Genomic DNA, 57,671 nt, shown 5'->3' on the forward strand with positions numbered 1-57,671 from the left:
AAACCGCCTGCCATTTTGTATAAGATTTCCGCCGATGTTGCCGATAAGAGCAACTCGTTGGGTACACTGCATTTTTGACGACAGGGGAGATCTACGGCGATGGCCGGAAGACAAATCGTATCGTTTGCTGCACTTGCGGCCATCATTGGCGGGACCACCGGCTATATTCTTTCAGACACACAACAGGGGCATCATAATCCGCTTTCTGCCTATGCCGCAGAAACCGAAACCATGCCAAAACCTGTTATGTCTCCGAAGCACCAGGATGCAGAAGAGATTGCTTCTGTAGCTGAAACGGTGCCGGTTCTTGAAGGTTCCGAAAAAAATTCAGAAATTTCCTCGCGTCAGGATACGGTGGTCCTTGAAAAGGGATCGAACCTGATGGCGGTGCTGACGGGTGCCGGACTTGAACGCTCGGTCGCCTATAACGCCATTGAAGCGCTGCGCGATGTTTACAATCCGCGCAAATTGCGCGCCGGCCAGGAATTTGACCTGGTATATGCCAGCGAAACCAGCGGCGATACCGGCGACCTTCTTGATACCCTGCGTTTCCAGCCCGATGCGGAAACCATTGTTTCGGTTTCGCGGACTGACGATGGCTTTAGCGCATCGACCGATAAGGTGGAGCTGACCAGCGCACCGAACGTATCGAGCGGCACCATTGACCAGAGCCTGTTTATGGCTGCAGAAAAGAACGGCATGCCGCTTTCGGTTCTGATGGAAATGATCAAGCTTTACAGCTATGACGTCGACTTTCAGCGTGACATTCAGCCGGGTGACAGCTTTGAAGTCATGTATGACGACATGAAAAACGCCAAAGGCGATCTCGTCCGTCATGGTGATATCGTTTATGCCAGCATGAATGTGCGTGGCAAAGATTACCGCCTGTATTCCTATACCGACAGCGACGGCAACCAGGATTTCTATAACGAAAATGGTGAATCCTTCCGCCGCGCCCTGATGCGTACGCCAATCAATGGTGCACGTCTTTCATCGGGCTTTGGCATGCGCAAGCACCCGGTCCTGGGTTATAGCCGCATGCATAAGGGCGTTGACTTTGCCGCCCCGACCGGCACACCGATTTTTGCCGCCGGTAACGGCACCGTTGAGCGGGTTGGTAAAGTTGGCGGGTATGGCAATTACATCCGCCTGCGCCATAACAGCACCTATGAAACCGCTTATGGCCATATGTCGCGCTTTGCCAAGGGTATCCATGCCGGATCGCGCGTCAAGCAGGGGGACATTATTGGCTATGTCGGCATGACCGGCACGGCAACCGGCCCGCACCTGCATTTCGAGATTTTGAAGGCTGAACACCAGGTCAACCCGATCAATGTGAAAATGCCGAGCGGCCGCACCCTGACCGGCAAGGAACTGAACCGTTTCCACGCCACGTCCGAAAAGCTGCAGAAGCAATATGCGCAGCTTTCGATCGAGGGCGCGAAGGTTGCCAGCGCCGACTAACAGCTTTTACGATTTGTCGAACTCCCCAACCCTGCCAGACCAACTGGCAGGGTTTCTTTTTGCCTGCCTGCTGTCAGGGCGGCTTGGCAGGGGATCGATGAGGAGAAGCGCAAAAAAAGCGTGGACCGACGAGACGCTGCCCTGTGTCGGCGCGAGCTGCTGGATGCGGATACGGGAACACTCGCCCGTTACGTTACGAGAAGCATTGCCCTGCCCCACTAAAACCCTTTGCCCTTAATCAGGCGCATTTTGCCGATGTCATTTGTTGCCCGGCAAAGAGAAGTCCTTAGGGGCCAACGGCGCATAAAAAAACGGCCGGGCGATGGCCGGGCCGTTTTTATAAAGTGTGAGGTATCGGCCTCTAACGGGCATCAGCCATCATGCGGCATCACGTTCAAACTGCAGCTTGGCCAGCCGGGCGTAAAGCGGGCTGGTTTCAAGCAGTTCGTGATGCGAGCCAATAGCCACCAGTTGCCCGTCATCAACCACGGCAATACGATCCGCATGCAGAACCGTTGAAAGACGGTGAGCGATCACCAACGTAGTGCGCGACTTCATGATGGTTTCAAGCGCCTTTTGCACCACCTGTTCGCTTTCGGCATCGAGTGCACTTGTTGCTTCATCGAGCAGCAGAATGGACGGATTGCGCAAAATGGCGCGTGCAATGGCAATGCGCTGACGCTGACCACCTGAAAGGCGCACGCCCTTTTCCCCCAGGAAGGTATCAAAGCCATCGGGCAGACGATCCAGGAACTCGCTGGCGTGGGCTGCATCGGCAGCAGCACGGACATCGGCATCGCTGGCATCCGGGCGGCCATAACGAATATTTTCCCAGGCATTGGCAGCGAAAATCACCGGATCCTGGGCGACAAGCCCCAAACGTTCGCGAACGGCAACCGGGTCTGCCTTGCGAATATCCACGCCATCCACCGAAATGGTGCCAGCGGCCGGATCATAAAAGCGCAGCAACAACTGAAAGACTGTTGTTTTACCCGCCCCTGATGGCCCCACCAGCGCCACCGTTTCGCCCGCCTTTACATCCAGCGAGAAGCCGGTAAGGGCAGAACGGTCCGGACGGGCAGGATAATGGAAGGTAACATTTTCAAAGCTGACATTGCCCTGATGGGCCGACGGCATGACAATGGCATTGACCGGGGCAGCAATGGCAGGACGGGTTTCAAGCAGGGCGACAAGGCGTTCGGCCGCACCGGCTGCGCGCTGCAAATCGCCAATCACTTCGCTGATTGCGCCAACAGAACCCGCGACCACGACAGCATAAAAAACGAAAGCCGAAAGCTCGCCCGCCGAGATGGTGCCATTTAAAACATCATGCCCGCCGATCCAGAGGATAACCCCGACCGCACCAAACACCATGACAATGACAACAGCCGTCAGCAGGGCGCGGGCCGAAATACGCGCAACCGAGGTTTTGAAGGCACCTTCGACATGGCCAGTGAAACGGTTGGTTTCGATTTCTTCGTGGGTATAGGCCTGAACCGTGCGCAGGGCGTTGATCGATTCTTCGGAAAAGGCGCTGACATCGGCGATGCGATCCTGGGATTCGCGCGAAAGCCGGCGTACTTTGCGCCCGTAAAAAATGATCGGCACCACCACAAGCGGCACCACCAGCAGGACAAGGGCTGTCAGTTTGGGGCTGGTAATCGCCAGCATGGCCAGACCGCCCACAAACATCAGCACATTGCGCAGTGCAATCGAAACACTGGAACCAATAACCACCTGCAACAGAGAGGTGTCGGTCGTCAGGCGTGACAACACCTCGCCGGTACGGGTGACTTCAAAAAAGCCGGGATCAAGGCGGATGATATGGGCGTAGATTGCACGCCTTACATCGGCAACCACGCGCTCGCCAATCCAGGAGACAAGGTAGAATCGGGAATAGCTGGCAAAGGCCATAAGAATGGTAAAGCCAAACAGCACAAAAAGCGCCTGGTCAAGCAGGCCACCATCGCCGTCGGCAAAGCCCTTGTCGACAAGGAAGCGCAAACCGTTACCCAGCGCAAGCACGGTGCCCGACGCCACGACGAGCGCAAGTGCTGCGCCCGCTATCTGCAATTTATAGGGTTTGATGAAGGGCAGAATAGCCCGCAAAGAGGAGAGATCCCGGCTTCGATCACGATCTTCGAGGCGGGATGAGTTTCGCGGAGAGGACGCCACGGCAACATTCCAGTTCTGTAATATCGACAGGAAAACGCCGGACCAGGGAATTAGTCCAGCGCGATCTTGTGGCCGGTCTTGACGGCAAGATCGGCAGCAAGCTGTTCGTGCAAGGTAGTGGCCCCCCGGGTGGAGCGCCAGCTTTCGGTATCTTCGTCATAATCATAGTGGCTGGCACCGCTTACGGGCGATGACATCCAGATCTGACGATTGAGGGCATGTTTATTGATGATGAACTGTTCGCCCGAATCGAGTTCGATGGTCAGAATACCGGCTTCGAGGTCAACGTCAATCGCGTCGCCTGCTGCATCGTCGATCACGTCAGAGATATTTTCGATGGTCTCGTCCGCAAGGCGATGAAATAGGGTTTCTTCAAGGGCCACAATCAAACTCCGTCTGTCAGGCGGGTGGCTTCAAGCCATACCCGAGATCGTTTCGGTCTGCTGGCGCACCATACTATATAAGGGCAGGCACGCAAGTAACCTTCATCAAACAGGGGGTGGAAAATGCCGGTTTTACCTTATCTGAGATATTTCCGGTCACAGGGGTTGCGTAACCCGATTTTTTCCCTTATACACCGCGCTTCAAATTCCGGAGTGATAGGCGATGAAACAAGACATCCATCCCGATTACCATGAAATCACCGTTCAGATGACGGACGGCAGCACCTACACCACCAAGTCGACCTGGGGCAAACCGGGCGACGTCATGAAGCTTGACATCGATCCGAAGAGCCATCCGGCTTGGACTGGTGTTCATCGTCTTCTCGACAGCGGTGGGCAGCTTGCCAAGTTCAAAAAGCGTTTCGCTGGTTTCAATATCGGTAGCAACTAAGAACACAAGTCGCAATTCCTGCGATTTATGGGATTATCGCCCGCAGCATCCAAAAGATGCAGCGGGCGTTTTTCTTTGTCCTCACCCCTTTATATACGTTTTTGCATCACTCATATGCCTTACCAAACTATGGTATAGTTGGCGGTTTCTTGCCATACTTGGCAACGGGACAGAATGATCAAGGCGACCGCAACGGCTTTCTTGCGGTTTTCGCGGGGGCGCGAGGGATGAACCAGGTGATCACGCGCAAGCAGATCAGCTATGAAATCTATATTAAAGACCGGTCAGGGAAATGGATTATCCATGCCCATTACACCGGTGCGCAAAAACAGACCGCGGAAGAAGAAACCCAGCAGCTTGAGCGTGAAGCCAATGTCATGGCCGTCAAGCTGATCCGCGAAGTCTATAATAGCGAAACCAACAGCGCTGACGAATATGTCGTCTATCAGACCCGTGACGCGGAAAGCCGGGAGAAAATGGCAGCTGCCCGGGCCGCCAACGCCATTGAAAATGTGGCAGAGGCCCAGGAAAGCGAAAGCAAAGCCCAGCCTGCCCCCAAACAGGGCAAATCAAAAAAGCGCAAAAAAAAGGATGTCGGCCTGATCGGGCTGGCCCTTAAAATGATGCTGGCCTTTTGCGGCGCCATTGCCATTGGCCTTGCCGTGATGCTGGGAACAGCCCGCCTGCTGGAATACCTGCCGGGTATGGGATATCACATCAGCCAGGGTGTGTTTGAAAAGGCCAATTTCTTTGCCTTTGTGCTGGGATTCATTGTGTCCATCACCCCGATGATGATGGCCCTGACCCGCAATTTCCGCCACAAGGGCAAAAAGCGCAAAGATGATGACGAGGTCGCCGAAAGCCCGGCAGCCCCTGCCATGCCCAGCGGCCCCAGCGAAGAGCAAATGCGCCTTGCCCGTGCCGAGGCGCTGCGCCGCAGCCTTGAAGAAAACCGTTCCGCGCTAAGCGAAGAGCCTATCAGCACCCGCGAAGACCCCAAAGACGACCCCGATGATGATGCCCCCCTGCCCAAGGAACCGTTGGTAAAAACCCCGGCCCTGCAGGCAACCCGGCAAATTATGCGTGATTTTATGGCGGGGTCTGTGGTTGCCATTCGTGAAACCCTGCCCAGCCTCGATGCCTATCACAAATTTGGCGTGAACCTGTATGTCGCGGGTGCATGTGATGCCTGCTCGGATAAAAATGCCCTGCCCCGTGAACAGGGCCGGGATATTTTAAAAGACTGCGTTTCGGCCCTGGGTGCAAATGGCAAGATGTCCGATACGTTTTGCAACAGCCTGGAGCAGTATCTGCTGGAGCCAAAATATAGCGATATGTATGGCGCAGGCCGCGATTCGATGCTGAGCTACATGAAAGACGAGAAAAGCCTTTCAGTTTCCGTGGCACGCGCGTTGAATATCTGGTCGGAAAAACCGACAGCAGACCCGAAACAGGCGGGCAAGAAGCTGCATGCCCTGATGTTTACCGATATCGTCAATTCCACCCAGCTCACCCAGGAGCTGGGGGATATTGGTGCCCAGCAAATGGTACATGCCCATAACCGCATCGTGCGCACGGCCCTTATCAACAATTACGGTAAGGAAGTGAAGCATATGGGCGATGGCATTATGGCCGTATTTCCATCGTCAAATTCGGCGGTTGAAGGGGCACTGGAAATTCAGCTCCAGATGGCCCAACACAATGCGCGAGGCGAGATGGAATTCCATGTTCGTATCGGCATTAATGCCGGTGAAGCCATTACCGAGGAAAACGACCTGTTTGGGGCTGTCGTTCAATTGGCGGCACGGGTTTGTGCAGCGGCAAGCGGTGACGAAATTCTGGTTTCGCCGACCGTGAAGGAAACCTACGCTGGCAAACGGGCCAAGTTCAAATCGCTTGGCACCCGGCAGATGAAGGGTTTTAGCGCACCTGTCGAGATTTTTGCCGCGATCAGCCGAAAATAGGCTGTGTTTGTGGCTAAAGCTCTATGCCCTTAATCAGCAGGACGATGCCGGGCGGCGACCTGAAGTTCCATTCGCGCAGTACGCATATAAAGGGAATGGGCCCGTTCCATCAGGCTGAGCAAGGCAGGTGTTGTCGACAGGCAGCGATCCCGTTCGTCCTGAATGCAGATTTTGATATCCACCATCAGATCATCGCTATCAACCGCTTCTTCCCAGTCGATCTCGCCTGCCTCGACTGCGCGTACCGATAAAAGCCATGCCATCGCCCGGATCAGGCGGGTGGTCATGCGCATTTCCTCGCGAAACTGCACAATGGCATTGTCGCTCAGAACATCGAATTGTTCACGCTTGCGATTGGCAGACAGATAGTCCCGCGCCTCGACCAGCAGGGTCAGGGCCTCGTCATAGGTTTTGGAAAAAGGGACGATGACAAAATTGCTGTCATAGTTGCTTTTTCCGCGAAAGGGCGGGTCATATGTCATCCACCGTATATTGGACCATCTGGATTATAGTTCAAGCACGCCAGATGCCAAAAACGGTGCCAAAAACGAAGAGGCCGCCCCAATGGAGCGACCTCTGCCTCAACCTGCTAAACTTGCCGGACTGTTTTATTTTTTGTGAATCTATACTCCCGGCTCTTGCCGGGTCAAGCGCATAAGTGACGGAAATGTGACTGTGCGTATTAGTACGTATAAGCCCAAAAGAAAAAGAGCCGCCCGTATGGGGCGGCCCAGTTTAACAGGGAGGCATCGAAACATCACGTTCGACAAGGGGTCAACACTGAACCCTTAATCTTACATATAGAACGGCAAAATTAACATTCAATGAACCCAGGGTTTATTTTATCGCTTTCGTGACAACCGGATGAATTTTATCTGAAAAATTCAGGTTCTAAACAGGGCTTCTGCGCCTTTGCGCACACCATCACGGGTCACCAGCGTCTGTTCGACACGTTCGATTTCCGTTAATAGCGCGGTTTTGTAAGCCAGCAGGTTTTCGACCGACATATCATCAAGATTACGCGGGATCCCTACGGGCATACCGGCTGCAGCACTTGCCAAAAGGTCATCCTGATCCATTTTCGCCCTCCAGTGTTGTTTTGCCAAAAGGACACAGCATAAAAAGCCTTTGTCATCGTGCGGGCCACTTGCCTGAACCAATTGGCAACCACAAGGTAACAAAAGCCTTTCATGTAGCGATCTGAAAACTAGATAATGACCAAATATCAATTTCGCCATGAAGGATACGCCATGAATTTGGAAAAAATTCCCGAAAGCATGAAATTCATCGCCATTGAAGATAGCGGCGAAAACGGCCGCCTTGTTGTACAGACCGGCCCCTGCCCTACACCGGGCAAGGGTGAAGTCCTGGTCAAAGTGGCGGCTGCCGGGATCAACCGGCCGGACTTAATGCAGGTTGCAGGCATGTATCCGCCGCCCCCGGGTGCATCGGACATTCCCGGGCTTGAGCTTTCGGGCCATATCGTTACCTGCGGTGATGATTGCGACGGACTAGAACCTGGCCAGGCGGTTTGCGCCCTGGTTGCTGGCGGTGCCTATGCCGAATATGCCGTTGTGCCCGCAGCACAATGCCTGCCGGTGCCAAAGGGCCTGTCACTGACCGAAGCCGCCTGCCTGCCCGAAACATTTTTTACCGTCTGGCACAATGTGTTTGATAAAGCCGCGTTAAAACAAGGCGAGGTTTTTATGGTGCATGGAGGCACATCGGGAATTGGCACCACCGCCATCCAGATGGCAAAGGCCCTGGGCGCGACCGTAATTGCCACGGCAGGCAGTGCTGACAAATGCCAGGCCTGCCTTGATCTGGGCGCGGATCATGCCATCAATTACCGCGAGCAGGATTTTGAAGGGGCGGTAATGGATATTACCAACGGCAAAGGTGCTAATGTCATCCTTGATATGGTGGCGGGCGAATATATTGGCCGCAATTTCAAATGTGCTGCACAGGATGGCCGCATTGCCGTGATTGCCTTTTTGGGCGGACCAAAGGCCAACACCAATTTCCTGCCGCTTTTAACCAAGCGCCTGACCCTGACCGGATCAACCCTGCGCGCCCAGCCGGTGGCAGCCAAAGGGGAAATTGCCCAACGCCTGCATAAAACGATTTGGCCCCTCATAGAGGACGGCCAGATTAAACCGGTGATTTATCGCGAATTGCCCTTTGGGGAAGCGCAAAGCGCGCATGACATCCTCAAACAGGGTGACCATATTGGTAAAGTCGTGATCAAAATGGCCTGAAATTAACGTTCACCACGCCTGTTTGGCGTGATAATGGCTAAAAAACAGACGGGTAAAAATATTATTGCCCGTCTGATGCAACAGAATGTTGCTTTTAGCTGCGCATTGACCGAAAAGAACGCTGTGATGCGTTAGGCATTCGCGCGCGGCTAACCTGTGGTTTGCCTGCTGCGTTGCCGAACCACCAAAAGAGATTATATTCTGGGGCAGATCTTGCCGCGTTTTTGGGCTTTTACCCATCGCCGGTCTCCAGAAGTTAAATGATAACAGGAGGAATTATGGCTCAGCCCCTCATGCCGAAAGCAACTGCTGTATGGCTTATCGACAATACCGGCTTGTCATTCCGGCAGATTGCCGCCTTCACCGGTTTGCATGAACTTGAAATCCAGGCAATTGCCGATGGCGATGTCAGCCAGGGAATCGTTGGTCGCGACCCGATCGCCAATGGCCAGCTGACCCAGGCCGAAATCACCCGTTGTGAAGCCGACCCGCGCCAGATGCTGAAACTGGCCAAATCGGACCTGCCGCGCCCGCGTTCGCAGGCCAAAGGCGCCCGTTACACCCCGGTGTCCAAACGCCAGGATCGCCCGAATGCGATTGCATGGCTGCTGAAGCATCACCCGGAGCTGGCCGATGCGCAGGTTTGCAAACTGATCGGCACCACCAAGGACACGATCGGCAAGATCCGCGATCGCAGCCATTGGAATTCGGCCAACCTGGTCCCGCGTAACCCGGTGACCATGGGCCTTTGCACCGAACTTGACCTTGAAAAACAGGTTGTGATCGCGCGCAGCAAAAACCCGGAAAAGATCGTTCGCGATGTAGAGCCCGATCCGCTGCCCGAAGAATTGCAGATCCGCCCGGAACCGGATTTTCCGGGTGCCGACAAGGATGGCGACGACGATCGCAACAAGTCTTCGATCAATTACAAGGAAGCTGCCGAGAACCTGTTCCGCAGCTAATCCCCGATCATCAGACAAGGCCGCCTTTTGGCGGCCTTTCTTTTTGGCCGAAAGCCTTTTGCGACAGTTCCGGTTTGCCCGCCGCAGCGCCGCTAAAGCCCATTGCCCCGTTTACAGCAAAACGCGCGGGCTACGCGGCCTAATGTGCCTTGCCAAGTGCAGGTAAAATTAAACAAAATGGGTTTTACCGCAGCAAAAGCTTTAAACGTTGGTTTCATATGAATGCAGCCGAACCGTCATATTATTGAAACGCGCCTGCACTAGCATTCATTCGCACCTTCAAACAGGCCGATAGAAAAACAATTTTATGCAAAAACGACCAACCGAACGTCAGGCAAGTATTGTTGAAACAGTCCGCGCCGACGGTTTTCGCACCATCGAAGACCTTGCCGATCGCTTTCAGGTTACCGCCCAAACCATCCGCCGCGATGTGAATGCGCTGTGCGAGGAAGGGTTGCTCCGCCGCCGTCATGGTGGTGTCGAGCCCGCGCTGGAACATGAAAATATCGCATATCGCGCGCGCAAGGTTTTGCATGTAAACGAAAAACGCAAAATCGCCGCCCTGGTCGCACGGCATATTCCCGATGGTGCCTCGCTGTTCTTTTCCATTGGCACAACGCCGGAACTGGTCGCAAGCGCGCTTTTGCAGCACCGTTCACTGCGAATTTTTACCAATAATCTGAATGTGGCCTATGTTGCCGCCACCAATGACAGCTTTGACGTAACCCTCATTGGCGGACGCCTGCGTAATCGCGATCGCGATGTTCTGGGGCCGGAGGTCGAGGCCTTTTTCAACAGCTATAAGGTTGATTACGGTATTTTCGGCGTCGGCGGCATCGACCCGGACGGCAGCCTGCTTGATTTTGACGAGCAGGAAGTCCGGGCCCGTTCGGCCATTCTTGCCAATTCACGGCAGAATTATCTGGTCGCCGATCACACCAAGTTTGGCCGTAACGCCGTTGTCCGGGGAGGCAATATTTCGCAGGTCACGGCCTTCTTTACCGACACCGCGCCGCCCGACGCCATTGCCGCGATGATCCGTAAAACCGGGGTCGAACTGCATGTGCCCGAACCCGGCGCAGAATTTCCGACCTTTTATGTGCCAGACGAACACTGATCACCGGATTACTTTACGATATGTGCGATAGCCGCGCGCAGACAAACCGTTAGTCAGCCATTAAAGCCCGATCAGATGGGCATAATGCGCGCGCTATGACGCAGGCAAGGCAACATCCGCCTTTTGCCCGGCGGCAATGATACCATCACGCACCACACGCAGCCCCTGTGTTAGGGTTTTGTCGCGGCGCATGACAATGGCCAGATCCCGCCCCATGGCGGGGTCCAGTGCGCGGGCCTGCACCGGCAGGTGCGAACGCCCGGCAACAATCGCCATGGATGGCAAAATAGATGCCCCCAGCCCGGCACCAACCAGTTCCTTGATCGCCTCGACACTGCCCAGTTCCATAACCGGGCGCACAGACCGCCCTGTTTTGCGCAGCCAGTCATCGGCAAGGGTACGGGTGTTTGATCCCTGTTCAAATAAAACCAGCGGCAGTTCCGCCATTTCGCTGGGTGATATGGGGCCGTCAGATATATCGCCCCCCGATGCCGTTTCAGGGTTGGCAGCAAAAATCGCCACGAACGGGTCTTTCATCACGGGCGTAATTTCCAATGCCCGGCTGGCAAAGGGCAGTGTGACAAAACCGATATCAAGGTCATTGGTTTCAACCAAGCGCGCCATATCGGCGGTATTGCCGGTTTTAACCGATATTTCCAGGTCGGGGTATTTCTGCCGGATACCTGCCAGTACGGCTGGCAGAAAATAAATGCATGCTGTCGCCCCACAGCCAATACGCACCTGCCCCTGAACGCCACTGCCAAAGGGGGCCACAGCATCCAGCGCCCCACGAATGGCCTGGTCTATCGGCCCGATTTGCGCGCGCAAGGCATTGCCCGCCGCCGTTGGCATGGCGCGTTTGCCAATCCGTTCGATCAGCTTTACGCCCAGCCGCTGTTCCAGCAATTTTACCTGCTGGCTTATGGCAGGCTGGCTTAAATTACAGCGTTCGGCCGCAGCCGAAAAACTGCCCAAATCCACCACATCGGCAAAGGCCTGCAACTGATCAAGGTTGAAGCCCCGCATTATAACTATTCCTTATCATTTGCATAAAAATTCAAACAAATACTTATGATAAGAACCAATCTATATTTTGCCAATCGAATTAACGCCACCTGGCCCAAACCAAAGACAAGCCCATGCCCGATATGCTCGCAACAAATGCCCCCCTTAACAGTACCGACATGTCACCAACGCCCATTAACGATGCTACCGCCACACAGAATGATGCAATCATCATCCGCGACGCTGATGCGTCTGATATCCCGGCCATTCATCGCATTTACCGACAGGCGGTCGAAGAAGGCACAGCCTCGTTCGAGGAAATAGCCCCGGACGCGAGCGAGCTTGCCCGCCGTCAACAGGCCCTGCTGGAAAAGGGTTTTCCCTATATCGCCGCGATTGACGCCAAAAGCGGGCAGCTTTGCGGCTATGCCTATGCCGGGCCCTACCGCCCGCGTTCGGCCTATCGGCACACGGTTGAAGATTCGATCTATGTCGCACCGGACCATCACGGCAAAGGCATTGGCAGCCTTTTGATGCATCACCTGATTTTACGCTGCGAGGCTGGCCCATGGCGGCAAATGGTCGCCGCCGTGGGCGATAGCGAGAATAAGGGTTCCATCGCACTGCATCGGAAACATGGCTTTGTCATTACCGGCACATTTCACAATGTGGGCTATAAATTTGGCCGCTGGCTTGATTCGGTCTTGATGCAGCGCCCCCTGCAGGGCAGCAGCCCCCTTATTCCCGCCCCGCAGGCCGATTTGCCCCTGCCCACCGCCGATCACAAATGATCCGCACCGGGCTGGTTATTCGCCTGGGCATCGGGCAATTGATAGGCTGGGGAACAAGCTATTATCTGATTGGTAATTTTGGCCCCCAGCTTGCCCAACTGCATGGCTGGAACGATGCCATCATTTATGGCGGTTTTTCCTTTGCCCTTCTGGTGATGGGGGCCGTATCGCCCCTGTGCGGGCGGCTGATTGATGCACAGGGCGGCCGCCCGGTAATGGCGGCGGGGTCGCTTTTTCATGTTGCCGGCTGTGTCACACTGGCCATGACAAGCTCGCTTTTGGGTTATTTCACTGCCTGGTTACTGCTGGGTATTGCCATGCGTTTTACCCTTTATGATGCGGCCTTTGCCGCCTTAGCCCGCCTTGGTGGGGCCAATGCCCGGCGGGCAATGGGGCAAATCACATTGTTTGGCGGGCTGGCATCGACCATCTTCTGGCCGCTGGGCCATTATCTGGAAGCGCAATTTGGGCTTTCAGGTGCCCTGCTCTGTTATGCCGGTTTTGCCCTGCTGTCCCTGCCCCTTAACCTGTCCATACCAGCAAAAAAGACCTCATCCGCCGCAAACAACACCAATCCGGGGCACGCCAGCCCGCAGCCCCCAACCCTCACACAAGCAGCGGCACAGGCACAGCCACCGGCACCGGCACCTGCCCTAACCCCAAACGCAGCCCGCCGCGATCTTTCGCCACATCAGAAAATGCTCTGCGGGGTTCTATATGCCTGCATCATGTCGCTGATCAATATTATCAATGCGGCCATGTCCGCGCATATGATCCCGCTTTTGGCCGGTTTGGGGCTAATGATGGCACAGGCCATCACTATCGCCAGTTTGCGCGGCTTCGGGCAATTGGCTTCCCGGCTGGGTGAAATCCTGTTCGGGCGACATTTTAATCCGGTCACGGTCACAATTTTCGCATCTGCCCTGATGCTGCTGTCTTTTGCCATTGGCTTTGGCGCCGGGTTTTCAACGCTGGCGGCCATTATATTCTGCGTCAGTTTTGGGGCCGCAAACGGCATCCTGACAATCACGCGTGGCACCGTGCCATTGCTGATTTTTGATCCCGCCCATTATGGTCAGCAGGTGGGAAGGCTGTTGCTGCCGGGCTTTGTTCTTTCTGCCCTGGCACCGTCGCTGTTTGCCGTATCGATTGATGGGCCTGGCGCGCAGGCAACACTTGGCATTTTATGCCTGCTGGCCCTGGCAACCCTGGCCGGGGCCATATGGCTTTATCGCTGTCTGTATAAAAAACCGTCCGCCACCTGACGGGGTTGCGGACGGTCAAGGATATTCGGGCCCGACGAGGTAGGTGCATCGGCGGGACAGGCCCGAACGGGGTGTTACAAAAACGGACGTTACATCGCCAATGCCACTGCATCACGGCCCCAAACGGGGCCGCACAGCAGGCAGCGCGATCAGCTACCCGCCCCTTCGCGGGCATAGCCGATATCGCGAAGTGCGGTGGTGATTTCGGGCAGAATTGCCGGGTCATCAATGGTTGCCGGGGTTTTATAGCTTTCACCATCGGCAATGGAACGCATGGTTCGCCGCAGAATTTTGCCAGATCGGGTTTTGGGCAAACGGTCAACCACTGTTGCCTGCTTGAAGGCGGCAACCGGGCCGATCTGGTCGCGCACCATGGCAATGACTTCGGCAACGATTTCCTCGTCAGCACGGTTAACCCCGGCCTTCAGAACCAGAAAGCCCAGCGGAACCTGGCCTTTCAAATCGTCATGTACGCCAATCACCGCGCATTCGGCAACATCCTGATGGCCCGAAAGAACCTCTTCCATCGCCCCGGTCGACAGACGATGCCCGGCAACATTGATGATGTCATCGGTCCGCGACATCACATAAATATAGCCATCCTCGTCGATAAAGCCCGCATCACCCGTGGCGTAATATCCTGGATATTCGCTCAGATACGACGAAACAAACCGTTCGTCATTTTGCCACAGCGTCGGCAGGGTTCCCGGCGGCAGCGGCAGCTTTGCCACCAGCGCGCCGATTTTTCCGCGCGGTACTTCATGTCCACCCTCGTCAACCACCTGCACATCCCAGCCACAAACAGCAACGGTGGGGGAGCCATATTTGATTGGCAGCAATTCAATCCCACGCGGGTTGGCACAAATCGACCAGCCGGTTTCGGTTTGCCACCAATGGTCAATCACGGGCACCTGCAAATGCCGTTCTGCCCATTGCAGGGTATCGGGGTCCGACCGTTCACCTGCCAGATACAGGGCATCAAAGCAGGAAAGATCGTAATTTTTCATCAGCTCGGCATTCGGGTCATCCCGCTTGATCGCGCGAAATGCCGTGGGCGCAGTAAACAGGGCCTTTACCCCATGCTGGGAAATAACCCGCCAAAAAGCCCCCGCATCGGGTGTGCCCACCGGTTTGCCTTCATACATAACCGTCGTGCACCCTGCCAGAAGCGGGCCATAAACAATATAGGAATGCCCAACAACCCAGCCCACATCCGATGCGGCCCAAAAAACATCGCCAGCGGAAACGCCATAAATGTTTTTCATTGACCAGTGCAGGGCCACCATATGTCCGCCATTATCGCGCACCACGCCCTTGGGCTGGCCGGTTGTTCCTGATGTATAAAGCACATAAAGCGGGTCGGTCGCACAAACCGACACACAATCAGCCGGTTCTGCATTTGCGCATTCATCGGCCCAGTCAAAATCGCGGCCTTCTGTCATTTCGGCAATGGCCTGGCTGCGCTGCCAGACAAAAACCGTTTCCGGCTTGTGCGTGGCCTGGTCAATTGCACGGTCCAGCAACGGCTTATAGGCAATCACACGGCTGCCTTCGATGCCGCAACTTGCCGACAGGATCATTTTGGGTTTGGCATCATTAATACGCGTTGCCAATTCGTGGGCGGCAAAGCCGCCAAACACCACCGAATGGATTGCGCCAATGCGCGCACAGGCCAGCATCGCCATTGCCGCCTGCGGAATCATGGGCATGTAAATGATGACAAGGTCACCTTTAACCACACCGCGGGCGCGCATCGCACCAGCCAGCTTTGCCACCTCGTCACGCAATTCGTTATAGGTGTAATGGGCAACCGTATCTGTTACCGGGCTATCATAAATCAGGGCATTCTGGTCGCCACGGCCATTTTCAATATGGCGGTCCAGCGCGTTATAGCAGGTATTGACCATACCACCCGTAAACCAGCGCGGCGCCGGCTTGGCATCGACATCAATAACCTGATCCCATTTTTTATCCCAGGACAGGGCATCGGCGGCATCCGCCCAGAATGCCTCACGATCGGCAATGGAATGGGCGTAAATATCCTGGTAGCTACCCGGCATTGGCGTTTTTCCTCCCGCTTTGCGGTCATTCTGACCATTTTTGGTGACCGGCTTTTCACCGCCCCATGGGTTGGATAGGGCTGGGTTCGATACCGGTTTCGCGATGGCCCGTTAATTCCGCATCATAATACCGATTTATTGGCAGCACTTCCCTTAGACATTGGTCGATCCTTCATGATCGATGGCTGATAAACCGCAAAGCCAACAGGAAAGGGAAGAAAGACGGGAATTTGGACCATGTGCCAGCAACGATACCGGCAACACGCATAAAGTGTAGCGCGCCCTGCGCCATTCTACACGTAAAAATCCCAAAGGCGGGTTTTCACAAGGGGGCAAATTGCTGCGTCTTCCCGATATCGGGCGCAAAAAAATCAAAAGACCGGACATGATTGCCGCCTCACGGCGTGGGCACAAACCGGAGGCGGCGAAACTAAAGGGTCGTTTTTCACGACGGCAAAAGGGTATGGGGCTGGTTCAAACCCGGATCCGTTTTGCTGGGAATTGCGTCATCCTTTTTCAGTGAGTAATTCGACTGATTTCGTCTTTAATTTCGAGTTTGCGCCGCTTGAGTGATGTAATGCGCGTTAAATCAGGGGACGGTCGACATTGCTCCGAATGGAGCTCCTGCTCGAGCGTGGCATGTTTGGCAGTAAGAGCTTCGATATGGGATTGAACGCTCATTCGCCTACTCCTCATTCCTGATATTGCCCACAACAAAATGGTAGTAATTCTGTAACGTGATTTCCAGTCTTTCCGCGCATGTTTCGTTCAAATTTGTCATCCGGGGGCTAACAACATGTCGCAAAATCGGCAATAATCGGCTGAATTTCAGGGGCTTCGACGGTTTCATCCCAAACAGGATTTTTTGAAAGCGTCTAAATTTTGATCAGTGCAAACCCACCGACCATTTTTCAGCCAGCACCACCAAACAGCGCCCTCCATGCCCACAAAAAACACCGTCAAATCAATGCGCTTTCAGGTTTGATTTTTTACTGCCTAGCGGACTTTCAAAAGGTCAGTAATCTGGTTCACAGTCCCCTTCAGGGCGGAAATTACCCCCTCAACAGACCATCCAAAACACCCGATATGGCGGAGTCGCAGCAAAACATATATCCGCACGCCGCAAAAACAGGGGGCAAGGTGCCATATCGCCCCACAACAGACGTTCAATCGCGCGTGTTAATCACGCCATGATCATCCATGCCGCGCAGCAGGACTTACGACCATATCGCGAAGAACGAAAGCCAATAGCCTTACTTCTACCTGCGTTAAAACCAGCTTTCCAAGGGGGTTCCGCGTACCTTCATAAGGCTTGCGCGACGCCACTGCCCTTTCACACGTCCGCATCCAAAACCTGGCGCGCCGAACTGTAAAAACCACCCTGGAAAAATAACTGAAAATTTTACTAGACGACTGGTCTAATCACGATTATAAGCAGCGTCATGAAAACCGAAACAAAAAGCACCGACATTCGCGAAAAGATCCTCGATACCGCGCAAACGATCATGAGCGGCAAGGGATTTTCTGCTGTCGGATTAAACGAAATCCTTGCGGCGGCCAGTGTGCCCAAAGGCTCCTTCTATCACTATTTCCAGTCGAAGGAGACTTTTGGCGAAGCCATGTTGCAACGCTATTTTGACCGTTACCTGAAAAGCATGGACGAACTGTTCAGCCAGCCAGGCGTCAGCGGCGCAAAGCGGTTAATGCTGTATTGGCAGAACTGGCTGGATTCACAAACAACCTGTGATCCGCAAAGCAAATGTCTGGTGGTGAAACTTGCCGCCGAGGTAGCCGATCTTTCCGAAGCCATGCGCACCGTTCTGCTGCACGGAACCGGCAAAATCACGGCCCGTCTGGCAGGTATTATCGGCGAAGGCATCAGGGATGGCTCGCTTGCCATCAATGAAGACCCGGCCCAACTGGCCCTGGCCCTGTATCAATTGTGGCTGGGTGCCAGCGTAATGGCCAAAATCACCCGGGATGACACGCCCCTGCGTGCCGCCATGGAAACGACCGTAACCAAGCTTACCCCCGGCAGCGTTTAACCCGGGCAAATAAAAAGCGAAGCCACATCTGCCCTTTGATGGGCGGTTTCCCCTTCGTTTTTTATTTGCCCGCTAACTAGACGACCGGTCTAATAACAAAGACCATTGTTAAAACCAAAGCTCCCATATCGGGTGCTTCACCCGGATTTCCGGACCCCGCAAAACCGCACCCATGCTGTTTTGCACATCACACCAACCTGAAAAGGAAGCAGATTATGAAAGTCCTGATGGTCTTGACCTCCCACGACACCCTGGGCAACACCGGCAAGAAAACCGGCTTCTGGCTCGAAGAACTCGCAGCCCCCTATTATGTGTTCCAGGATGCAGGCGCTGAAATCACACTGGCCTCGCCAAAGGGCGGTCGCCCGCCGCTTGACCCCAAAAGCAACGAACCCGATTTCCAAACCGCCGATACCCACCGCTTTGAAGCCGACGAAACAGCAATGGCCGCACTTGGCACAACGGCCAAACTGGCTGATATTTCCCATGCCGATTACGACATTGTCTTTTATCCCGGCGGTCATGGCCCGCTGTGGGATCTGACCGAAGATCGCAATTCCATTACCCTGATCGAAAAGGCCTACGAAGCTGGCAAGGTTGTTGCCCTTGTCTGCCACGCGCCGGGTATTTTGCGTGATGTTAAGGCTGCCGATGGCACACCGCTTGTTGCCGGTAAAAAAGTCACCGGTTTTAAAAATACCGAAGAAGACGGCGTCGGCCTTAGCGACATTGTCCCCTATCTGGTCGAAAACGTGCTGAAAGAAAAAGGCGGCGTTTATTCTTCCGGCCCGGATTGGGGTATCCACGTCGTTCAGGAAGGCAATCTGATCACCGGTCAGAACCCGGCATCATCCAAAGATGCGGCCCTACTGGCCCTTACTACCTTTCAACAGGCCGCAAAATGACAGCCTTTGTCGTTCTGATCCGCGAGGAAACGACCAACCCGGCCGACCTTGATCAGTATCGGGAAAAGGCCCCCCTTGCCCGCGACGGGCACGCCATCACGCCCGTCGCCTTCTATGGCATGCAGGAAGTTCTTGAAGGCCCCGATTTTGAAGGCGCCGCCATCCTGCGCTTTCCAACCATGGAAGAAGCCCGCGCCCGGTATCACAGCCCGGCTTATGAAACCGCCCGGCAATACCGGCAAAAAGGCAGCATCAGCCGCGTTTTCATCATCGAAGGTATCGATGCGGCCCCTTCTTCTTAATTCCGCTGCGCAGCGTCAAACCGGCGGGTTTCATGCCCGCCGGTCTGCAACCTTCCCCCACATCCACATCTCTCTTTCACACCGCAGATAAAAGGCCGCCTTATGCCAGCCACCTTATCAACCCTGACCCTTGACGATGCCAAACGCATGCTGGATGCCGGTGAATCCAGGGCACGCGAATTTGGTATTCCCTATAACCTTGCTGTTGTTGATGCAGGCGGTCATCTGCTTGGCTTTATCCGTCAGGATGGCGCAAAAACCGGCTGCGTCGACCTTGCGATCAACAAGGCCTATACCGCCCGGATTTTCGATAACCCAACCCACATTCTTGGCACTCTCGCGCAGCCAGAGCAGGAGCTTTTTGGCATCGAACAAAGCAATGCGGGCCGGGTTGTCATTTTGGGTGGCGGATTGCCGGTTCACCATCACGGCACCATCATTGGCGCGGTAGGCACCAGTGCCGGAAGTGTTGAACAGGATATTCAAATTGCCCAAACCATGCTCGCTGCTCTCTAGCGATGAGCCGTCCTGAACGACAACAACACTCCCTCACCCGCAACACATCAAACGCTAAGCGCCCTCACATTCTCCCTGCAACCGCAACCTCTCCCACATCCCCGTTATTAACGGACGGCCGCACGGGCACCCGCTTAGCCACATGATCAATATTTCCCCTTCTGCCTTCTGCCTTCTGCCTTCTGCCTTCTGCCTTCTGCCTTCTGCCTTCTGCCTTCTGCCTTCAAGCTTGACGCACCCAATTTTGCGAAGGCCAGCAATACGACTGGTCTAATTTTCCAATTACTGTTCCTCCCCGCACCATGAAAGCCCAGCCCAATGTCCGCAAACGCAACCACCTGTTCGCCACCAGGCAATTTAACCCGCAATGCAGCATCCCATTCCCCTGCGCAGGCAGCATCGCAACAAAGCAATAACAGCCTGTCCTTTGCTGCCACACTGGCCTGCATTGTTCTGATCGCGATTGATTTGCGGCCCGGCATTGTCTCGATAGGGCCGTTATTGCCACAGCTTCGCGCTGAATTCGGGCTTAGTAATCTGCAGGCGTCGCTGCTCACCGCGATCCCGACATTATTCATGGGCCTGCTTGCCCTGCCCTCGCCCTGGCTGGTGCGGCGTTTTGGTTTGAACCGGGTTATTCTGGGCGCCCTTGGTGTGCTAACCATTGCAACTGCAGCCCGCGCCTTTGCCCCGACATGGGCACTATTGCTGCTGACAACAGCAGGCGTTGGTGCTGGCATTGCCATTACCGGGGCCTTGATTGGCGGCTTTGTGAAAACGGTTTCACCCAACCGTATGGCACTTCTGATGGGTGTTTACGCCATGTCGCTGGGTTTGGTCAGCACCCTTGCCGCTGGCACCACCAGCCCGATAGCCGAAATGGGTGGCGGATGGCGCGTGGGGTCCGGCATATGGGCCATTCTTGGTGTTGTATCGATCATCGCCTGGCGCATCATGGCCCGCGCACAGCAAACCGGCCCCCATTTGGCAAAGCCACATCCGCACCGCACACCTCTGCCGGTTAACCACCAAAAGGCCTGGCTTCTGGCGCTTTATTTCGCCAGCAACAATATCCTGTTTTATGGTTTTTTATCCTGGCTGGTGCCGCTTTATCGCGAAACGGGGATGAACACCTCTGCTGCAGGCCTTCTGCTCGCCAGTTTTACCACCGCCTTCATGCTCGCCAATCTGGTGCCGGGCATCCTCAGCCGTAAGAAGGACCGCCGGTTCATGATTGCCGGTTCAGCCGCCATCACGTTTGCCGGGCTGGCCGTGGTGGCACAAGCCCCAGCATTTCTGCCGTTTATTCTGGTGCCCGTCATTGCCTTTGGTATTGGCAATTCCTTCACACTCGGCATGACTCTGCCGCTTGATAACACCCGCACCGCGCATGAAGCAAATGCCTGGAACGCCTTTATTCTTGGGATCGGTTATGGTGCTGGCGCCCTTGGCCCGCTTGCCATGGGAGCATTGCGCGACATAACAGGTGGTTTTCACGCACCAATGCTGTTTCTCGTCGCTTTTGGCCTTTTCAAACTGGCCCTTAGCCCATTTTTACACCCGCCAGCATCCCGTGACATAACCGGCACCGAAAATAGCGGGCAGGCAACATAACGCCCCGTCGCCCCGTACACTGCGCCAGCATCCATCCCATGCAGCAATCAAATCACCCTGTCACAGGGACAAGCCCAACCTCGCCCGCCCAGCAAATACGTTGCCCACCGCCCGAATGATCAGCCCGAATGATCAACGATGGAGCAAAGCAATTTCAGACGCCGCAGGACAGGATAGAAGCAACCATCACCTCCAACCCCGCAACCACCAAGGATTCAGGACAAATTCAGGCTTCAACGCGCGCCAGATTACCGATCAGGAAGCGCAGGGCTTCGTTGCATTCTTCCTGGCTTAAATCAAACCGGGTTGGGGAAAGATAGGCGCGCATGGGGGCGGTGCGGTCCTGATTGGCAGGAATGGCCTCCACCGCAGCAACAAGAATTTCCTGCTCCAGCCGTTCTGCAACCAGCTCATCCTTTTTAAGCTGTTCGCGCAGAGCCTGCACACCCACGGATGGATCATCGCGCAGATAACGCCGGGTGGCCCGAAGCGGCGTTATCACATTCTCCCGCCACGCTTTCACCGCCTCCTCAAGCGCGGAAATGCTATGCGGGGCCTTGTCCTGCAGGCCCAGCCAGGCCAGAAACAGCAACAAATTCACATCAAGCCCGCATTTATCCTGCAATGACAGGCACATAGGGGCAACACCCGGTCGCCCATAAAAGGCAACCGTAAACTTCCACAACGCTTTTGCGTCCATTTTGCTCGGCCCTGTTTTATTTGCCTCGCCAAACCGGACTTCCTTCAGGTGACTGCCTTCACTTCCATATTTTCAGATTCATTCGATGTAACCAGCGAAAGCCTGCAATCTGAAACAGTTGGAACCCTGCAAAGAATAGAGCTTGGTCGGGCAATTTTGTATTTTTGAGTGCTTTGATATTACGACAAAACTTGTTTGGTTGCTGTAATATTATATGGCTCGCTCTTAAATATGTTCCTTCAACATTCCGTCCGGACAAAGGGCTGAATCAAAAATCCACTGACAGGAACAACCCCGCCAGTGGATTACAAAAACACGTTATATCAGCGCTATTCAAACGCAAAGCGAGCTAGGTACTTTACACCGTTTTCGCCGTTTTTTTAACCATGGGCGGGGTGCCCATATAGGCACCAAGGCCAATTGCGGTTGAGACCATGGTTTCACCGGTATCGACGAGGCGCGGGCCGGTGATGACGTCGGCCATTGGCACGTCGACAACGCGGCGCTGCTGCCAGGCAACCACGCGGTCAAACTTTTGCTGTGCAATCAAATCCACCGCATGCACACCAAAGGTCGATGCAATCAGCCGGTCGCGCGGCGAAGGTGTGCCGCCCCGCTGCAAATGCCCCAGCACCGTGACGCGGGTTTCCCAGCCGGTCCGCTCGCCCAGCTTTTCGGCCAACCAATGGCCAACACCGCCATAAACGGCCTTTTGGCCATCATGGCCGGATGTGACGATATCGCCCTTATCGGTTTTGATCGCCTCGGCCACAATCACCAGTGCATGGTTGCGCCCGCGTTTGCGAATATTCAGGCAATGCTGCGCCATATCTTCCAGGTCATAATCCATTTCCGGGATCAAAATCACATCCGCCCCGCCGGCAATACCGGCAAACAGGGCAATATGCCCGGCATCCCGGCCCATTACCTCAAGGATCATGATGCGTTCATGCGAAGCCGCTGTGGGTTGCAAACGGTCCATTGCATCAACCGCCACATTAACCGCCGTGGTAAAGCCAACCGAATATTCGGTATGGGCCAGGTCATTATCAATGGTTTTGGGAATACCAACCAGATTGATGCCGCCCTTTTGCGCCAGTTCACGCAAAATCGCCATGCTGCCATCGCCACCAATGCCAATCAGGGCATCCAGCCCCAAGGCCTCGTACCCGGCAATGACTTCGTCGGAACGATCAGCAAAGCTGCCATCGGGCATCGGATAGTGAAACGGGTTGCCCTTATTAATGGTGCCCAGAATGGTGCCCCCCAACCGCAACATCCCATCATTATTGACGTAATCATTAAGCGGTATGGTTGCTGGCGGGCGTTGCAGCAGGCCATGTGTGCCCTGCCGGATCCCCACCACATCCCAGCCATATCCCAGCACGGCCCGGCGTACCACTGCCAGAATAACGGCATTCAGCCCGGCACAATCGCCACCACTGGTTAAAATTCCGATCCGCATCAGACATCTCCCGTAACGGTTTTTCATCGTTTTTATAAAACAGACGATGGGGGCGACACATTATTCATGTGGGTTCGCGCCCGCTTTCTGATAGTATTACAGGCTGTTCGCGTTGATAAATAAGCTGGATCAAAAATGGACGAAATCAATCAGATCGAGATTGAAAAAAGATTGGCCACTCTACGCGAGGAACACCGCGACCTGGACATCGCCATTGCCGAAATGGCGAGCAATCCACGCCACGATCAGCTTCGTCTTGTTCGCCTGAAAAAGCGCAAACTGGCCCTTAAGGACGAGATTCGCTATGCCGAGTCGCAAATCCTGCCAGACATCATTGCCTGATTTTACCGGTAAAATCACCGGCCCATTTGCCTGCCCGCCGTAAATTTTCGCGCTATAATCCCGAAATCCGGGCCAGATGTGCGCATATAAAAACACCTAAAAACACCCGCCAGAACAAGGTTCGGCAGGTTGCTTTCATGTAATCATTGCTGCGCAGGCAAGACCGGCCCGGATGACATGGATCGTTACTTCAGGTTAGCCGGGCGCAATTCGTCTGCACATCCCAACCAGCCAAAAGTTCAAATCGGCTAAGGCATCAAACCATTGATAAACAGGTCATTCGGGTGACCCGGCATTCTGGAAATGCGCCATAGATGAGCGCAATTCGCGGTCCACACCGCCCATCACCGTCGTAACGCTTTCACCCGGCCCGATCTGATAAACACCAAATACCAGGCGATAATCCACCAATTGCCCATCCCAGAAATAAGATGCCCGATGCAATTGTTCGCCAATCGCCTGTGAACGACGCCAGCCTTCGGCAGCATCCACATTATAAAGCAGGGCGGCAAAATCATTGCAGCCAAGATAGCCAAGCTGGTGGGGTGGTTGAATATAAACCCGCAGGAATTCAGCCAGTTGCGCGATCATGGCATCCTTGCAGGATTGCCCATAGGTCTTTGAGAGGCTTTCAAGATCGGCGATTTCACATAGCAGCAGACAGCGCGGTGAAACCGGCGGCGGCGTGACGGCAATTTCATTTTCCAGAATTTGCATGAAAGCCGGGCGCGATAACAGGCCGGTAAACGGGTCCTGCGATGATTTGCGCGCCAGTTCCTGCTGGTGCTTTTGCACGGTTTCAAGCTGTGTGACCAGCGTATCAACCCGCGACATTAGGCGTGACAGCGCCCGTTCAACGGCAGGTGTGATCTGTTCGGAAGGAATACCAAGAAGATTGGCCGGATCAACCGGGGCGCGGCCCGTACCACCAGATTGATCACCAAAAGAAGAACCAGCGCCGCCAGAATAATCCTGGCCCGATGAAGCACCGTTACCACCATCCGGGGTGGCGCGGCCATATGCCTGTGCGGCTTGAATTGCCTGCCTTGCGGCGGGGTTCCGTCCCTCGGAACCGGCGCCATAGGATGACATCGCCATCCTGGCCTCTGAGACTTTCATGTCTGGTTCTCGCGCTACCTGCGTTTTGGAACGGCCATCATGGCACTCTTCCATAATGCATATTAGTACAAATTAAGGGTAAAATCCATTACCGACACACTATACGGATAGATATTCAACCATTGCGAGGATATTCGTACATTCCGGCGAAAATATGGGCATTTTGGGGAACATCGCGGTCAAATGCCGTTTTTAACGGCTTTTCCCGGCCCCGGCACGGCGTTGCGCTTGCATGACGTTACGACCTCCCTATAATGCGGCCTTCGCAAAACGCAGCATATAAACGGAGCCCCATCATGAGCGAACCCCGCCCGGCAATCGGCATTATCATGGGCAGCCAGTCTGACTGGGAAACCATGAAAAACGCGGCCGATATTCTTGATACGCTGGGGGTCGCCTATGAAACGAAAATCGTTTCGGCCCATCGCACCCCGGACCGCCTGGTTGAATATGCCAAAACGGCAAAATCCCGTGGTTTGAAAGTAATTATCGCCGGTGCTGGCGGTGCGGCCCATTTGCCAGGCATGGCCGCAGCCATGACGCCTCTGCCGGTTTTGGGTGTGCCGGTACAAAGCCGCGCACTTAAGGGCCTGGACAGCCTGCTTTCCATCGTGCAGATGCCAGGTGGCGTGCCGGTTGGTACCCTGGCAATTGGCGCGGCCGGGGCAAAAAATGCCGGTCTGATGGCCGCTGGCATCATGGCCCTGATGGATGATGCCCTTGCCGGGCGCCTGGATGCCTGGCGCCAAAGCCAGACCGATGCTGTCGCCGAAGAACCGGTTGACCCGGCAAGCTGACCCACCCCATGGCGCATCCCCAAGATGCGCCATTTTTGCATATGTCTAATTGATGCGGGCGCTATATAGTGCCCGCCGGTTTGCAAAGCACCAAAACAGGTTCTTTGCAAAACCGGTACCGATCCCCTGTTCTGACTGGCCATTCCAATCCGAGGATTTCATGACCAACGACTTTGACAAACGCATCATTGCACCTGGCAGCACCATTGGCATTATGGGCAACGGGCAATTGGGCCGCATGGCCGCCCTGTGTGCGGCAGAACTGGGCTATCGCGTCCATGTCTTTGGCCCCGGAAAAGACAGCCCGACCGAACAGGTCTGCGACAAGGCCACCGTGGCCGATTATACCGATTTTACCGCCCTTAAGGAATTCGCCAACAGCGTTGATGTTGTGACATTTGAATTTGAAAATGTCCCCTATGACGCGGTCAAGCTGCTGTCGGGTATTGTTCCGGTTCGTCCGGGCTGGCAGTGCCTGCATATTTCGCAAAACCGCCTGCGCGAAAAAACCTTCTGCAATGAACACGGCATTGGCACCGCACCGTTTGCCGCTGTGCGTTCGCTGGCCGACCTTGAAGAAGCCGTTGCAAAGCTGGGGCGCCCGTCGGTGCTGAAAACCACCGAAATGGGGTATGACGGCAAAGGCCAGGTCAAAATTACCGATGAAACCAACCTGGCTGCGGCCTGGGTGGATATGAATGGCAGTGAAGCCATCCTTGAAGGCTTTGTTGATTTTGAACGCGAACTTTCCGTCATTGTTGCGCGTGGCATTGATGGCAAAATGGCCTGTTTCTGCCCGGTGGAAAACCGCCATGCCAACCATATCCTCGATGTGACCATAGCACCCGCGCAAATCCGCCCGGCCCTGCGTAGTGAAGCCGAAAAGATCGCCAAGATCCTGGCCGAGAAAATGGAATTTATCGGCCTTCTGGCGGTTGAAATGTTTGTCACCCGCGATGGCAAGCTTCTGGTCAATGAGGTGGCCCCGCGCCCGCACAATTCCGGCCACTGGACGATTGATGCCTGTGTCACCAGCCAGTTTGAACAGTTCATTCGTGCGGTTTGCGGCCTGCCATTGGGCGACCCGGCAAATCATTCGGATGCGGAAATGAAAAACCTTCTGGGTGACGATATTGATGCCTGGCAGGCAATTTTGTCCGACCCGGATGCCAAACTGCACCTTTATGGCAAAGCCGAAGCCAAACCGGGCCGTAAAATGGGCCATGTTACCTGGCTGCGCCCGGCAAAAACCGGCAAATAAAGGCGCTATCGCGCAAAACGGGTGCGTACATTATCGTCTTCCGCACCGCCCCGAATATCAAACACCCCGCAGCCTGTTGCTGGCGGGGTGTTTTGTTTTCAATTGCTTATGGCTCAACGCCGTCAAATCTCCGTACAAGCCCGAAACCTGCAACAGCCCATCAGCGCCTTAATGCCCACTGCCACAGAATGAACAAACCCGTTTTTCACAAACGGGGCGGCATAATCTGCCTGCCAAAACTGGCATTGCTTTTGCTGATATCCGGGCAGGTTCTTTTTGAGGCGACGGACGATGCAAAAACTAACGGCTCTTCTGGCAATTCTTGTGGCAATCATTCTGGCTCCGGCTGGCCGGGTTTCCATGGCACAGGCCAGTTCCATCACCCCGGGCACGGCGGGCTTTCCGACGGTTAATCGCGGCGACCAGCTTCAGTTTGGCGCAATGGCGGTTGATCTGTTTGGCATTCGCGCACCGCAACCCGGCACCGTTTGCCGGGCAGAAGGCATCCCCTTTCAGTGCGGCGATGCCGCATCGCAGGCGGTGCGTCGCATTGTCCAGGATTACGCCGTTTCCTGCGAAAAGGTATCGGACAGCCAGCTTTTCCCGATGCTGACCGAATGCCATATCGGCCAAAGCGACCTTAACCGCCTGATCCTGCGGGCTGGCTGGGCAATGGTTGATATGAATGTGTGCGACAATTACCCGCGCTGCAAAACCTATATCGCCGATCAGAACTTTGCCCGTGACAACCGCAAAGGAATGTGGCTGGGCACGCCGCCGGCAAGCCTTGTTGCCGCCACCCGCAAATCCGAAACCGATACAGCCCCCGGCGCCAAAGCCGCCATCCGCAACGCAATTTTCAATATCGACCTTGCCGCCGAAATGAAGGCGCGTAACGCCCCGGACCGCACCCTGATCAGCTTTTTAATGCCCTGATCTGTAAATCTTGCCTCGTCTCCCATACAAAAACCCCGCTGGCACAACAGCGGGGTTTTTGTATGCGCGGGGGTTACCCGACCCTTTTTTGTTAACTGCCAGTCAAACTAGCGCGCACCACCAAACTGGCGGGCAATGCGGCCCGGTGTCGGAATGCAGGATGCGATTTTTTTACCAACGCGAAACCCCGTACCCGCAACTTTGCCAGCTTTGCCCAGGCTTGATTTCACCTTCGGGATCATCATGACATTGCCAATGCGGCGATCCATGAATTCCCAGGTTGCCTGATGGCCATCCGACGTATCGTCCAGCCAGTACATCAGGGTCGAACCATAAACCCCGGCCAGAAGCCCGCGTTTTGTGTACCAGTTATGATCGGTCGATGTATCGCCCGCCGCCTGCCACATCAGATCAACGGTTTTTGCCGTCATGCGCAGGCTTTTGGGCAGGTTTTGCGGCAATGACAAATGCGCAACGGCGGCACGCACGGCATCCTTGTGTGCCTCGGCCAGGTCCAGCCGCACACGAATGGCTGCGCCAATGCGCTCGCGAATTTTCATCGATTTGATGTCCATGGCCGCAAGGCAATCCATCATGTCGCGATCGGTCAGGGCAACATAATGTTCAATCACCTGGCCGCTCCCGCCGGGAAACAGGCGGTCCACTTCCATTTCCGGCCAGCCCAGATCATCGGCTGCGGTACGAAGGGTGGTTTTGCTCCAGCCATCAAACGCAACATGTTCAAGGGCGGCGCGCACCAGTTCATCACGCTGTTTGGCGATGCGGGCAAAACTTTCCTCTACGGACATGTCAATTCTCCTGTTGCGTATCGGTGCGGCCCGAAACATCCGGCGGGTCGCGGCGTAATTCATCGGTAAACCCCATCAGGGTCATATCATCCATACGTTCAGGATACATCACTCCGATCAAATGGTCATATTCATGCTGCACAACGCGGGCATGAAAACCACTGGCAATCTTTTCCACCGGTTCGCCATTTTCATCGATCCCGCGATAACGGATTTTATCCCAGCGCGGCACATAGCCCTGAAAATCGGGAATCGACAGGCAGCCTTCCCAGCCACCAACCTTTTTTGCATCCTCCAGCGGCTCGATCTCGGGATTGATCAGAACCGTCAGGGGTACTTCGCCATCATCTTCACCCTTGCCTGCCCGGCTGGGCGGCACAAAAAATATCATCACTGCCAGCGACCGAAACACCTGCGGGGCAGCAAGACCCACGCCGCCAGCATCGCTCAGGGTTTCAATCATATCGGCAACAAGACGAATGATTTCAGGGTCTTCGGGGCTTTCCACGCGTGCTGCAACCTTGCGCAGAACCGGGTGTCCCATACGGGCAATTTTCAATATCGACATGGCTCACTATCCGATCAAACCCTTACAGGTGCCAATAACGCCCCTATATATAAAAGGCATCAGGGCTGCGGGCAAACGTTGTGCGCGATCATTTGCGCTGCCCTCTTTCCTTTTTCTTAACTTTGCACTATATAGCAGCCACGGTCATTGGTGGCCGCATTAGCATCCGGTTGGCAAAAATGCCTTCCGGCTTATTGTGTATTATTGAAAGGAGCGTGGTTTCCGTGCAGGTAATCGTTCGCGACAACAATGTCGATCAGGCTCTGAAGGCGCTTAAGAAAAAGATGCAGCGCGAGGGCATTTTCCGCGAGATGAAGCTTCGTCGTCACTTTGAAAAGCCGTCGGAGAAGAAAGCTCGCGAAGGGGCGGAAGCAATCCGCCGTGCTCGCAAGCTGGAGCGTAAGCGCATCGAGCGCGAAGGCTTCTAAGTCTTTTTCACTTTCGGGGTTCCTCGAACGTGACTGTACGGTCGGTTTTGTTTGATCAGTTTTGATTTTTCAAATCCGGACCCGTGCCGAAACCCGCCTTGGCGCAAGCCTGGCGGGTTTTGTGTGTCTGGGCTGATGCACGGTTCCTCGTCGACCACAACTATCTGGCACGAAGCCCTTTGCCAAAATTCGATCCCCGCCCGCACGCCCCTTTGTTTTGTCAGCAATAATCCCTATCTCCCTGATACCCTCGCTATATTCCATCCCATTCTGGTAACGGGAGCATCCGGCGTGCCCAATCATTTCCCCGCCCTGCCCTGGCTACGGCTTTGCAAAGCCCACAACGCCCTTCGCCTTCTGGCCTTTGCCCTGTTGCTGGCAATGCCGCCGTTGGGCAACACGGCATTTGCGCAAACGGCGTCACCGGGTAATGGCACGCCGTCCGGTGCGATCACACAGCAGGGCCAATCCATTCCGGCGGCACCAGCCCCCCAGCCAGGCACTGATGGCGTTGGTGGCAATAACGATAGCGCGCCACCGCCCACGCCAGTCGCCCATTGCGATACCGACCATATTTCACTGTGCGAGGATACAAACGAACTGATCTGGTCCAAAGGTTTTGCCGATCAGGTCGGCGCGTTTATTGGCGAAGGCACGGCAAGCTGGCTTTATGCGAATGGCAGCCGCATCGACCAGATGATCGAGGTTCTTGGTGGCCCACCGCAGGTCCGCCAGAAAGTCGGCGATGATTTATGGCTGTATGGCGCCTGCCGTGCCCATAGCTGCCCGGAAAAGGGTGCGGTAATTGTATCATCAAAGGGCGATATTACCGCAGCCGCGATCCTGCATTTCACCTGCACCACAACCTGCCAGGATGACTACACACTGACCATCATTGGCGCGAATGACGACAAAACCCTGTCTGACGCCATCCAAAACTGGGCGCAAACCACGATTAACGGTGACGCGCGCACCTATAAAAAGGCCAATCCGCCGAAAACCGCCAAAATCGAACATCTTGGCCCAGCTGGCGCGGGGCAAGCCCAGCCCGATGCCCCAGCATCAAACGCAGCCCCAGCTACGACAAACAAGGGCTAACCCCGCTTCCCCGTCAAATCAAGGAACCGTAGCGAACCACAAACAACGGAAACCGCCCGGTCTATTGCGCTTTTTCGCTGCCAAACAGCCAGTTAAACATGCCGTTAATCACCCCAGCCTTGCTGTTTTTGCCTGCGGCTGAATTGGGGTTTGATCGCACCAGCAATCCGAACTGGGACCGGTAAACGGTGTAAACATCATCTGTTGAAATATCGGTATAGGTGGAACTGCCATATTCGGCATCGACCAGAAAATTCCACGGCACCAGCCAGGTACTGACCGACCCACTATATTTCGAGGCCAGATCATAGGCCCGGTGTGGTCCGCTATTATCCTGTTCAATTTGGGAAAAGCGCCCTTCTAGCCGATCAAGCCGATACCGGGCATCCATGCCCAATATGTTGGCCCAGGGTTTCAGCTTTACAAACTGCGCATCCACCCGGAACTGATCGCCATAAATTACATATTTGCGCGGAATATCCTCGCCCGGCAGCCGCAGATAGGCGTTAAATTCCTCGTTCCCGGTCTGCTCAAAGGTAACTTCTGCCACCGGCGCTTCATCGGTCAATCGCGTATAGGTCAGAACAATCCCGAATATCGACAGGGCAAGTGCCACTGAAAGCAGCACAATGGCAAACAGGGATATTCTGACAACACGAATTCTCACGCGATATTCACCTTATCCGCCATAAAACCTGCCGAAGTGTCCCTTAGTCCAATGACGCAGACAAGTCCGAAAGACAGCATCAAAGCTTGATCCCCCATAATCGGGCACCGCAACATTATCCAAGCCAGAAACACCCGTTTCCATTTACAGATTAGATAACTTACAAATTATGACATATTAAAGTTGCGTTGATTTCGCACCTTTGGCCGCAAAAATCAGGGGGATAAGACATTGAGTTTTGAAACATGGCTGGCCTTTACCACCGCATGCATCGTGCTAACCCTGATCCCCGGCCCCAGCGTTTTGCTGGTCATCGGGCAATCAATCACCCGCGGTAAAAAAGCTGCCATGATGTGCATTTTTGGCGATGTGATTGGCAATATCGTGCTTATGGGTCTGTCCTTTGCCGGTGTTGGTGCCATCCTTGCCGCCTCGGCCGTTCTTTTTCAAATCGTGAAATGGCTGGGTGTTCTCTACCTAGCCTGGCTCGGATACCGGCAAATTATCGAAGCCCGACAAGCTCCGACAGAAACAACGAATGCTCCCACATCGGAACATATCGGCTCGAACTGGCGCAGTTTCTGGGCAGGCACCATCACCGCCATTTTGAACCCCAAGGCCATCATCTTTTACATGGCATTTCTGGCGCAGTTCATTAACCCCCAAGCAGATCTGGCGTCACAGCTAACCATTCTGACCCTGACATCAAGCATGGTCGTCGTTGTTCTGTTAACCGGCTATGCCCTACTGGCCGCACGCGCCCGCGAAACATTCCAAAGCCCGCGTGCCAGAAAACGCATGGGATACACCGGCGGCACCTTCATGATTGGTGGCAGCTTTTTAATGGCAACGACTCGCTAGCGTTTGCTGCAAGCTAAATAACGCAAAAAGGGCAGCCCGATGGACTGCCCTTTCGTCTTATGGGTCTAAGATGCCATCACGCATCAAGCTGATTGACGATTTCCTCACACATCTTTTTGGCGTCGCCAAACAGCATCATGGTGTTGTCCTTGAAGAACAGTTCGTTCTGGATGCCAGCATAGCCTGCCGACATACCGCGTTTAACGAACAGCACCGTTTTGGCCTTTTCCACGTCAAGCACCGGCATGCCGAAAATGGGCGATGACGGGTCTGTTTTGGCAGCCGGGTTGGTAATGTCGTTTGCACCAATGACGAAGGCGACATCGGCGGTGCCGAAATCACGGTTGATTTCGTCCATTTCCACCACGTCTTCGTATGGCACGCCGGCTTCGGCCAGCAGAACGTTCATATGGCCCGGCATGCGGCCTGCCACCGGATGGATGGCATAACGCACATTCACACCTTCGGCCTTTAAAAGGTCGGCCATTTCGCGCAATGCATGCTGGGCCTGGGCCACCGCCATGCCATAACCCGGCACGATAATGACGCTTGATGCGTTTTTCATGATGAAGGATGCATCATCCGACGAGCCGGACTTTACAGCCCGGTCGGCATCACCACCTGCAGCGGACGCTCCGCCACCTTCGGCACCAAAACCACCAAGGATGACGTTGAAGATCGACCGGTTCATGCCCTTGCACATGATATAGGACAGGATCGCGCCAGATGCGCCCACCAGCGCGCCGGTAATGATCAGCGCGTTGTTTTGCAGGGTAAAGCCAATGCCACATGCCGCCCAACCCGAATAGGAATTGAGCATGGAGACAACCACCGGCATATCCGCCCCGCCAATCGGAATGATCAGCGTGATCCCCAGCACCAGTGCCAGCGCAACAGCCAGCCAGAAAGCAAAATGGCTTTCGGTCGAAACAAAAATGATGCCGACCACGATAATGGCAATACCGATACCCAGATTAAGCAGGTGCTGACCCGAAAACTGAACCGGGGTTCCCGAAACAATGCCCTGCAATTTGCCAAAGGCAATCAGAGAACCGGTAAAGGTAATGGCACCGATGGCAACGCCAAGGCCCATTTCAATCAGGCTGGCAGGGTGAATATTACCCACCGTGCCGATGCCATAGGCACCTGGTGAATAAAGTGCCGCCCCGGCAACAAATACAGCCGCCAGTCCAACCAGCGAGTGAAAAGCCGCCACAAGCTGGGGCAGCGCCGTCATCTTGATTTTAAGGGCGATGATGGTGCCAATCGCGCCGCCAATCAGGATACCGGCAATAATGGTGGTGTAAGACAGCACCTCGGGCGAGGCGAGTGTGGTGAAAATGGCAATCGCCATACCGACCATACCCAGCATATTGCCGGTACGTGCCGAATCAGGCGAAGAAAGACCGCGCAGGGACAGAATGAAGCAGACCGAGGCGACCAGATACAGAAAAGCCGAGAGGTTTTCCGACATATTGTTTCCCCTTCCCTACTTCTTTTTCTTGAACATCTGCAGCATGCGCTGCGCGACAATGAACCCGCCGAAAATGTTGATCGATGCCAACACCACGGCAACAAAGCCCATTACCTTGGAAATGTTCATGTCAATCGGGCCGGCCGCCAGAAGCGCACCAACAATGATGACCGATGAAATGGCGTTGGTAACCGCCATCAGGGGGGAATGCAGGGCCGGTGTGACCTTCCACACCACGTAATAGCCAACAAAGCACGCCAGCACAAAAACCGTCAGGCCGATAACCGTGGGGCTGACCCCGCCGGTTGATGCGGCATGGGCCGCACCCGTTGCGGCATCATGTGCACCCGCCGCAAGCTGATCGGCAAGTTTGGCAGCCTTTTCCGCCAGGCCAAGGGCGGAATCGCGCAAGTCATTGGCAGACTGTGAGACAGACTGATCAACCATTTGCAGCCTCCGTTTCCGGTGCGGTTTCACCGCCAAATTTCGGATGAACCACCTTGCCATCCTGTGTCAGCATGGTTTCGGCAATGATCTGGTCTTCACGGTTAAAGACCAGTGCCTTCTTTTCGCTATCGACCATCAGGGTCACGAAGTTCAGCAGGTTTTTGGCATACATCGCCGTGGCATCCGTCGCAACCGAGCTGACGATATTCGACGGACCAATGATTTTAACGCCATTTTCCGTGACCGTGCTTTCACCGGGCTTCACACCGGCAACATTGCCACCGCGTTCCGATGCAAGGTCAATAATGATCGAGCCATTTTTCATGCCCGCCACCATATCGGCGGTAACAATTTCAGGCGCCGGACGGCCAGGAATAAGCGCGGTTGTGATGACGATATCGGTTTTCGCCAGCACTTCCTTGAGCTTTGCCGCCTGCTTCTTTTTATAGTCGTCGGACATTTCGCGCGCATAACCACCGGCAGTTTCGGCGTTTGCTGCGTCGTCATCCTCGACCTCGATAAAGGTACCGCCCAGGGACTGGACCTGTTCCTTTACGGCCGGGCGCACGTCAAAGGCCGATACAACAGCCCCCAGACGTTTGGCCGTGGCAATGGCCTGCAAACCGGCAACCCCGGCCCCAACCACCACAACACGGGTGGGGGCAAGGGTGCCAGCCGCCGTCATCATCATCGGGAAGATGCGGCCAAATTCATGGGCGGCATCAATCACGGCACGGTAACCGGCAAGGTTCGATTGCGAGGATAAAACATCCATGGATTGCGCACGCGAAATACGCGGCACCAGCTCCATGGCAAAGCTGGCAAGGCCCGCTTCGGCCATTTTGCCAATCAGTTCTGCGCGGTCATAGGGTTCGATCAGGCCAATAACCGTGGCACCCTTTTTATAGGCGGCCAGTTCATTGGTTTTCCCCTCGACCATCGGCGGGCGCACTTTAAGGATGACATCGGCATCCGCTGTTGCGGCCTTGGCCGTTTTGGCAATGGTTGCACCGGCATCAGTATAACGATCATCGGCAATGGATGCGTTTTCGCCTGCACCGGTTTCGATCACCACCTCAAATCCCAGACCCGTATATTTTTTAACGGTGTCCGGTGTGATGGCAACGCGTTTCTCACCGGGCCATATTTCCCTTGGAACGGCCAGCTTCATCGCGTCGTACCTCCTTCCCTAATTTAACAATCCTGTCTGGTATGTCGGTTATTCGTTATTGTAGCGCCCCTGTTTCCGGGGCTTTGGTATTGTTTTATGAAACCCTTGTCCGGCAGGCTGGCCCTTTTCGGGCCAATGGCATCACAACCCATGCTGCAATGCCCCTGCCCTTATTTCCCGCAAGGCGGCAAATTCCGGCCAGAGACGAAAAAAGGCGGTTCCTCTGAACAAACAGAAGAAACCGCCCACTTTCCCACCACGCTTTCCGAGGCTGCAAAGCCTTGGTGACAAACCGGGTCCCACCCGCCAGTGATGCTCAGGACAAACATTCACCAGCGCCCCGCTTTGTCTGCGTTGACCGAAAGATGCGATTTTCTTCTCAATAGCTCAACAGCAAAACCTGACAAAAACATAACTTAACCACTTTACGGTTTATAACTGCACTTTACCACTATGTGCGGAAAACCATACACACCTTTATCGATATGGAACAAGTGTCATTCCATCATGAAATCAATTAATCCATTGATTTTTGGGCATATTCCGCATTTTTAACAAACGCAGATAGTTAAATTAACCCTTAAAATACACCCACAGGTTTTCATTAAACCCTTTATAAAGCAAGGGTCCATGCCATTATTTTTTCTGGATTCCGGGCGCAAACGACCCAAAAATTTTGCGTAAAAAACAGCAATTTATAACAACACGCCCCCGTAAAACCCCACACGCATAAAAAGAAGCGCCCTTAAAAGACTCGCGCCGATTCGTTCTTCGGCATGTTTCGCGCATTTCACAGCCTTCCCTGCATCAACGTCAAACGAGTCCGGCATCTTTGCCAGTTACGGGTTTTTCTTTTGAACGGGGACAGCGATGAAACAGGGAACATGTCTTTACCGGCTGGTTGGCACAGCCATCGGGATTTGGGCCATGGGCGCAACGGCAACGGCGCAGGCCCAAACCTATTTTCCGCCTGACGTGGATAAAAGCAAATGCAGCCTGCCCAGCAGCGAATTCCAAAGCTGGATCACCCTGCCGCTTTTTGGTCTGACCAGCCCGGTCTATGACCAGACCAGCGGCATGCCCTATATCTTTCCGGTCAATGGCCCGAATTTTGAAGCCCAGAATCCGGACCATTGCGATTTTTACAAATGGGGCGCACAGATGTTTCTGTGGCTGACATCCACCATCGACGATGTCAGCACCCAACCAGCAACACGGCACTATCCGCCAACGCTTCCCCTTGTTTTCGATACCGAATTTTTCTACCGCCTCTCAAGCGACCACAAAGAACTGCTGGCCCAGGGCGAGGGCGGTAATGGCGATAACCTTGCCATCAGCCTGCGCACCGCAAAAAAGGACGAGGATGAAAGCATCGGCCAGGCGGGTGGCAATGGCGTTTTGCTGACCCAAAAGCCAGTCGATGCCACAAAACAATCCTCACTGACCTATTACGGTGTGCATACCAACCGGCAATATGGCTATTTCCTCAGCCTTTATAAAAACCTTCTGTCAGGCAAAACCAAGGGCACCCCGCTGGCCCCACAATTTCCGACCACGGCAGCAGAAACCTGTGCTGTTTTGGCCTATGCCCAGCAAAACAATTATGTGGAAAAGGGTTTGATCCCCGCTGCGATCGAGAAACTTCTTTGCCCGCCAAACGGCAAAAGCGGCACCATGACAGCGACCGAAAAACCGGTAAAGCCCGCTACCGCGCCAACGCAGTCCTCCTCAATTATTCCGCAAATCGAACCCGCTGTTGATTTTCTGTCCATGGCGGTCGAAGTCAAATCAAGCTGGGTCGAGGCCGCCACCCTGCCCGCGGACAGTGCGGGTAAATATATCCTGCAGAACCTGAAAATCCCGGTTTATGACCGCAGCAATCCCAATCACTGGATGGTCAAGGAATCTGCCACGCGCGAAATGGCACTGGTCGGTATGCATGTGGTTGGCACCGTGCAAGGCCACCCGGAAATGGTCTGGGCTACCATCGAGCATGAAAATAACGCGCCCAACGCCCTTTATTATTACACGAACGACAAAAACCAGGTCGTTGCCGTTTCCGACCCGCAAACAAAAACCGGCTGGCTTTATTCCAACGGTGAAATTGTCGATGCCGTCACCGAATATGCCAAGGGCTGCGACAGCACACCGATGCCAGCAGGCTGCATCTTTACATCCGACATCATCAGCGTTGGTGATAACGAAATCATCGGCCCCAATGGCAATGATCCGATCCAACCTTCCAATGTCACCCGCCTCAATCCGTGGGGAAATGCACAGGCCCAAAGCGACACCACCGCCATTTCCCAAACAACGCAGATCATTTCACTAAACCGCGATGTCAAAACCAACCTTGTCGCGCAAAATGCCACCGACCCGCGGCAATATTACTTTCTAAGCGGCGCAGTCTGGACCAGCGATGGCAGCATTCCCGAACATGGCAATGCCACGGCCATTATCGGATCGCCCCTTCTGGCCAACACATCGATGGAAACATTCGAACAGGCCAATGGCTGCTTTGGTTGCCACAATACCTTTGGTTCCAGCGACGGCCTGGAAATCAGCCATATCTTTGATGGCATCAGCCCCGACCTGCCAACGGTTCCGGGCAACTAACAACCGGGCATGGGAACCTAAAACAGCAAAGCCGGACCAAATTCTGGCCCGGCTTTTTTTTTCGTTATCTGTAACGGGTATCCTGTCATTCAGGGCGATCCAGGCCCACTTTTTCAAGGGCTTCGTTTTGGCTGCGCGCCAGTTCGGCCTCGTCAAAATCCTGCACCAGATCATGGAAAATGCGATACCAGTTCACCTTGGCATCCAGGCGTAAAAACACCGATCCAAGGCCAACGGCAGCACGGTCCACCAGCACAAATTCCCGTGGTGGCTTCACCCCGCCCAGACGGCGCAATTCCGAATGCACCTTGCCTGCCACCTCGGCACCATAGGCAACCGAATTGCTTTCTTCCATCTTGCGTTCGCGATCATCAAGCAATGGCCCGTAAACAAACCCCGCCCAGATATTCAGAACATCAATCAGTTCATTGGAAAGGTTGTTAAAGCCCCAGCTTTCATAGGCCGCCACCGCCTTGTCGCGGTCATTGTCACGCAACGCCTGATAAAGCGATATCACCGCCCCAACGAATGCGGGCTGAAACACCCGGATACAGCCAAAATCCAGCAAATTGACGCTCAGATCATCGCGCAGGGAATAATTGCCCAGATGCGGATCCCCATGAATAACGCCATATTTATAAAAGGGCACATACCAGGCACGGAACATGTTCAATGCCACCTGGTTGCGCTCTTCCTCGCTGGGGTTACGATCAACAAAGGCCTGCAATTTCCCGCCCTGAAGCCAGGTCATGGTCAAAAGGCGGCGGGTTGTCAGGTCACTTATCGGTTCGGGCACATGCACATGGGCCTCATCACGCAACATATGCCCATAAAGCGCCATTTGCCGCGCTTCACGTTCGTAATCCAGTTCTTCACGCAGGCGCGCACTTAATTCCAACTGGATGTTTTCGGCATCAATCGCACTGTCATAACGGCGATAAATGGCAAAGGCCGCGCGAAGCTGTTTTAAATCGGCCTCAACCGTTGCCGCCATATCGGGATATTGCAGCTTGCAGGCCACATCGCGCCCGTCAGGCAGGGTTGCCTTATGCACCTGACCCAGTGATGCGGCGGCAGCAGCATCGCGGCCAAAATCGGCAAAGTTGTCCTGCCAGCCCGCACCAAGTTCGGTACGCATCCGGCGTTTTACAAACAGCCAGCCCATCGGCGGTGCATCGGCCTGCAAACCTGCCAGGGCATCGGCATAATCGCGCGGCAGGGCATCGGGAATGGTCGATAATATTTGCGCCACTTTCATCAGCGGGCCTTTCAGCCCGCCCAGTGCCGCGGTCAAATCGGCGGCATACCGGCCATGATCAACTTCGCCGCCAAAGACCTTGCCCACCGCAAGGCGCGTCGCCAGTTTCCCGGCTGACGCACCCACGCGGGCATAACGACGCACCCGCCCGCCAAAACGATTATCTTCGGATTGGCGAAAATCGTCGTCGTTATCGTCGCTCATCTCAGGAAAGTTCCTCCAGCTCGTCAATCAGACGCTTGATCATGTTAAGCCCGCGCTGCCAGAAGGCCGGGTCCGATGCATCCAGCCCGAACGGTGCCAGCAACTCCTGGTGGCGTTTGGTGCCACCGGCTTTCAGCAGTTCAAAATATTTCTGCTGAAAACCTTCTTCGGAATGCTGGTAAACGTCGTAAAGCGAATTCACCAGGCAATCGCCAAAGGCATAGGCATAAACATAAAACGGCGAATGGATGAAATGCGGGATATATGACCAGTAATATTTATATTCCTCGTCATAACGGATCGCATCACCCAGGCTTTCCTTCTGTACGTCCAGCCAGATCGCGCAGATCTCATCGACCGTCAATTCCGCTTCGCGACGCTTGGAATGGACACGCTTTTCAAATTCAAAAAACGCAATCTGGCGCACCACGGTATTGAGCATATCCTCAACCTTGCCCGCCAGCATGATACGCCGCATTTTCGGGTCGGTTTCAGCGCGCAGCATCGACTGGAAAGTCAGCATTTCGCCAAATACCGATGCGGTTTCCGCCAGTGTCAGCGGCGTATCTGACAGGAAATAGCCCTGCTCGCCTGCCAAAATCTGGTGCACGCCATGACCCAGTTCATGGGCAAGGGTCATCACATCGCGGGTTTTGCCATGATAGTTCAGCAGCAGATACGGGTGTGCGGATGGCACGGTCGGATGTGCAAATGCGCCCGATGCCTTGCCCGCACGCGGCGGCACGTCGATCCAGGGGTTATCAAAGAACCGCTTGCCAATGGCAGCAAGGTCTTCGGAAAATTCGCCATATGCCTTCAACACGGTTTCCCGCGCATTATCCCAGGCGATTTCGCGGTCATCATCTTCGGGTAGCGGCGCGTTACGGTCCCAGTAATCAAGCTGGTCAACGCCAAACCATTTGGCTTTCAGCTTGTAATAACGGTGCGACAAATCACCATAGGATGATGTCACTGCTTCGCGCAGGGCCTCGACAACATCGTCTTCAACCTGGTTGGACAGGTTGCGCGCACTGACCGGGGTGGCAAAATTGCGCAGGCGGTCGTCAATTTCCTTGTCTTTGGCAAGGGTATTGGTGATGTGTGCCAGCAATTTGATGTTCTTGCCCAACACATCGCCAATCGATTTTGCGGCAACCTTGCGGTCTTCCACCCGGGTCGAAGACAGCATATTGGCCGCTTCGGACATGGTCAGGTCCTGACCATTGATGGGAAAGCGCAATTCGGCCATCGTCTGGTCAAACAGGCGGATCCAGGCACCCGAACCGGCCACTTCGCGTTCATGCAAAACCTGTTCGACTTCGTCTGAAAGCTGATGCGGGCGGAAAGAACGGTTTTCATCCAGCCACGGGCGATAGCGCGCCAAAGCCGGGCTTGCATCATATTTTGCCTGCAGGGCGGCTTCTTCGATCCGGTTCAGTTCCAGACCAAAAAACAGCGTAAAACTGGAAATGGTGGTGAGCTGTTCGCGCACACCCTGGTAAAACTGGCCAATGGCGGCATCGCTGCCATCACCAGCATGCAACAGGCCGGCAAAGGACCCGATGCGCCCGCAAATTTCGGAAATCGCCTCATATTCGGCAATGGCTGCGGCCAGGGTTTCACCCGGAAGGTCAGCAAGCTTGCCCTGATATTCCTTCTGGAACGCCTCCGAACGCTGTTTGGCATCATCAAGATCACGGCGAATGGCCGGGTCTTTGGCATCCGCGTAAAGGTCGCTCAGATCCCAGGTCGGCAGGTTCTTGTTGATCGCGTTCATTGGTCCTCCAGATAATTCGGAACATAAAAGTCTTTGCTGCGATATAAGACAAAGATATTTTCATCGCCAGCGCGACGGGACAAAAAGATAAAAAACTGTTTATCTTGCTGCCATTGGCACAGGCGCTTAATGACTTATATATATGAAAACAATAACAGGGAAACGCCATGACGAATTTGCAGGATTATGCCCAGTGGCAGAACTTGCCGTCGATGTTTTTCGATTTGGCCGCGAAAAATGGCGACAAGCCCCTTTGGTGGACCAAATCCCCCGAGACTGACGAATTTGTCCCCACCACCTGGCGCGAAGCCGCGCGACAGGTGCGTGCCCTTGCCCGATCGCTTTACAAATTCGGCATAAGGCCGGGCGACCGGGTTATTTTGCTTTCGGAAAACCGCACGGAATGGGGCATTGCCGATCTGGCGATCATGTGTGTGGGCGCGCTCACCGCACCGGCCTATTCCACCAATACCGAACGCGACCATCTGCATATCATCGAGGATTCAGGCGCCAGCCTGGCAATCATTTCGACCAAAAAGCTGGCACAGCCCTTTTTGCATGGCGCGCTGGATTCCGGGCGCTGCCGCCATGCCATCACGATCGAGGATTGGGGCCAAAGCTTTGTCGGCGGCATCACCATTTCTAAGTGGGACGACGTAATCGAACAGGGCGACGCCCTGGATGACGATGTTGATGCTTGGGTTGCCAATATCAAACGCAACGACACCGCCTGCCTGATTTACACATCAGGCACCGGTGGCGCCCCCAAGGGCGTGATGCTGAGCCACGGGGCAATCATCAGCAACTGTTCGGGCGCGTTTGACATCATCGACACCCTCGGCATTGACGACGAAGTTTTCCTGTCCTTCCTGCCACTGTCCCATTCATACGAGCATACGGCCGGGCTTTATTTCGCCATGAGCATCAATGCCCAGATCTATTATGCCGAAAGCCTGGACAAGCTTGCCGCCAATATGGCCGAGGTCCGCCCGACCATCATGACGGCGGTGCCCCGGCTTTATGAAATGCTATACCAGCGCTTAAGCCGCACCCTTGAAAAGGAAGGCGGTTTCAAGCTCAAACTGTTTAATATGACCCTGCGCCTGGGCCGCAAAAAATACGAAGGCGAACGCCTGAACCCGATTGAATGGGTCCAGAACCTTGTGTGCGAATTGCTGCTGCGCCGCAAGCTGCGCCAGCGGTTTGGTGGTCGCCTCAAGGCCATGGTTTCGGGTGGTGGGCCGCTGAATTATGAACTGGGTGTGCTGTTTGTTTCCTGCGGGTTACGCATTTTGCAGGGCTATGGCCAAACCGAATTCAGCCCGGTGGTTTCGTGCAACCGTGCCGAAAACAACAAACTTCGCACCGTCGGCCCGCCCATGCTGGGTGTGGAATGCAAAATTGCCGATGATGGCGAAATTCTTCTGCGCGGCGAAAGCATCATGAAAGGCTATTGGAACCTGCCCGAAACCACCGCGCAAACCATCATCGATGGCTGGCTTCATACCGGCGATATCGGCCAGTTCGATGAAGAAGGCAGCCTGATGATCACGGACCGGAAGAAGGACATTATCGTCAATTCCGGCGGCGATAACATATCACCCCAGAGGATCGAAGGCCTGCTGACGCTGGAAACCGAAATCGCCCAGGCGATGGTTTATGGCGATGACCAGCCTTATCTGGTTGCCATTCTGTGGCCCGAAGAAGACGTGATGCGCGATTTTGCCCGGGCCAATGGCGTGGAAAACAAAATCGAAACCCTGTCGGAAAACGAAGAATTCCGCAAAATGATCCGTCTGGCCGTGGACCGGGTGAATACCCGCCTTTCCACCATCGAAAAGGTCCGCAGCTTTGCCTTTGCCGATAGCGCCTTTAGCATCGAAAACGAAATGCTGACGCCATCAATGAAGATTCGCCGTCACAAGATCCGTGCAGCCTATGATCAGCGCCTAAAAGCCCTTTATCAGCGCAAACGGCAAAATTAATTTGCCATCCATGCCATGTCTTCGCCGGGGCAAAACCGGCGAAGACATCTCCCCCAACCCGTCAACCGGGCGTTAAAATTACGGTGCTTTAGCCATTTGGCCTGCCAATTCACATTTGGCAGCGCACCCAAAAAGAAATCACCACACACTAAGATTATCGCTCTGATTGTATTGCACGTCTGAATTCGCCATACTGGCGGGATGAAAAACGCACGGAACGACCCCGAATTTCGCAAGATAATTCTGGCAGCATTTCCGACCCTGCCGGCAAAGGCATCCTTGTGCCTGATGGCCTTTTTGCTGATGCTCCTTTTCCAGCTCCCCTTCGCCCGACCTGCCAGCGCACAGGGTACATGTGACAAGGTCACGGTTGGGTACAGTTATTATCCACCCTTTTCCTATCAGTCGCCCGATGGCGGGGTACATGGTGCCTCCATCGAGGTGGCCAAACGCGCCTTCCAGAAAATGGATGTAAATGTCGAACTGGTGCAAATGCCCTGGGCGCGGCTGTTGCTTGAAACGCAAAATGGCGGTGTTGATTTTATCACGGCGGCCTATCGCACCCGCGACCGGCTTTCCTGGGCAACCTATAGCGACATTCCCATTGGCTATGAACGCATCGTCGCCATCCATGACAAAACCATCGATATTGATAATCCGTCCCTCGAAGATTTGCGCCGCAAGCGCGGGCTGCTACGCCGGGGCGACAGCCATGGCGTGGAAGTAGACACCGCCATTGCCAAAAACCAGCTATCCATTACCGAAGTCCCGGAAATTGAAGTAGGCCTGCGCATGATAACGGCGGGCCGGGCGGACTACCTTCTGACCAGCGATGCCGTTGCGCGAGATGTACTGCGCAACCACGATTTTCCCGACCTTGTCTTTGACCGGGTCAATGTCGCGGGCGAGGCGCTATATGCCCTGTTTTCCAAGCACAGCAACTGCATCGTCCTGGCGGATCGTTTTAACGAAACCATCCGCAGTCTTTATCAGGATGATTTGATGCCAACCGTACTGGTGCAATATCTGAAATCGGTGGGATCACCGCTGATTTTTGGCATGGCGGAAGATAACGGGCGCAACATGCTGGGCAATTAACACCGGCACTCCCTCAGCCGAACCATAAAGAAACCCATCAGCAAACAAATTTCGGGGCACAGTGCCGCCAGACTGGCGCGCCGCGGGGCAATCTGCGACAGTGCCGGTTAAATCAGCCCACCTCATAATCCGGTTGCCCTGCATGAATGCTGAAGAAAATAACGGCCCATCCCTGCTTTTGATACGTGGACTTCCCGGCTCGGGTAAATCAACCCTTGCCCGCCGCCTGTGCCAGGCCGATGACCATTTCCACATCGAGGCAGACATGTTCATGACCGATGCCAAGGGCCGTTACCGGTTCTCGGCAACGAAACTGGGCAAAGTACATGCACGTTGCGAGCAGGAAACCCGTCAGCATCTGCAGGCGGGCCACCATGTTATCGTTGCCAATACTTTCAGCCAGATCTGGGAAATGCAGCCCTACCTTGATATGGCAAAGACGCTGGGCATTCCGGTACAAATCATTGAATGCCAGGGGCAGTTCAAATCCATCCACGATGTTCCCGAACACAGCATTCGCGACATGCACAATCGTTGGGAAAAGCTGCCTAAACCCTAAAGCAGCAGGCAAATCATCACGTTAGGTCTAACTGCCCCGTACAACAGCCAGCGGTGCTGCTAGGCAGGCCTCGCTGCCCCACCTAATTCTGCAGCCTTGGCAAACTCACCCAGACTTGCTAGCAAGGCCGGTGAAATCGTACCGCCATTACGCGTCAGAATAAGGGTTTCAAGGTCTTCAATCGTGCGGCAGGTGTAAATCCTCGCAAGATCATCGGGAAAGTTCAAATTCAAAAGCCCCATCAGTTCCTGCCGCTGGCTGGCTGTTACTAATGCACGCAGGGCAGCCTTGCCATCACCCCCGCGTTTCTCGCTTTCCATAAATCGCCACCAGGTTACCAGGGCTGGCAAACCAGCCGGGCTTTGATCCTCCCAGACAGGGGATAACGGCACCTTGGGCACGGCAATATGCTTCACGACAAGTTCAGGCATATCCGACATCACATATTCCACCTCAAACCGGCTTTGTGGTGAAACATCGTGAATATCATAGCGCAACGGCAGGTTCAGCGAACACTGATTTTCCCCCAGGACATGGCCGTCATAAACGCAAATATCAGTCGTGATAAACAAACGAACATGCGCAGGCGTGGTTTGTGCCGGGGCTTCAAACTGGCACTTCAAGCAGCTATTATCTCCCCGGCTCAATGCCTGCACATTTTCGCGATTCAGGGTAAATAACCGTCCGATTGGCAGGGCATCATCACCCTTATGGGAATAGGATTGCAGCGCGGCATCAATGGTCACTTCCTGTGGCACCAACGCGCCCGTTGGCTTCAGGCCGGAAATCAAATGGGTAAAAATCGCGACCTGTGGTTCGGCATGCAGCCTTGCTGTCATGGTTTCAGAAACGATAACATCGTAATGCGCGTGAGGCACAGGCCACTTCAAAATATCGACGCACTCAATGGTGCGAATACGGTCCTGCACACCTAAAACATCAATCAGCTTTTTTACGTAATCCAGCGATGGCTGATGAATGTCAAGCAACGTCACCTGAATATCATCTGCCGAAAAGAACGGCAGCAACGGTATAATCAACAGGCCGAATGGCCCGGTCCCACCATAAAGAACCTCAACCGGATTTCGCCCGTTTTGCTGGTCACAAATCGCCTGATAACAGCCGCGCATAAAAACCTGGCTACGCATAAATTCCAATGCGCACCGACCGGCGGTTACCAGTGAAACAGCCTTTCCGCTTGCCGTTGCCGTGTGGCAATCCAGTGCACTATTGGGCGTAAGGTCCACACCGGTTATGGCAACCAGAATATCAACCATTTCCAAAATGTCGCGCTGATTACCCACCAGGTCACTGCCCGGTAATGCCAGAAAGTTTTCGATAATCTGGTGTAACCGTTCTGTTTTTGCGCTGATATCGATATAATCGGTCAAACGCCCCTCCCCCATTTTTGAAATGACAAAACAGGCAGGCATCGCGACAAAATAAAAGCCGCGACCAGCAAGGATCGCGGCTTGATATTGCCATTTATGCCACACGCCCAGTCATCAGACGCAGACAGGCAACAACTGTGAAATCAGGATGTTGCCGATATTGTGCATCTTTTGCGCCGGGCATGTCGGGGGCGGTTATTACTGGGCGGCCGAAAACACCTTTTTCAGCACATCGGTCGTCCATTGGCCGGGATTGTTGCGAATTTCCCCTTCCTGCTGTGCCAGATAATGGAACAGGCCTTTCATCGCGGCATCGGTTGCATAATCGGTCAGGGATGTTTTGATATCGGGCATCATCGGCAGGCTGTCATACTGGCCCAGCATCTGGTCATAAAGCTGCAAGGCACCGGTATCGGAAAGGGCATCATTCATGACCGGGCGCATGTCATCGGCAATCTGAGTGCCGGAAACCTTTTGCAGATAGCGGGTCGCGGCATCATCCGGTCCCTGCAAAATCGCCTTGGCATCGGCCACCGTCATTTTCTTGACGGCATCGACCAGAATATTACCGGCATTATCCATGGCACTTTCAGCCGCACGGTTCATGCGCAGTTCAATTTCATCGCCATAACTGCCCATACCTGCCTTGTTCAGCAGAGTTTGCGCACGTTTTACCGTATCAGGCAGCGGGATATGTGCAACCGGGTCGGTGTTAAAACCATCTTTTTTGCCCAGCATCGCCGTTACCGTGCCAATCCCCTTATCAAGCGCCTGGCGCAGGCCATCATCAACCACGCCCTGCGACAGGCCGGAAATCGCACTGTTTTGCGTGCCGGTCGTGCTGCCAGACGACGTTGCATTATTGCCTGATGTGCCCGAGCCAGAAGATTCGCCCCCCATCACCGTGCCAAGGGCCTTTTTCGCCGAGCTGAAAAAAGAATTTTCCGCCTGTGCCGGTTGCGAAACAGCAAAAATGCCCGCCCCCATGACCGCAAGTGACGCCGCGACAATAATTTTCGATGAAGACAGGGACATGAAAGAAGGCTCCGGATGGATGGAAGGAACGGAAAACACCATTCTATCTGATCAAACATCGCGGCCAAAATATGTTTGTAAAACAAAACCCCCGGCATTCAAAAATACCGGGGGTTTGCAAAGTTTTGATCCGCTGTCAGGCGATATGTCCCGGATTAATCCGGCAATTCAACCTTCTTGCCATTCAGCAGCAAAATGCCGCCTTCGGCCGAAACAGGCACCGTCATGCCATCGCGTACGATGCCTTCCAGTATCTGCATTGCCAGCGGGTTTTGCAGATAGCGCTGGAACACACGTTTAAGCGGACGGGCACCATAAACCGGATCATAGCCCTTATCGGCCAGCCAGCTTTTGGCGAAGTCATCAAGCTTCAGCGTGATCTTGCGATCTGCCAGCAGTTTTTCGAGGCGACCCAACTGGATATCAACGATGTAATCCATCTGGGCACGTTCCAGGCGATGGAACAGCAACACTTCATCCAGCCGATTAAGAAATTCGGGGCGGAACGATGCCCGCACCACTTCCATCACCTGGCTGCGCACTTCGCTGCTGTCATGGCCTTCGCCCTGGTTTGCCAAAATTTCGGCACCCAGGTTCGATGTCAGAACAATCAGCGTATTACGGAAATCCACCGTGCGTCCCTGCCCGTCCGTCAGGCGGCCTTCATCCAGCACCTGAAGCAAAACGTTAAAGACATCCGGGTGGGCTTTTTCCACCTCGTCAAACAGCACGACCTGATAGGGGCGCCGCCGTACGGCCTCGGTCAAGGATCCGCCTTCATCATAGCCAACATAACCGGGAGGGGCACCAATCAGGCGTGCCACGGCATGTTTTTCCATGAATTCAGACATATCAATGCGCACCATTGCCTGTTCATCATCAAACAGGAACTGTGCCAGGGCCTTGGTCAGTTCGGTTTTACCCACACCCGTCGGGCCAAGGAACAGGAACGAGCCAATCGGCCGGTTCGGGTCCTGCAAGCCTGCGCGCGCACGGCGCACCGCATTGGAAATGGAACGTACCGCATCATCCTGCCCGACCACACGCTTGCGCAGGACATTTTCCATATCCAGCAGCTTTTCACGCTCGCCTTCCAGCATTTTATCAACCGGAATGCCCGTCCAGCGCGACACCACCGATGCAATATGCTTTTCGGTCACGGCCTCGTCTTTCAGGCCGGTATTGGCCTGATCTTCCTCGGCCTTGATCAGCAGGCGTTCCAGCGCCGGAATTTCCTGGTACTGCAACTGCCCGGCCCGCTCAAGGTGACCATCACGCATTGCGCGTTCCAGTTCACCGCGGGCCTGATCAAGCTGTTCCTTGATATGGGTTGATGCCGCCAGTTCGTTTTTCTGTGCTTCCCATTTTGCCGTCAGCTCGGCGGATTTGTCCTCAAGATCGGACAATTCCTTGTCAAGCTTGCCCAGCCGGTCACGCGAACCAACATCCTCTTCCTTTTTAAGGGCCTCACGTTCAATTTTCAGCTGAATGATCCGCCGGTCCAGTTCGTCAATTTCTTCGGGTTTGGAATCCAGTTCCATCCGCAGGCGGGAGGCGGATTCATCCATCAGATCAATCGCCTTGTCAGGCAAAAAGCGGTCGGTGATATAACGGTTTGAAAGCGTTGCCGCCGCCACCAGCGCGTTATCGGCAATACGCACCCCGTGATGAAGTTCGTATTTTTCCTTGATCCCGCGCAGGATCGAAACCGTATCTTCCACCGTCGGCTCGCTGACAAATACCGGCTGGAAACGCCGGGCAAGGGCGGCATCCTTTTCGATATATTTGCGATATTCATCCAGTGTGGTGGCCCCGACGCAATGCAGCTCCCCACGGGCGAGTTTCGGTTTCAAAAGGTTCGAGGCATCCATCGACCCTTCGGATTTACCGGCCCCAACCAGGGTGTGCAATTCGTCAATAAACAGGATCACCTGGCCCGCTTCTGCCTCGATTTCGGACAAAACGGCTTTCAGGCGTTCTTCAAACTCGCCGCGAAATTTGGCACCGGCAATCAATGCCCCCAAATCCAGCGACAAAAGCTTTTTGCTTTTAAGGGTTTCGGGCACGTCACCCTTAACGATACGCAGCGCCAGGCCTTCGGCAATGGCGGTTTTACCCACACCAGGTTCGCCGATCAAAACCGGGTTGTTCTTGGTCCGGCGGGAAAGAACCTGCACGGCACGGCGAATCTCCTCGTCCCGGCCAATCACCGGGTCAAGTTTGCCTTCGCGTGCGGCTTCTGTCAGGTCGCGGGCATATTTTTTAAGGGCATCATACTGGCTTTCCGCACCGGAGCTATCGGCCGTGCGGCCCTTGCGCAAATCATTGATCGCGGTATTGAGCTTTTGCGCCGTTACACCAGCATCCGCCAGTACTTTACCCGCAAGCGATTTGGCATCCAGCGCCAAAGTCAAAAGCAGGCGTTCAGCGGTGACATAGCTGTCACCTGCCTTTTTGGCGACCTTTTGCGCCTCGTCCACCAGGCGGGCAAATTCGCTGGAAAGATAAACCTGTGCATTGGCACCGGTCACTTTTGGCAGCTTTGCCAATTCCTGTTCGGTCAGTTCCAGCGCACGTTTGGCATCACCGCCCTGTGCCTTGATCAGGTTGGCAGCCAGGCCTTCCTCGTCATCAAGCAGCACCTTAAGCAGGTGAATGGGAACCAGTTGCTGGTGATTTTCCCGCAGGGCCAATGACTGGGCCGACTGCAAAAATCCCTTGGACCGGTCAGTAAACTTTTCAAATTCCATTTTCTGTCACTCCTTGAGCCAACAGGGGCATTTCTGCGGACCTTCTTGGAAGCATCCGCGCCAATGATGGTGTTCCCATCTGCCCTTATCCTATAAGAACAGCACAGGAACATCCTTGATATGTGACAAGCTTTTGCCAGCGCAAGTACCTATCCGTGCAAACCGGCAGGTTTTTCGCCTTCTCACCATTTTAAAAAACGCGATCACGTCAAACGGTGGACAAACGCCTGAAACAACGCCCTATTTTATCACAAACCGGCCCCGGTTTTCCACGGTTTTGCAAAATCACAGCGCCCTGCATTTACAGATTGTATCGATTAAAAATCAGGACAATTGCGGACTTGCCGAGCACAGGCGCAATCTTTAACGTCTGCCTATCAACATGGCGCTAAAGGGCCGCATGACCGGCCCTTTACGAACAGACAGGCAAATAAAATGGCAAACGGTGAACTTGGCGCAATCATGCGCTATCCGGTCAAGGGGCTGCGCGGCGTGGAAATGGACGCTGCCACCATTGATACAAGCGCAATGATCAAGGATGACCGCCGCTATGTGCTGGCAAGCAGCGCATCGGTTGGTCAGGGCGGGCTGGATGGCTGGGCACGCAAAAGCAACTTCCTGCAGCTGGTCAACACGCCGAAGCTTGCCGAACTGGGCATCGAATATAACGATGAAACCACCACACTTGCCATTTTGCGCAACGGCCGCACCATCTGCAAAGGCAACCTTGAAGATGCGATGGGCCGCACCGTGATCGAGGATTTCCTGACCGCGTTTCTGAAAAACGACATTGCCGGATCACCCAAAATCATGTCGGTGCCGGGCACCCATTTTGGCGACATGGAACAACCCTATATCGCGCTGCTCAATCGCGAATCCATCCGCGACTTTGGCGACCGCATCGCCAGCCAGCATGTGGACCCGATGCGCTTTCGCGGCAATTTCCTGGTCGATGGCCTGCCGGCCTGGTCCGAACTGGAATGGGCAGAAGACCAGAAAATCACCATTGGCGATGTGTCCTTCCGCATGATCCACCCGATCACCCGTTGCAAGGCCACCACAATTAACCCCGATACCGCCCAGTCCGATATCAATGTGCCGCTTTTGCTGCGCAAGGGGATGAACCACCTGTTCATGGGGGTTTATCTGGAAGCGACAAGTGCTGGCACCATCAAACCGGGTGATAGCGTCACTGTTGACTAAACCAACCCTCCCCCGGGGGTGGGCTTACCAGTTTCATAAAAGGCATGGCCTTCCCGCCTTTCGGGTTATGGCCATGCCTTTTGCATTTGGGCACCCATTTTGCGAACCGGCAACGTTTGGGGATAAAGATGCAGATACATCAAACCAGCCATTTTCCAGCAGGTTAGTCGCGCTTACCTTTTCGCGCCAAACCGCCTGGCCGTGGTCTATGTTCAGTTAATTTCGCGGATGTCAAAAGGTTGGCGGGCGGGTTGCCAGCAGGCGGAAGGCATCGTCATCGGCCCATTGCAGGCGGGCCGCACGAATGGGCGGCAGCCCCTTGCAAAACAGCAATTGTTCGGATGGCGACATACGGGCCACTTCGACGGATTTCATCATCGCTTCCTTGTCGCGCCCGCGCAAATGCACCGGCGCATCGCTTTGCCCGGTGCGGCTGCCGGTATCGGCAAAGCGCGACATGGCGGTTAATCCCGCTGCCCAATCCAGGTCAAAGGCACCATCCTGGCCGTAAATCTGCACGACATCGCTGCGCCCAACGACATTTTCCCAGTTGTGGCACACATCCATCACGGCACTGACGCCCGAAAAACACGGCCATAATGTCAGCCCGGCATTGCTGCCGCCCCCACCGCCCAGCAGGCGTTCAAGCTGCACCAGCCGCCCCAGCGTTTCCACCCGGTCGAGCATCACCAGATAGGATGGCATCTGCCGCCCGTCGCGACTGGAAATCAACAACAGGAAACAGCCCAGCATCACCCGGCACCAGGCCAGCAGGGTTTCATCATAACTTTCCGGCGGGTTGCCGATAATAAAGATCGACGCGCCGCGCACGGTTATATCTTCCAGGGTAAAGCTGGTGCTGCTGGTAGCATTTTCGATTGATCCCAGCTCGAACACTTCCGTCGCATTGCGGCAGGCATCAAGGATCGCTTCGCGCCGGTCTTCGGACATATCCATGATCGACAGGGCAATATCGGAAATCCGCCCTTCCGTCACGTCAATGTCAATCAATTCACCCAGCAGCGGATAAAACCGGTGCGATGGCAACGTCAGGCTATGGCGCATTTCCGTCAGATGGCGCACACTTTCGTTTTGATTGCGGTAGGTGTGAATGATCAAACCCTGCAACAAAACCCGTGCGACACGGGCATCCTGCGGGTCCAGGTCACGCACAAAATGCGGGGCCAGCAACAGATCGGCGATCATTGCGGCATCGGCAATCAACGCGGCCCCTTCCGGGCGCATAAAATCAAACGGGTTAAAGGTATCTGGCGTACTGCCGGACCGGCCAAACGGGTCCAGTACAATTACCTTTTGCCCCAGTTGCGCCCGGCGGTCGCGAACGGCCTTGCACACCAGCCCGTCATTTTCAAAAACCAGCAGGTTATCGCGGGTGGTCAATGCGTTGGGGATCACGCTGCTTTGGTAAAAATCAATCGATGCATTGCTAAATGTCATCAGCCGCCGGACTGATTGCAAACCGATCATGGCCGATTTATCCGCTAGCCGCGCCAGATAAATCTGCGGGTCCGCTTCGAGCACACCGCCCTGTTGCAGGCTTTCTTCATCGGCCCAATGGTCGTTGCGCCTGGCAATCGCGGCTTCCTGCAATGGCGAGGGTTCGGGCTGTTTTTCGGCCCTTTGCGGATTGCCAAGATAGGGTGCCAGCAACCCGACAAACAGACGCACGATCAAGGGAATGACACCGCAGGTCAGCCCGGCCAAAACCAGCGCATCGTCACGCGCCATCATCCCGATGACAACGACAAGCGCACCCAGCCCCAGCATCAGAACCATCAATACCCTGAAGCCAGCAGGCCCCATTGCGTCCTCCCCTTATGCCGCATTTGCGGGCATATCCCATACCCTGGCATCAAAACGGCCAAAGCATCATTTTCTTATATGGGCATGGTCCCCCTGCCCTGTCAGCCCAGTATGGCAACAGCCATGACCACCGCAATCCCGGCTTTCTGCGACCATCCCTTCGCCGACCACCCTTAACGGCGGATATCACCCCTGAAATCCGCCCCCTTTGGGATCGCGCCAAGCATCATGCAGCCCGGCCATTGTCAGACGACGGATATACAGGTTCCCCTGCCCAAAGACGTAACCAGCCAATCACCGTGTCGAATAATCATAAAAGCATGGATCGCGGCCAAGGCAGAACGATTGTTCCACATTGTCCCCAAAAGCCAAAGGCCCCGGAACAAAAGGCACACGACCATACAATGGTATGAAAATGCTTTATACCTACAGGAAGTGGTGTTGCACAATCGCTGTTTGCGATGCCGGACAAATACGCAGTTTTACCGGCTTATGCTTCCCTTACCCGCAACCAGCATCATCGATCAGCAGCAAGCAGTCAGCGCCGGCAACCTGCCAAAACAAAACCCCCGACCATGATGTGGCCGGGGGTTTTAAAATCATACCGTCAGAAACAATGACGCGTGATCAGGCTGAAACCTTCTCACTTTCGGCATCGCTGCCTTCGTCGCCATCTTCACGGCTGCCAACGCGGCTGCGGCCACGCCGTGCAGTCGGATGACGGCCACGGGTGCGGGTCGTCGAAGCAGCACGCTTGCGCGGCTTTTTCTCGTCGCTGCCATCGCCTTCAACATCAGAAACGGCATCAGCAGGCGCATCATCGGCACTGGCGGCCGGTGTAACGGCGTCATCAGCACTGGCATCATCAGCCGCCTTGGCTGCCGCGGTTTTACGCGGGGCACGGGGCGTTGTGGTGCGGCGGGTGCGCGTGGCACGTTTCGGTGCGGCTTCCTCGCTGGCATCCGCGGCTTCGGCTGCGTCAGCGGCTTCTACGGCCGGTGCAACGGGTGCATCATCGGCGGTTTCGGCGGCTTCGCTGGCTTCGGCCTTGGGCTTGCGCGGGGTGCGGGTACGCGTTGCGCGGGGGGTACGTGCCGGTTTGGCTTCGTCCTGCGCGCTCACCGCGGTTTCCTGCTGGTTCTGGTTGGCAGCGGCAACATCGCCCGCATCCCCATCCACAACATTGCCGTTCTGGTCCTGTGCTACATCCTGCGCGGATGCATCCTCTGCACGGTGTTCGGCATTGTTATGACGGTTGCCACGCTGATCGTTGTTGTGACGATCATTGTTATTGCGGTCGTTATTGTTGCGATCACTGTTGTTCCGCTCGTTCCGTTCGGAACGCGGCTGTGCCTCGCGGCGCTGGTTTTCCCATTCGATCGCCGACTGCAGAATGCGATAATAATGTTCGGCATACTGATAATAGTTTTCTGCCAGAACAGGATCGTCGGTGCAATCTTTGGCAAGCGACACGTATTTTTCGTAAACCTGTTGGGCATTACCGCGCACGCGCCCGTCCGGACCGTTACTGTCGAAGTTCTGAAATTTCGGATTTACAGGACGTTTATTAGGCTGTGGCCGCCCGCGCGGACGTTTATTGTTATTTCTCATATCAACATACTGTTGGCGTTGAGGACACCCGGGGTCATCACGATTGTGCCCCGGAACCAATCCGTCTGAAAAAACACATTTCCCGAAAAACAGTACCGGCCAAACGGTACCGTCTGAAATCAACCGATGACCAATTTAAGGAACGGAGATTTGTTACTGTTTACAGGGGAACACGGCGCAATTAGAAAGCGCGTCAGGCACCCGGCCTGCTCAGGACAAACTATATGTCTTGCTGGCTTATTCCAACTGTTTTTTTCCGTTCTTTCATTTTTTTTACAACATCGTTGCCGTTAATCACGCACGGGCGAACTATTCAGTAAACACAATTGCTTACTGACTGCACAATTGATCATCCCTGCCCTGATAACAGGCGATAAACAGGCAAAATTTGCACATCTAACCCGGCCATAATCCTTACCCGGATCTTCAGGCTGATTTTTCACCGCATCCCAAAGCCGTTTTTTACCCGGCTTTGCGTCCACCAACACAGCGCACGATATCCCCCAGATCACGGCGATATTCGATGGCGTCAAATCCATGCTGTGTCAAAAGGTCATGAACGGCTTTTTCCTGGCCACGGCCAATTTCAAAAATAACCATTCCACCAGGCCGCACCAGCCGTGCGGCAACCCCGGCCAGAATGCGATAGGCCCCCAGCCCGTCTGCCCCGTCGCTTAGGGCGTTATACGGGTCATAATCGCGAACATCGGGGGCAAGGTCCGCCATTTCGTCCTGTGCGATATAGGGCGGATTGGACAGCATGATATCAAATCCTGCCGCCAATGTCTTCCCACCCAATTCACGATCCAGATCACAGTCCCAGTCGGAAACAACAAACCGGCAACGATCAGCCAATTTCAGACTTTCGGCATTTTCACGCGCACAGGCAACCGCACCGGGGCTGATATCCACACCAATGCCGGTTGCACCGGGCACATCCCCCAGCACCGACAATATCAAGCAGCCCGTGCCCGTACCAAAATCGATAATAGCGGGCGACTTCCCGGCATTTGAAGCCCCAGTTGGTGCCTTATTTGAAACTTCATTTGGAACTTCACCGGCACTGTTCGTCACGCATTCAATCGCCCATTCAACCAGCGTTTCGCTATCGGGGCGCGGATCAAGGGTATCAGCCGTAACCTTGAAACTATGCCGCCAGAAATCACGTTTTCCCAAAATGCGCGATACCGGCTCATGGGCGATCCGCCGCGCAATCATGGCACGAAAGCGCGTTACGGCGTCATCCGTTACCTTGTCTTCCGGCCATGCCAGAATACGGCTGGCATCAACCCCGCAGGCTTCCGAAAGCAAAATACGCGCATCAAGCCGGGCCGTATCGCACCCGGCACCGCGCAATTGCACGACGGCCCAGTTCATCAAATCCCCCAGGGTAGCAGGGGTATTGTCCGGGGCGCCTTCGTTCATGGCGGGCTTAATTTTCAATTTCGGCGAGCTTCTGCGCCTGGTCTTCGGAAATCAGGGCATCAATCATTTCATCAACTGCCGGGCCACCGGTGATAAAATCATCCAGCCGGTACAGTGTCAGGTTAATCCGATGGTCCGAAACACGCCCCTGCGGGAAGTTATAGGTGCGAATACGTTCTGACCGGTCACCCGATCCCACCTGCGATTTGCGGTCGGCCGCGCGGGCGGCATCCTTGGTTTCGCGTTCATGGTCATAAAGGCGCGTCATCAGCATTTTCATGGCCTTGGCCTTGTTTTTATGCTGCGACTTTTCTTCCTGGCAGGCAGCAACAACACCCGACGGAATATGGGTAACACGCACGGCACTATCAGTAGTGTTCACGTGCTGCCCACCCGCGCCCTGCGACCGATAGGTATCAATACGCAAATCCTTCGGGTCGATATGCACATCGACCTCTTCGGCTTCGGGCAACACGGCAACGGTTGCAGCAGACGTATGAATACGCCCCCCCGTTTCAGTTACCGGCACACGCTGCACACGGTGCACGCCACTTTCATATTTCAGGCGGGCAAACACCCCTGCCCCCGAAACATTGACCACCACTTCCTTAAACCCGCCAAGGTCGTTTTCGCTGGCATCCATCAGTTCAAACCGCCAACCGCGAGTCTCGGCATAACGCTGATACATGCGATAAAGGTCCGCCGCAAACAGGGCGGCTTCTTCACCGCCCGTACCGGCGCGAATTTCAAGAATGGCGTTCTTTTCGTCTGCCGCATCCTTTGGCAGCAGCATCAGCTTTACGGCATGTTCGGCTTCGGGCAGTTGCTCCAGCAATTCCTGGCGTTCGGCCTCGGCCATTTCGCGCATTTCGCGGTCTGATTCCGGGTCCGCCAGCAGTTCCTTCACCCCGGCCAGATCATCATGCAGGCGCTGAAACGCCTCGATCTTTTCAACAACCGGCAGCAATTCGGCATATTCGCGAGACAGCTTGGCAAAGCTGTCACTGTCTCCGGCACCACCCGAAAGCAGGGATTTAAGCTCGTCAAACCGGCGCACAACACCATGCAGCTTTGCTGGGTCCAAACTCACTCTTTATTCTCCTGATCTGTATCTGCCGGGTCCAAAGGGTCCTGACGGTCTGTCTGGTCATCTTCGGCCGGATGAAGCGGAAACAGCCGCCCCAGCAATTTTTGCGCCTTGACCCATTCCATCGTCCCGGCGCCGCCGGTGGTGGCTGCTAGGTCTTTAAGGGCTTGTGTGGGCGCATGCAACAGCCGATTAACCAAAAGCCGGGTGGCTTTTTCGGCATCGCCATGGCTTTCGGCCAGCGCGCTTGCCCGCACGGCATCAAAATGCTGGCGCAATTCCGCCAGTGCCGGGATTGCGGCCCGTTCCGCCCGCACCCGCACGAAATGGTCCACTTCCGCCTCGACCATCGCCCAGGCTTCGTCGGCTTTTTCCTCGCGTCCGCCGCGCCCTTCGGCAGCGATTTTTTCAAGGTCTTCCAGCCGGTA

Annotated in this window: 52 protein-coding genes (1 of these 52 cut by a window edge); 25 read left to right on the forward strand and 27 right to left on the reverse strand. The window is 54.8% G+C overall.

Translation table 11 applies throughout. From position 1 onward, the window contains the following. Window positions 1-99: 99 nt before the first annotated feature. Window positions 100-1,464, forward strand: coding sequence for a M23 family metallopeptidase (locus CSC3H3_RS12885; protein WP_245881110.1), 1,365 nt, complete (start codon window positions 100-102; stop codon window positions 1,462-1,464). 378 nt (window positions 1,465-1,842) lie between these two features. On the opposite strand, the gene CSC3H3_RS12890 is transcribed toward CSC3H3_RS12885, so the two are convergent. Beyond that, window positions 1,843-3,573 carry an ABC transporter transmembrane domain-containing protein gene (locus CSC3H3_RS12890; protein ID WP_245881111.1) on the reverse strand — a complete coding sequence of 577 codons (1,731 nt, stop codon included), beginning with the start codon at window positions 3,571-3,573 and terminating at the stop codon, window positions 1,843-1,845. Window positions 3,574-3,689: 116 nt separating this feature from the next. Further along, a complete protein-coding gene (gene cyaY, locus CSC3H3_RS12895) occupies window positions 3,690-4,022 on the reverse strand; it encodes an iron donor protein CyaY (RefSeq protein WP_245881112.1) in 333 nt (110 codons plus the stop codon). Window positions 4,023-4,245: 223 nt separating this feature from the next. Here cyaY and rpmE point away from each other — a divergent pair, with 223 nt between their 5' ends. Further along, window positions 4,246-4,473 (forward strand): 50S ribosomal protein L31, encoded by a 228-nt coding sequence (gene rpmE / locus CSC3H3_RS12900; protein WP_101271724.1) that lies wholly within the window; start codon window positions 4,246-4,248, stop codon window positions 4,471-4,473. Between the two features lie 227 nt (window positions 4,474-4,700). Then, a complete protein-coding gene (locus CSC3H3_RS12905) occupies window positions 4,701-6,437 on the forward strand; it encodes an adenylate/guanylate cyclase domain-containing protein (RefSeq protein WP_101285086.1) in 1,737 nt (578 codons plus the stop codon). A gap of 29 nt (window positions 6,438-6,466) precedes the next feature. Here the strand turns inward: CSC3H3_RS12905 and CSC3H3_RS12910 are convergent, their stop codons facing one another. Then, on the reverse strand, window positions 6,467-6,919 hold the full coding sequence (locus CSC3H3_RS12910) for a DUF1465 family protein (RefSeq protein ID WP_101285087.1): 453 nt from the start codon (window positions 6,917-6,919) through the stop codon (window positions 6,467-6,469). 402 nt (window positions 6,920-7,321) lie between these two features. Next, the gene (locus tag CSC3H3_RS12915) at window positions 7,322-7,516 is read right to left on the reverse strand and encodes a DUF1192 domain-containing protein (protein ID WP_101271730.1); all 195 of its coding nucleotides are present in this window, start codon (window positions 7,514-7,516) and stop codon (window positions 7,322-7,324) included. A 171-nt stretch (window positions 7,517-7,687) separates the two neighbouring features. Here CSC3H3_RS12915 and CSC3H3_RS12920 point away from each other — a divergent pair, with 171 nt between their 5' ends. Further along, window positions 7,688-8,695, forward strand: coding sequence for an NAD(P)H-quinone oxidoreductase (locus tag CSC3H3_RS12920; protein WP_101285088.1), 1,008 nt, complete (start codon window positions 7,688-7,690; stop codon window positions 8,693-8,695). Window positions 8,696-8,704: 9 nt separating this feature from the next. Here the strand turns inward: CSC3H3_RS12920 and CSC3H3_RS12925 are convergent, their stop codons facing one another. Continuing rightward, window positions 8,705-8,935, reverse strand: a complete 231-nt coding sequence (locus CSC3H3_RS12925; RefSeq protein ID WP_101271734.1) for a hypothetical protein — start codon at window positions 8,933-8,935, stop codon at window positions 8,705-8,707. A gap of 38 nt (window positions 8,936-8,973) precedes the next feature. Here CSC3H3_RS12925 and CSC3H3_RS12930 point away from each other — a divergent pair, with 38 nt between their 5' ends. Next, window positions 8,974-9,657: a DUF1013 domain-containing protein gene (locus CSC3H3_RS12930; protein WP_101271736.1), complete on the forward strand. Its 684-nt coding sequence runs from the start codon at window positions 8,974-8,976 to the stop codon at window positions 9,655-9,657. 307 nt (window positions 9,658-9,964) lie between these two features. Then, on the forward strand, window positions 9,965-10,774 hold the full coding sequence (locus tag CSC3H3_RS12935) for a DeoR/GlpR family DNA-binding transcription regulator (RefSeq protein ID WP_101271738.1): 810 nt from the start codon (window positions 9,965-9,967) through the stop codon (window positions 10,772-10,774). A gap of 93 nt (window positions 10,775-10,867) precedes the next feature. Here CSC3H3_RS12935 and CSC3H3_RS12940 read toward each other — a convergent pair whose 3' ends face one another. Continuing rightward, window positions 10,868-11,800: a LysR family transcriptional regulator gene (locus CSC3H3_RS12940; protein ID WP_101285089.1), complete on the reverse strand. Its 933-nt coding sequence runs from the start codon at window positions 11,798-11,800 to the stop codon at window positions 10,868-10,870. A gap of 113 nt (window positions 11,801-11,913) precedes the next feature. Between CSC3H3_RS12940 and CSC3H3_RS12945 the strand changes: the two genes are divergently transcribed. Continuing rightward, window positions 11,914-12,570: a GNAT family N-acetyltransferase gene (locus tag CSC3H3_RS12945; protein ID WP_245881113.1), complete on the forward strand. Its 657-nt coding sequence runs from the start codon at window positions 11,914-11,916 to the stop codon at window positions 12,568-12,570. Beyond that, the gene (locus tag CSC3H3_RS12950) at window positions 12,567-13,835 is read left to right on the forward strand and encodes an MFS transporter (RefSeq protein WP_101285090.1); all 1,269 of its coding nucleotides are present in this window, start codon (window positions 12,567-12,569) and stop codon (window positions 13,833-13,835) included. Before CSC3H3_RS12945 ends, CSC3H3_RS12950 begins: the two co-directional genes overlap by 4 nt. A 149-nt stretch (window positions 13,836-13,984) precedes the next feature. Here the strand turns inward: CSC3H3_RS12950 and CSC3H3_RS12955 are convergent, their stop codons facing one another. Next, window positions 13,985-15,895, reverse strand: a complete 1,911-nt coding sequence (locus CSC3H3_RS12955) for a propionyl-CoA synthetase (protein WP_101285091.1) — start codon at window positions 15,893-15,895, stop codon at window positions 13,985-13,987. A 516-nt stretch (window positions 15,896-16,411) separates the two neighbouring features. Continuing rightward, window positions 16,412-16,576, reverse strand: coding sequence for a YdcH family protein (locus CSC3H3_RS12965; protein ID WP_101271748.1), 165 nt, complete (start codon window positions 16,574-16,576; stop codon window positions 16,412-16,414). Window positions 16,577-17,337: 761 nt separating this feature from the next. Here CSC3H3_RS12965 and CSC3H3_RS12970 point away from each other — a divergent pair. The 5 genes from CSC3H3_RS12970 to CSC3H3_RS12990 all read left to right on the forward strand — a co-directional run bounded on the left by CSC3H3_RS12970 (window position 17,338) and on the right by CSC3H3_RS12990 (window position 21,277). After that, window positions 17,338-17,940 carry a TetR/AcrR family transcriptional regulator gene (locus tag CSC3H3_RS12970; protein ID WP_101285092.1) on the forward strand — a complete coding sequence of 201 codons (603 nt, stop codon included), beginning with the start codon at window positions 17,338-17,340 and terminating at the stop codon, window positions 17,938-17,940. A gap of 215 nt (window positions 17,941-18,155) precedes the next feature. After that, window positions 18,156-18,845: a type 1 glutamine amidotransferase domain-containing protein gene (locus tag CSC3H3_RS12975; RefSeq protein WP_101285093.1), complete on the forward strand. Its 690-nt coding sequence runs from the start codon at window positions 18,156-18,158 to the stop codon at window positions 18,843-18,845. Beyond that, entirely contained in the window at window positions 18,842-19,147 is a 306-nt protein-coding gene (locus CSC3H3_RS12980) for a DUF1330 domain-containing protein (RefSeq protein ID WP_101285094.1), read from the forward strand. Before CSC3H3_RS12975 ends, CSC3H3_RS12980 begins: the two co-directional genes overlap by 4 nt. 102 nt (window positions 19,148-19,249) lie before the next feature. After that, window positions 19,250-19,663 carry a GlcG/HbpS family heme-binding protein gene (locus CSC3H3_RS12985; RefSeq protein ID WP_101285095.1) on the forward strand — a complete coding sequence of 138 codons (414 nt, stop codon included), beginning with the start codon at window positions 19,250-19,252 and terminating at the stop codon, window positions 19,661-19,663. Window positions 19,664-19,981: 318 nt separating this feature from the next. Continuing rightward, window positions 19,982-21,277 carry an MFS transporter gene (locus tag CSC3H3_RS12990; protein WP_101285096.1) on the forward strand — a complete coding sequence of 432 codons (1,296 nt, stop codon included), beginning with the start codon at window positions 19,982-19,984 and terminating at the stop codon, window positions 21,275-21,277. A gap of 226 nt (window positions 21,278-21,503) precedes the next feature. Here the strand turns inward: CSC3H3_RS12990 and CSC3H3_RS12995 are convergent, their stop codons facing one another. After that, a complete protein-coding gene (locus CSC3H3_RS12995) occupies window positions 21,504-21,977 on the reverse strand; it encodes a TIGR02444 family protein (protein ID WP_101285097.1) in 474 nt (157 codons plus the stop codon). Between the two features lie 358 nt (window positions 21,978-22,335). Further along, on the reverse strand, window positions 22,336-23,442 hold the full coding sequence (locus CSC3H3_RS13000; protein WP_101268114.1) for an ATP-dependent 6-phosphofructokinase: 1,107 nt from the start codon (window positions 23,440-23,442) through the stop codon (window positions 22,336-22,338). 135 nt (window positions 23,443-23,577) lie between these two features. On the opposite strand from CSC3H3_RS13000, the gene CSC3H3_RS13005 reads away from it, so the two are divergent. Further along, the gene (locus tag CSC3H3_RS13005) at window positions 23,578-23,784 is read left to right on the forward strand and encodes a YdcH family protein (protein ID WP_101268116.1); all 207 of its coding nucleotides are present in this window, start codon (window positions 23,578-23,580) and stop codon (window positions 23,782-23,784) included. Window positions 23,785-24,060: 276 nt separating this feature from the next. On the opposite strand, the gene CSC3H3_RS13010 is transcribed toward CSC3H3_RS13005, so the two are convergent. Then, entirely contained in the window at window positions 24,061-24,903 is an 843-nt protein-coding gene (locus tag CSC3H3_RS13010) for a GGDEF domain-containing protein (RefSeq protein ID WP_172963424.1), read from the reverse strand. 296 nt (window positions 24,904-25,199) lie between these two features. On the opposite strand from CSC3H3_RS13010, the gene purE reads away from it, so the two are divergent. The 3 genes from purE to CSC3H3_RS13025 all read left to right on the forward strand — a co-directional run bounded on the left by purE (window position 25,200) and on the right by CSC3H3_RS13025 (window position 27,897). Continuing rightward, window positions 25,200-25,700: a 5-(carboxyamino)imidazole ribonucleotide mutase gene (gene purE / locus CSC3H3_RS13015; RefSeq protein ID WP_101268119.1), complete on the forward strand. Its 501-nt coding sequence runs from the start codon at window positions 25,200-25,202 to the stop codon at window positions 25,698-25,700. A gap of 160 nt (window positions 25,701-25,860) precedes the next feature. Next, the gene (locus CSC3H3_RS13020) at window positions 25,861-26,961 is read left to right on the forward strand and encodes a 5-(carboxyamino)imidazole ribonucleotide synthase (protein WP_101285099.1); all 1,101 of its coding nucleotides are present in this window, start codon (window positions 25,861-25,863) and stop codon (window positions 26,959-26,961) included. Window positions 26,962-27,252: 291 nt separating this feature from the next. Beyond that, window positions 27,253-27,897: a thermonuclease family protein gene (locus CSC3H3_RS13025; RefSeq protein WP_101285100.1), complete on the forward strand. Its 645-nt coding sequence runs from the start codon at window positions 27,253-27,255 to the stop codon at window positions 27,895-27,897. A 107-nt stretch (window positions 27,898-28,004) separates the two neighbouring features. Here CSC3H3_RS13025 and CSC3H3_RS13030 read toward each other — a convergent pair whose 3' ends face one another. Together CSC3H3_RS13030 and def are read right to left on the reverse strand one after the other, a co-directional pair. Then, complete coding sequence (locus CSC3H3_RS13030; RefSeq protein WP_101285101.1) at window positions 28,005-28,706, reverse strand: COQ9 family protein; 702 nt, start codon at window positions 28,704-28,706, stop codon at window positions 28,005-28,007. Between the two features lies 1 nt (window position 28,707). Continuing rightward, window positions 28,708-29,274, reverse strand: coding sequence for a peptide deformylase (def, locus tag CSC3H3_RS13035; RefSeq protein WP_101285102.1), 567 nt, complete (start codon window positions 29,272-29,274; stop codon window positions 28,708-28,710). 224 nt (window positions 29,275-29,498) lie between these two features. Between def and rpsU the strand changes: the two genes are divergently transcribed. Both rpsU and CSC3H3_RS13045 read left to right on the forward strand, forming a co-directional pair. Further along, entirely contained in the window at window positions 29,499-29,702 is a 204-nt protein-coding gene (gene rpsU, locus CSC3H3_RS13040) for a 30S ribosomal protein S21 (RefSeq protein WP_008891676.1), read from the forward strand. A 291-nt stretch (window positions 29,703-29,993) separates the two neighbouring features. Beyond that, window positions 29,994-30,800, forward strand: a complete 807-nt coding sequence (locus CSC3H3_RS13045) for a hypothetical protein (RefSeq protein ID WP_101285103.1) — start codon at window positions 29,994-29,996, stop codon at window positions 30,798-30,800. Window positions 30,801-30,861: 61 nt separating this feature from the next. Here the strand turns inward: CSC3H3_RS13045 and CSC3H3_RS13050 are convergent, their stop codons facing one another. Then, window positions 30,862-31,467 carry a hypothetical protein gene (locus CSC3H3_RS13050; protein WP_245881114.1) on the reverse strand — a complete coding sequence of 202 codons (606 nt, stop codon included), beginning with the start codon at window positions 31,465-31,467 and terminating at the stop codon, window positions 30,862-30,864. 231 nt (window positions 31,468-31,698) lie between these two features. Here CSC3H3_RS13050 and CSC3H3_RS13055 point away from each other — a divergent pair, with 231 nt between their 5' ends. Beyond that, on the forward strand, window positions 31,699-32,328 hold the full coding sequence (locus CSC3H3_RS13055; protein WP_101285104.1) for a LysE family translocator: 630 nt from the start codon (window positions 31,699-31,701) through the stop codon (window positions 32,326-32,328). Between the two features lie 76 nt (window positions 32,329-32,404). Here the strand turns inward: CSC3H3_RS13055 and CSC3H3_RS13060 are convergent, their stop codons facing one another. From CSC3H3_RS13060 to CSC3H3_RS13070, 3 genes are read right to left on the reverse strand one after another with little or no spacing between them, the layout of a single operon-like run. Continuing rightward, window positions 32,405-33,802, reverse strand: a complete 1,398-nt coding sequence (locus CSC3H3_RS13060; RefSeq protein ID WP_101285105.1) for an NAD(P)(+) transhydrogenase (Re/Si-specific) subunit beta — start codon at window positions 33,800-33,802, stop codon at window positions 32,405-32,407. A gap of 15 nt (window positions 33,803-33,817) precedes the next feature. Then, window positions 33,818-34,249, reverse strand: coding sequence for an NAD(P) transhydrogenase subunit alpha part 2 (locus CSC3H3_RS13065; RefSeq protein WP_101268134.1), 432 nt, complete (start codon window positions 34,247-34,249; stop codon window positions 33,818-33,820). Continuing rightward, on the reverse strand, window positions 34,242-35,420 hold the full coding sequence (locus CSC3H3_RS13070) for a Re/Si-specific NAD(P)(+) transhydrogenase subunit alpha (protein ID WP_101268135.1): 1,179 nt from the start codon (window positions 35,418-35,420) through the stop codon (window positions 34,242-34,244). The genes CSC3H3_RS13065 and CSC3H3_RS13070 overlap by 8 nt, the downstream gene beginning before the upstream one ends. 870 nt (window positions 35,421-36,290) lie before the next feature. Between CSC3H3_RS13070 and CSC3H3_RS13075 the strand changes: the two genes are divergently transcribed. Beyond that, window positions 36,291-38,036: a hypothetical protein gene (locus tag CSC3H3_RS13075; RefSeq protein WP_101285106.1), complete on the forward strand. Its 1,746-nt coding sequence runs from the start codon at window positions 36,291-36,293 to the stop codon at window positions 38,034-38,036. An 85-nt stretch (window positions 38,037-38,121) separates the two neighbouring features. On the opposite strand, the gene CSC3H3_RS13080 is transcribed toward CSC3H3_RS13075, so the two are convergent. Together CSC3H3_RS13080 and CSC3H3_RS13085 are read right to left on the reverse strand one after the other, a co-directional pair. Next, on the reverse strand, window positions 38,122-39,498 hold the full coding sequence (locus CSC3H3_RS13080; protein WP_101285107.1) for an ABC1 kinase family protein: 1,377 nt from the start codon (window positions 39,496-39,498) through the stop codon (window positions 38,122-38,124). 1 nt (window position 39,499) lies between these two features. After that, entirely contained in the window at window positions 39,500-41,275 is a 1,776-nt protein-coding gene (locus CSC3H3_RS13085) for a M3 family oligoendopeptidase (protein WP_101285108.1), read from the reverse strand. A gap of 167 nt (window positions 41,276-41,442) precedes the next feature. Here CSC3H3_RS13085 and CSC3H3_RS13090 point away from each other — a divergent pair, with 167 nt between their 5' ends. From CSC3H3_RS13090 to CSC3H3_RS13100, 3 genes are all read left to right on the forward strand, one after another. Then, window positions 41,443-43,260, forward strand: a complete 1,818-nt coding sequence (locus tag CSC3H3_RS13090) for an AMP-dependent synthetase/ligase (RefSeq protein ID WP_101285109.1) — start codon at window positions 41,443-41,445, stop codon at window positions 43,258-43,260. Window positions 43,261-43,461: 201 nt separating this feature from the next. Continuing rightward, the gene (locus CSC3H3_RS13095; RefSeq protein ID WP_101268145.1) at window positions 43,462-44,358 is read left to right on the forward strand and encodes a substrate-binding periplasmic protein; all 897 of its coding nucleotides are present in this window, start codon (window positions 43,462-43,464) and stop codon (window positions 44,356-44,358) included. Window positions 44,359-44,500: 142 nt separating this feature from the next. Then, complete coding sequence (locus CSC3H3_RS13100) at window positions 44,501-44,917, forward strand: ATP-binding protein (RefSeq protein ID WP_101285110.1); 417 nt, start codon at window positions 44,501-44,503, stop codon at window positions 44,915-44,917. A 59-nt stretch (window positions 44,918-44,976) separates the two neighbouring features. Here the strand turns inward: CSC3H3_RS13100 and CSC3H3_RS13105 are convergent, their stop codons facing one another. From CSC3H3_RS13105 to clpB, 3 genes are all read right to left on the reverse strand, one after another. Then, window positions 44,977-46,308, reverse strand: a complete 1,332-nt coding sequence (locus CSC3H3_RS13105) for an SAM-dependent methyltransferase (RefSeq protein WP_157831893.1) — start codon at window positions 46,306-46,308, stop codon at window positions 44,977-44,979. A gap of 198 nt (window positions 46,309-46,506) precedes the next feature. Continuing rightward, window positions 46,507-47,343 carry a DUF4197 domain-containing protein gene (locus CSC3H3_RS13110; RefSeq protein ID WP_245881115.1) on the reverse strand — a complete coding sequence of 279 codons (837 nt, stop codon included), beginning with the start codon at window positions 47,341-47,343 and terminating at the stop codon, window positions 46,507-46,509. 155 nt (window positions 47,344-47,498) lie between these two features. Beyond that, a complete protein-coding gene (gene clpB, locus CSC3H3_RS13115; RefSeq protein WP_101285113.1) occupies window positions 47,499-50,093 on the reverse strand; it encodes an ATP-dependent chaperone ClpB in 2,595 nt (864 codons plus the stop codon). 435 nt (window positions 50,094-50,528) lie between these two features. Between clpB and CSC3H3_RS13125 the strand changes: the two genes are divergently transcribed. Continuing rightward, window positions 50,529-51,296 carry an MOSC domain-containing protein gene (locus tag CSC3H3_RS13125; protein ID WP_101285115.1) on the forward strand — a complete coding sequence of 256 codons (768 nt, stop codon included), beginning with the start codon at window positions 50,529-50,531 and terminating at the stop codon, window positions 51,294-51,296. A 231-nt stretch (window positions 51,297-51,527) separates the two neighbouring features. Here CSC3H3_RS13125 and CSC3H3_RS13130 read toward each other — a convergent pair whose 3' ends face one another. The 5 genes from CSC3H3_RS13130 to hemA form a co-directional block, all read right to left on the reverse strand. Beyond that, on the reverse strand, window positions 51,528-53,120 hold the full coding sequence (locus CSC3H3_RS13130) for a type IV secretory system conjugative DNA transfer family protein (RefSeq protein ID WP_101285116.1): 1,593 nt from the start codon (window positions 53,118-53,120) through the stop codon (window positions 51,528-51,530). A 627-nt stretch (window positions 53,121-53,747) separates the two neighbouring features. Continuing rightward, a complete protein-coding gene (locus CSC3H3_RS13135; RefSeq protein ID WP_101285117.1) occupies window positions 53,748-54,731 on the reverse strand; it encodes a DUF4167 domain-containing protein in 984 nt (327 codons plus the stop codon). A gap of 462 nt (window positions 54,732-55,193) precedes the next feature. Further along, on the reverse strand, window positions 55,194-56,174 hold the full coding sequence (prmC, locus tag CSC3H3_RS13140) for a peptide chain release factor N(5)-glutamine methyltransferase (RefSeq protein ID WP_245881116.1): 981 nt from the start codon (window positions 56,172-56,174) through the stop codon (window positions 55,194-55,196). Then, window positions 56,164-57,246, reverse strand: coding sequence for a peptide chain release factor 1 (prfA, locus tag CSC3H3_RS13145; protein WP_101268165.1), 1,083 nt, complete (start codon window positions 57,244-57,246; stop codon window positions 56,164-56,166). Before prfA ends, prmC begins: the two co-directional genes overlap by 11 nt. Beyond that, a protein-coding gene (gene hemA, locus CSC3H3_RS13150; protein WP_101268167.1) for a glutamyl-tRNA reductase crosses the window boundary here: on the reverse strand, window positions 57,243-57,671 show its 3' end. Its footprint extends 933 nt past the window's final position; the window shows 429 of its 1,362 coding nt (coding positions 934-1,362); its start codon lies beyond the right edge, outside the window; its stop codon occupies window positions 57,243-57,245. Before hemA ends, prfA begins: the two co-directional genes overlap by 4 nt.

Origin of the sequence: Thalassospira marina (genome assembly GCF_002844375.1) — a bacterium.
Lineage (GTDB): Bacteria > Pseudomonadota > Alphaproteobacteria > Rhodospirillales > Thalassospiraceae > Thalassospira > Thalassospira marina.

Excerpts from the sequence above, each read along its gene's own strand:
- CSC3H3_RS12885 (WP_245881110.1), top strand. The coding sequence starts at position 100 with ATGGCCGGAAGACAAATCGTATCGTTTGCTGCACTTGCGGCCATCATT.
- rpmE (WP_101271724.1), top strand. The coding sequence starts at position 4,246 with ATGAAACAAGACATCCATCCCGATTACCATGAAATCACCGTTCAGATG.
- CSC3H3_RS12905 (WP_101285086.1), top strand. The coding sequence starts at position 4,701 with ATGAACCAGGTGATCACGCGCAAGCAGATCAGCTATGAAATCTATATT.
- CSC3H3_RS12910 (WP_101285087.1), bottom strand. The coding sequence starts at position 6,919 with ATGACATATGACCCGCCCTTTCGCGGAAAAAGCAACTATGACAGCAAT.
- CSC3H3_RS12915 (WP_101271730.1), bottom strand. The coding sequence starts at position 7,516 with ATGGATCAGGATGACCTTTTGGCAAGTGCTGCAGCCGGTATGCCCGTA.
- CSC3H3_RS12920 (WP_101285088.1), top strand. The coding sequence starts at position 7,688 with ATGAATTTGGAAAAAATTCCCGAAAGCATGAAATTCATCGCCATTGAA.
- CSC3H3_RS12925 (WP_101271734.1), bottom strand. The coding sequence starts at position 8,935 with ATGGGTAAAAGCCCAAAAACGCGGCAAGATCTGCCCCAGAATATAATC.
- CSC3H3_RS12930 (WP_101271736.1), top strand. The coding sequence starts at position 8,974 with ATGGCTCAGCCCCTCATGCCGAAAGCAACTGCTGTATGGCTTATCGAC.
- CSC3H3_RS12935 (WP_101271738.1), top strand. The coding sequence starts at position 9,965 with ATGCAAAAACGACCAACCGAACGTCAGGCAAGTATTGTTGAAACAGTC.
- CSC3H3_RS12940 (WP_101285089.1), bottom strand. The coding sequence starts at position 11,800 with ATGCGGGGCTTCAACCTTGATCAGTTGCAGGCCTTTGCCGATGTGGTG.
- CSC3H3_RS12945 (WP_245881113.1), top strand. The coding sequence starts at position 11,914 with ATGCCCGATATGCTCGCAACAAATGCCCCCCTTAACAGTACCGACATG.
- CSC3H3_RS12950 (WP_101285090.1), top strand. The coding sequence starts at position 12,567 with ATGATCCGCACCGGGCTGGTTATTCGCCTGGGCATCGGGCAATTGATA.
- CSC3H3_RS12955 (WP_101285091.1), bottom strand. The coding sequence starts at position 15,895 with ATGCCGGGTAGCTACCAGGATATTTACGCCCATTCCATTGCCGATCGT.
- CSC3H3_RS12965 (WP_101271748.1), bottom strand. The coding sequence starts at position 16,576 with ATGAGCGTTCAATCCCATATCGAAGCTCTTACTGCCAAACATGCCACG.
- CSC3H3_RS12970 (WP_101285092.1), top strand. The coding sequence starts at position 17,338 with ATGAAAACCGAAACAAAAAGCACCGACATTCGCGAAAAGATCCTCGAT.
- CSC3H3_RS12975 (WP_101285093.1), top strand. The coding sequence starts at position 18,156 with ATGAAAGTCCTGATGGTCTTGACCTCCCACGACACCCTGGGCAACACC.
- CSC3H3_RS12980 (WP_101285094.1), top strand. The coding sequence starts at position 18,842 with ATGACAGCCTTTGTCGTTCTGATCCGCGAGGAAACGACCAACCCGGCC.
- CSC3H3_RS12985 (WP_101285095.1), top strand. The coding sequence starts at position 19,250 with ATGCCAGCCACCTTATCAACCCTGACCCTTGACGATGCCAAACGCATG.
- CSC3H3_RS12990 (WP_101285096.1), top strand. The coding sequence starts at position 19,982 with ATGTCCGCAAACGCAACCACCTGTTCGCCACCAGGCAATTTAACCCGC.
- CSC3H3_RS12995 (WP_101285097.1), bottom strand. The coding sequence starts at position 21,977 with ATGGACGCAAAAGCGTTGTGGAAGTTTACGGTTGCCTTTTATGGGCGA.
- CSC3H3_RS13000 (WP_101268114.1), bottom strand. The coding sequence starts at position 23,442 with ATGCGGATCGGAATTTTAACCAGTGGTGGCGATTGTGCCGGGCTGAAT.
- CSC3H3_RS13005 (WP_101268116.1), top strand. The coding sequence starts at position 23,578 with ATGGACGAAATCAATCAGATCGAGATTGAAAAAAGATTGGCCACTCTA.
- CSC3H3_RS13010 (WP_172963424.1), bottom strand. The coding sequence starts at position 24,903 with ATGAAAGTCTCAGAGGCCAGGATGGCGATGTCATCCTATGGCGCCGGT.
- purE (WP_101268119.1), top strand. The coding sequence starts at position 25,200 with ATGAGCGAACCCCGCCCGGCAATCGGCATTATCATGGGCAGCCAGTCT.
- CSC3H3_RS13020 (WP_101285099.1), top strand. The coding sequence starts at position 25,861 with ATGACCAACGACTTTGACAAACGCATCATTGCACCTGGCAGCACCATT.
- CSC3H3_RS13025 (WP_101285100.1), top strand. The coding sequence starts at position 27,253 with ATGCAAAAACTAACGGCTCTTCTGGCAATTCTTGTGGCAATCATTCTG.
- CSC3H3_RS13030 (WP_101285101.1), bottom strand. The coding sequence starts at position 28,706 with ATGTCCGTAGAGGAAAGTTTTGCCCGCATCGCCAAACAGCGTGATGAA.
- def (WP_101285102.1), bottom strand. The coding sequence starts at position 29,274 with ATGTCGATATTGAAAATTGCCCGTATGGGACACCCGGTTCTGCGCAAG.
- CSC3H3_RS13060 (WP_101285105.1), bottom strand. The coding sequence starts at position 33,802 with ATGTCGGAAAACCTCTCGGCTTTTCTGTATCTGGTCGCCTCGGTCTGC.
- CSC3H3_RS13065 (WP_101268134.1), bottom strand. The coding sequence starts at position 34,249 with ATGGTTGATCAGTCTGTCTCACAGTCTGCCAATGACTTGCGCGATTCC.
- CSC3H3_RS13070 (WP_101268135.1), bottom strand. The coding sequence starts at position 35,420 with ATGAAGCTGGCCGTTCCAAGGGAAATATGGCCCGGTGAGAAACGCGTT.
- CSC3H3_RS13075 (WP_101285106.1), top strand. The coding sequence starts at position 36,291 with ATGAAACAGGGAACATGTCTTTACCGGCTGGTTGGCACAGCCATCGGG.
- CSC3H3_RS13080 (WP_101285107.1), bottom strand. The coding sequence starts at position 39,498 with ATGAGCGACGATAACGACGACGATTTTCGCCAATCCGAAGATAATCGT.
- CSC3H3_RS13085 (WP_101285108.1), bottom strand. The coding sequence starts at position 41,275 with ATGAACGCGATCAACAAGAACCTGCCGACCTGGGATCTGAGCGACCTT.
- CSC3H3_RS13090 (WP_101285109.1), top strand. The coding sequence starts at position 41,443 with ATGACGAATTTGCAGGATTATGCCCAGTGGCAGAACTTGCCGTCGATG.
- CSC3H3_RS13095 (WP_101268145.1), top strand. The coding sequence starts at position 43,462 with ATGAAAAACGCACGGAACGACCCCGAATTTCGCAAGATAATTCTGGCA.
- CSC3H3_RS13100 (WP_101285110.1), top strand. The coding sequence starts at position 44,501 with ATGAATGCTGAAGAAAATAACGGCCCATCCCTGCTTTTGATACGTGGA.
- CSC3H3_RS13110 (WP_245881115.1), bottom strand. The coding sequence starts at position 47,343 with ATGTCCCTGTCTTCATCGAAAATTATTGTCGCGGCGTCACTTGCGGTC.
- clpB (WP_101285113.1), bottom strand. The coding sequence starts at position 50,093 with ATGGAATTTGAAAAGTTTACTGACCGGTCCAAGGGATTTTTGCAGTCG.
- CSC3H3_RS13125 (WP_101285115.1), top strand. The coding sequence starts at position 50,529 with ATGGCAAACGGTGAACTTGGCGCAATCATGCGCTATCCGGTCAAGGGG.
- CSC3H3_RS13130 (WP_101285116.1), bottom strand. The coding sequence starts at position 53,120 with ATGGGGCCTGCTGGCTTCAGGGTATTGATGGTTCTGATGCTGGGGCTG.
- CSC3H3_RS13135 (WP_101285117.1), bottom strand. The coding sequence starts at position 54,731 with ATGAGAAATAACAATAAACGTCCGCGCGGGCGGCCACAGCCTAATAAA.